27 protein-coding genes and 4 pseudogenes are annotated in these 41263 nt (G+C 52.8%); 16 read left to right on the top strand and 15 right to left on the bottom strand.

The genetic code is table 11. From position 1 onward, the window contains the following. Positions 1–126: 126 nt before the first annotated feature. A pseudogene (locus AACY02_RS22800) lies at positions 127–1034 on the bottom strand (IS3 family transposase); the annotation flags it as partial. Between the two features lie 579 nt (positions 1035–1613). On the opposite strand from AACY02_RS22800, the pseudogene AACY02_RS22805 reads away from it, so the two are divergent. Next, positions 1614–1805: pseudogene (locus AACY02_RS22805) on the top strand (transposase domain-containing protein); the annotation flags it as partial. Between the two features lie 202 nt (positions 1806–2007). Here AACY02_RS22805 and AACY02_RS22810 read toward each other — a convergent pair. Continuing rightward, positions 2008–4521 (bottom strand): CoA transferase, encoded by a 2514-nt coding sequence (locus AACY02_RS22810; protein ID WP_339433883.1) that lies wholly within the window; start codon positions 4519–4521, stop codon positions 2008–2010. Between the two features lie 474 nt (positions 4522–4995). On the opposite strand from AACY02_RS22810, the gene AACY02_RS22815 reads away from it, so the two are divergent. From AACY02_RS22815 to AACY02_RS22825, 3 genes are all read left to right on the top strand, one after another. Continuing rightward, entirely contained in the window at positions 4996–6153 is a 1158-nt protein-coding gene (locus AACY02_RS22815) for an iron-containing alcohol dehydrogenase (RefSeq protein ID WP_339433884.1), read from the top strand. Between the two features lie 58 nt (positions 6154–6211). Further along, complete coding sequence (locus AACY02_RS22820) at positions 6212–7708, top strand: CoA-acylating methylmalonate-semialdehyde dehydrogenase (protein ID WP_339433885.1); 1497 nt, start codon at positions 6212–6214, stop codon at positions 7706–7708. A 165-nt stretch (positions 7709–7873) separates the two neighbouring features. Then, complete coding sequence (locus AACY02_RS22825; RefSeq protein ID WP_339433886.1) at positions 7874–8800, top strand: LysR substrate-binding domain-containing protein; 927 nt, start codon at positions 7874–7876, stop codon at positions 8798–8800. Here AACY02_RS22825 and AACY02_RS22830 read toward each other — a convergent pair. Beyond that, entirely contained in the window at positions 8797–9750 is a 954-nt protein-coding gene (locus AACY02_RS22830; protein WP_339420479.1) for a LysR substrate-binding domain-containing protein, read from the bottom strand. The genes AACY02_RS22825 and AACY02_RS22830 overlap by 4 nt on opposite strands. Positions 9751–9918: 168 nt before the next feature. Here AACY02_RS22830 and AACY02_RS22835 point away from each other — a divergent pair, with 168 nt between their 5' ends. After that, a complete protein-coding gene (locus AACY02_RS22835; RefSeq protein WP_339433887.1) occupies positions 9919–11553 on the top strand; it encodes a BCCT family transporter in 1635 nt (544 codons plus the stop codon). Positions 11554–11746: 193 nt separating this feature from the next. Here AACY02_RS22835 and AACY02_RS22840 read toward each other — a convergent pair whose 3' ends face one another. Next, a complete protein-coding gene (locus tag AACY02_RS22840; protein WP_339433888.1) occupies positions 11747–12955 on the bottom strand; it encodes an MFS transporter in 1209 nt (402 codons plus the stop codon). Between the two features lie 681 nt (positions 12956–13636). Between AACY02_RS22840 and AACY02_RS22845 the strand changes: the two genes are divergently transcribed. Next, entirely contained in the window at positions 13637–14755 is a 1119-nt protein-coding gene (locus AACY02_RS22845) for a mandelate racemase/muconate lactonizing enzyme family protein (RefSeq protein ID WP_339433889.1), read from the top strand. Positions 14756–14830: 75 nt separating this feature from the next. Here AACY02_RS22845 and AACY02_RS22850 read toward each other — a convergent pair whose 3' ends face one another. Beyond that, positions 14831–15745 carry a LysR family transcriptional regulator gene (locus AACY02_RS22850; RefSeq protein WP_339433890.1) on the bottom strand — a complete coding sequence of 305 codons (915 nt, stop codon included), beginning with the start codon at positions 15743–15745 and terminating at the stop codon, positions 14831–14833. 429 nt (positions 15746–16174) lie between these two features. Between AACY02_RS22850 and AACY02_RS22855 the strand changes: the two genes are divergently transcribed. Both AACY02_RS22855 and AACY02_RS22860 read left to right on the top strand, forming a co-directional pair. Next, positions 16175–17818 carry a BCCT family transporter gene (locus AACY02_RS22855; protein ID WP_339433891.1) on the top strand — a complete coding sequence of 548 codons (1644 nt, stop codon included), beginning with the start codon at positions 16175–16177 and terminating at the stop codon, positions 17816–17818. Beyond that, positions 17815–18936, top strand: coding sequence for a mandelate racemase/muconate lactonizing enzyme family protein (locus AACY02_RS22860; RefSeq protein ID WP_339433892.1), 1122 nt, complete (start codon positions 17815–17817; stop codon positions 18934–18936). Before AACY02_RS22855 ends, AACY02_RS22860 begins: the two co-directional genes overlap by 4 nt. Before the next feature lie 207 nt (positions 18937–19143). On the opposite strand, the gene AACY02_RS22865 is transcribed toward AACY02_RS22860, so the two are convergent. The 7 genes from AACY02_RS22865 to AACY02_RS22895 all read right to left on the bottom strand — a co-directional run bounded on the left by AACY02_RS22865 (position 19144) and on the right by AACY02_RS22895 (position 29451). Next, entirely contained in the window at positions 19144–20787 is a 1644-nt protein-coding gene (locus tag AACY02_RS22865) for an acetolactate synthase large subunit (protein ID WP_339433893.1), read from the bottom strand. A gap of 66 nt (positions 20788–20853) precedes the next feature. Next, a complete protein-coding gene (locus tag AACY02_RS22870; RefSeq protein WP_339433894.1) occupies positions 20854–21585 on the bottom strand; it encodes a transporter substrate-binding domain-containing protein in 732 nt (243 codons plus the stop codon). 30 nt (positions 21586–21615) lie between these two features. Beyond that, a complete protein-coding gene (locus tag AACY02_RS22875) occupies positions 21616–22869 on the bottom strand; it encodes an OprD family porin (protein ID WP_339433895.1) in 1254 nt (417 codons plus the stop codon). A 162-nt stretch (positions 22870–23031) separates the two neighbouring features. After that, on the bottom strand, positions 23032–24354 hold the full coding sequence (locus AACY02_RS22880; RefSeq protein ID WP_339433896.1) for an MFS transporter: 1323 nt from the start codon (positions 24352–24354) through the stop codon (positions 23032–23034). A 59-nt stretch (positions 24355–24413) separates the two neighbouring features. Then, on the bottom strand, positions 24414–25466 hold the full coding sequence (locus tag AACY02_RS22885) for a lactonase family protein (RefSeq protein WP_339433902.1): 1053 nt from the start codon (positions 25464–25466) through the stop codon (positions 24414–24416). A gap of 248 nt (positions 25467–25714) precedes the next feature. Beyond that, the gene (acnA, locus tag AACY02_RS22890; protein WP_339433897.1) at positions 25715–28393 is read right to left on the bottom strand and encodes an aconitate hydratase AcnA; all 2679 of its coding nucleotides are present in this window, start codon (positions 28391–28393) and stop codon (positions 25715–25717) included. A 146-nt stretch (positions 28394–28539) separates the two neighbouring features. Then, complete coding sequence (locus AACY02_RS22895; protein WP_339433898.1) at positions 28540–29451, bottom strand: LysR substrate-binding domain-containing protein; 912 nt, start codon at positions 29449–29451, stop codon at positions 28540–28542. 631 nt (positions 29452–30082) lie between these two features. Here AACY02_RS22895 and AACY02_RS22900 point away from each other — a divergent pair. From AACY02_RS22900 to AACY02_RS22930, 6 genes and pseudogenes are all read left to right on the top strand, one after another. Further along, entirely contained in the window at positions 30083–31231 is a 1149-nt protein-coding gene (locus AACY02_RS22900) for an aromatic ring-hydroxylating oxygenase subunit alpha (protein ID WP_339420466.1), read from the top strand. Between the two features lie 373 nt (positions 31232–31604). After that, positions 31605–32525 carry a DMT family transporter gene (locus AACY02_RS22905; protein ID WP_339420465.1) on the top strand — a complete coding sequence of 307 codons (921 nt, stop codon included), beginning with the start codon at positions 31605–31607 and terminating at the stop codon, positions 32523–32525. 1038 nt (positions 32526–33563) lie between these two features. Next, entirely contained in the window at positions 33564–34475 is a 912-nt protein-coding gene (locus AACY02_RS22910) for a LysR substrate-binding domain-containing protein (protein ID WP_339433899.1), read from the top strand. A gap of 534 nt (positions 34476–35009) precedes the next feature. Continuing rightward, complete coding sequence (locus AACY02_RS22920; RefSeq protein WP_339433900.1) at positions 35010–35759, top strand: SDR family NAD(P)-dependent oxidoreductase; 750 nt, start codon at positions 35010–35012, stop codon at positions 35757–35759. Then, complete coding sequence (locus tag AACY02_RS22925) at positions 35731–36783, top strand: AraC family transcriptional regulator (protein WP_339433901.1); 1053 nt, start codon at positions 35731–35733, stop codon at positions 36781–36783. Before AACY02_RS22920 ends, AACY02_RS22925 begins: the two co-directional genes overlap by 29 nt. Further along, a pseudogene (locus tag AACY02_RS22930) lies at positions 36780–37455 on the top strand (epimerase). Before AACY02_RS22925 ends, AACY02_RS22930 begins: the two are co-directional and overlap by 4 nt. Before the next feature lie 517 nt (positions 37456–37972). Here the strand turns inward: AACY02_RS22930 and AACY02_RS22935 are convergent. The 3 genes from AACY02_RS22935 to AACY02_RS22945 all read right to left on the bottom strand — a co-directional run bounded on the left by AACY02_RS22935 (position 37973) and on the right by AACY02_RS22945 (position 39814). After that, on the bottom strand, positions 37973–38338 hold the full coding sequence (locus tag AACY02_RS22935) for a histone-like nucleoid-structuring protein, MvaT/MvaU family (protein ID WP_339420460.1): 366 nt from the start codon (positions 38336–38338) through the stop codon (positions 37973–37975). Positions 38339–38507: 169 nt separating this feature from the next. Beyond that, on the bottom strand, positions 38508–38807 hold the full coding sequence (locus AACY02_RS22940) for a hypothetical protein (RefSeq protein WP_339420459.1): 300 nt from the start codon (positions 38805–38807) through the stop codon (positions 38508–38510). A 296-nt stretch (positions 38808–39103) separates the two neighbouring features. Then, positions 39104–39814 carry an SOS response-associated peptidase gene (locus tag AACY02_RS22945; protein WP_339420458.1) on the bottom strand — a complete coding sequence of 237 codons (711 nt, stop codon included), beginning with the start codon at positions 39812–39814 and terminating at the stop codon, positions 39104–39106. 97 nt (positions 39815–39911) lie between these two features. On the opposite strand from AACY02_RS22945, the gene AACY02_RS22950 reads away from it, so the two are divergent. Together AACY02_RS22950 and AACY02_RS22955 are read left to right on the top strand one after the other, a co-directional pair. Continuing rightward, complete coding sequence (locus tag AACY02_RS22950) at positions 39912–40343, top strand: LexA family protein (RefSeq protein ID WP_339420457.1); 432 nt, start codon at positions 39912–39914, stop codon at positions 40341–40343. Then, positions 40330–41148 (top strand): annotated as a pseudogene (locus AACY02_RS22955) (Y-family DNA polymerase); the annotation flags it as partial. The gene AACY02_RS22950 and the pseudogene AACY02_RS22955, both read left to right, overlap by 14 nt. Between the last annotated feature and the right edge of the window lie 115 nt (positions 41149–41263).

Below are 41263 nucleotides of genomic sequence, written 5' to 3' on the forward strand. Positions count from 1 at the left end.
TGGTCTGGCCAGACAAGAAACTGGGAGCCGATGGGCACTGTGATGTTGAACCCGGATCGGCAGCAGCAGACCGAGAAAAGAGCGGCATAGTTAGACGGCGACGCGACAACAACCTTGAAAAACGCCGTCGGTTACCCATTTCTGGTTCGGTCGTTTGGCATCAAACTTCCGTTTCAGCAGGTTCGGCGCTACCTGACCCTCTTCGCCTCTGTAGGCCCGGTATTTCTTTATGCGCACACGGCTTTTCAACTGAAGCTCGCCCATGAGGCGCTGAACAGTCTTGTGGTTCACGAGGTGGCCAGCTCGCCGAACGGCAGCAGTGATACGGCGATAGCCATATCGGCCCTTGTGCTCGTCGAAAATTGAGCAAATTCTGGACTTCAGCACCGCGTATTTATCAACGGATTGCTGCACCTTTTGTTGATAGTAAAAAGTGCTACGGGCCAGGCCAGCCAATTTCAGAAGGCCTTCCAGAGGGTGCTCCTGCCTCAGTTCAATCACGATTTGCGCTTTTTCCGCTGCGCTGCTCGTTCCTTCGCTTGAACCAAGGCATCGAGCTTTTTTAAATAAGCAATTTCCATCCGCAACTGGCTCAATTCGACCAGCAAATCATCACGCGTACGAGCTTCATCGTCCGAAGATTCAAGCTGAATGGACGGGATGGGGTTTGTCATTTTTTTGTGAAGTCCGCTTCCTGGCTGCCGGGACAAGGCCTCCAAACCGCCTTCATCATACCTGCGCTCCCATTCGCCAATGATGTCGGATTTCCGGATATCAAACAGAGCAGCGACTTGGCGATAGGACAGCTCTTCCTCTCGCATGCGCTGCAATACATTCAGCTTGAACTCAGGGCTGTAGTTCTTCTTTCTCTTACTTTTGAGGCCTGCGGCACCAAGCGCCTGATATGCCGCAATCCACTTTCGAAGCGAAGAAGCATTGACCCCGTGACGATGCGCGACCTCTCTGTGACCTGCGTTACCCGAACAGTAATCTTCAACAACCGACAATTTCGCCTGCTCTGTGTACTTTTTCATGACACCCCTCAATGTTGATGTCCAACATTTCGGGGTCAGATCAAATGTAGGTGGACACCATCGCCTTAAGCGTTGGCATTAGGAAGGTGTGTTGTCCGGACTTACAGTTCAATCATTTGATCGCGTGCATCCATTACTGGCCGCTCCCAAATATGACGTGATGGTTTGGCTACAAAATTCGTGAAACACAGCAGGGGTTGTATGGGCTGCTAGCAACCCGAGAAGCCGCAGAGACCGTCCTCGGTTAAATTCATCCAGTAGGACGACGAGCACTGTTCGCCGCTGCACTTCGATACGAACACAAAGTTTAGAAGATCTCTTAGGCGCGAGATCCTTGGACGTTTTGAGATCAACACCTTCAACCCCACCGAAAAACGAGCAGTCTTAGATGCGATCATCGAGGCGCGTAATGCACCTGGTGTGACGCCGTCGTGGCAAGAGGTTGACGAGCTTAACGTTGGTATCAGAGACATTCGAAAGCTGAGGATCTCTTCGCGTTCACTTGTGAAATCGTCCCCCATATAAGCGTGCCAATCCTGTCGCCGGCACGCACTCTCTTCAGCAGGTATTCATGGCTCGCGCAAGAACTGGCTCTTCGCAAGATCACTGCGCAGCGGAAAACGGGCAGCGGCGGTCATGACTTTGATCCCGTCGGAGCGACTCAACGGGCATGATTCATATGCTTATTTTAAGGACGCCCTCACGCGCCTACCGACGCAGTGGATAAGTGGGATTGCGGAGCTACTGCCCCATAGGTGGCGACCGGTTTAGTTGCGCAAGGCGGGGCGCCCGGACGCGCGCACTCGACAAGTTCTATGGTCATTTTCACCGCCTGTATTTTATTGCAATTAGAGCATTTCCCGTGTTCCACGATGCCGAGCTTGAACGCATACAACTTTACGCAAAAAAAAGGCCATGTGGTCGTGGACACATGGCCAAAAATTGATTCAACTACGAGCGCGTGGATGCTTGATTAGCTTGGCAGGAACTCCTCTGCCCATCCAAGGCTGGCAATACCGCGACGGACGAAATCATCGACTTCCGCCTCAGAGTACCCGATGCTGGAAAGTACCTCTTTGGTTGAATGCCCCCAGCGCTCAGGCAGAGATACTGCCGAGATTTTTGAATCCACTGGGCGGATTGCGTAGTGATCGATCTGTGTCAGGCAGTGGCCGCTTGGGTGGTTACGGTGAATCGAGAATGCGAAGCTGCCGTTGTGGATACCAACGGTGTTGTCCCCTTCACGGGTGTATTGCGCACGGAGCTGCTCGATTGAATTCGGTACTGCGGCAGCGATGTCCGCCTCGTGCAGGAGGTCAGCCCAGTATGCAGCTGGAGCAGTCAGGAATGCCTCCTTCAAGAAGGCCGAGACATCTGAAGCTTTACCGATGCCTTCCAACCCTTCGATTCCTTCCAGCATCTCGATTTCTGCTGGCTTGCTGTCCAGATACAGCCACCCCTCACTCGTCTGGTAGAAATGCGACAGAGCATTATAGCCCAGCACATCGCGACCCGAGGGCTCGTTGAAGGCGCCGCGCCCCGCATAGTCATAGGCAAACGAGATTTGCGCAAGGTTGGTAACAGCCGAGAGGGAGGTGCGCGAACGGGTGACTTTTCCGGTTTTGATCCGATGGTAGAGTTGCACCGCCATACCCAAGCCGGCAGCGAAACCACAGTTGACGTCCAGGGTGCCTAGGTGAGCGTGCTCTTCTGGCGTTTGTGGGCCACCGAAGCGACTCATGATGCCGCTATGGGCCTGAATGATATCGTCATAGCCGATGAAGTTGGACTTCGGCCCTGGCAGCGGCCCACCTAAGCAATCGAGGCGGCAGAACAGGACGTTGGGGTTGACGATACGCAGGCTCTCCTTATCCAGTCCCAGCTCTTTCAACTGACGCTCTGGAGCATTGATGACCACTATATCCACTGAGCTAACCAAGCGGTTGAAAGCGCCACGGCCTTCGGGGCTGAGAATATCAACCAGCGCGCTTTGTTTGCCCATGCCTGTCTGGAAGGTAAATAGAGTGCCAATCAGTGGGTCATAAAGAGGCTTAACCGGATCAAGCTTGATGACTTCGGCACCGAAGCGCGCGAGGAACGCAGTCGAGTGCGGGCCAGCAATAACGTTGGTCAGGTCAAGGATCCGTAGCCCATCCAACCAGCCCTTTCCAACTTCGGACTTGATTGCATTACCAGTTGGGTAGGTCGCCGGATATACAGCGGCGACTTCTTTAAGCTCGACCAGTGCCTGTTCGAAAGATATGTTCTTGCGAGGACGAGGCTTAACCATTTCGCCTGCGAACTCTTCAAGCCACACGATCGGCCCAGGCTGTTTCATCAGGCCGTATTCAGGATCTTCAACCTCAACGATCAGACCAGCAGTATTGGTGTGCTCATGATTGACCCATTCTTGGGTGGTACGATGAGGCGCCCCTGGAATCTTGTTCTCACCGAAAATCTGACCCCACTCTTCCGAAGTTTTGGTGAGGAACGCTTTCTTCATCTTCGCCGAGATATGGTCTGCCCACTTCTTTGGCAGAGGGTATACGCCAATCGACGTCTCGCCATCCCACTCACTGATGGGTGAATGCAGATCGGATACTTCGGGTAGACCATCCGCCACGAGTTCATCGTAGATGCCGAGAACTGTCAACGCACGCTTGGCATGGTTACGGTGCGACGGGCATACGCAGTAAAACATCCGGTCGTCTGCACACAAATAGGTGCGGTAGAAAGGATCGAGATACTCCTGCAAATCCTCGTAGCTGAGATTCATTGGAATGTTGTTGGCCTTGCGATGCTCAATTTCAAGCTCTCGCATCGTCTTATAGCGCTCAGGCAGACCGTCGATTACGTAGGAGTTATAGGACAGTCCTTCCATCAACGCGGCAACCACCGGCACCTCGATCTCATCACCATGGCCGGTACGTTCACGAGCTTGAAGAGCGAGTGCGACTGCGCTAGCAGCCAGAGTGGTAGCGTACGCAGAACCCAGAGGCAGTGGTGAGAAGCTCGGGTTAAGACCCAGCAAAACACGGTTGAAGCCCATGTCAGTGAATGCGCCCGCAGTCGCGGCAACAACAGCCTCTGTAGCTTTCCATTCCCGACGCAGCGTGTCGTTGCTGGCAAAGCCTGGGATTGAGAGTGTGATCAGCTCCGGGCGGCTGGCGCGCAGCTCTTTAAAGTCGATGCCCAGATTTTTCATTACGTCCGGACGGAAGCTTTCCAGGACAATGTCAGCTTGAGCAATCAGATCATTCGCCTGCGCCAGACCGGCAGCGGTCTTGAGGTCAAGACGGATACAGCTTTTGTTGCGATTAAGCACAGCGTTCGCCGGGTTTTCCCACTGAGGGCCCTCAGGAGGGTCGATGTGCACCACTGTCGCACCGAGATCCGCCAAGATCATTGCTACGGCGGGGCCAGCGATCTGCTGACCGAAATCGACTACGCGAACGCCGGCAAGCGGCAATGGATTAGTCTGCTTCATTTCGTTTTATCCTTCTTAGAGGCAGTTTTAGATTAGGTCTAATGACCTAGTTGTAGAGTCATGGCAGTGGACGAAAAGCAATATCAGTAACTACTGACACCTGATTTGACGACAAAAACTCTCGACAACTTTTTTTGGTATTCCCCCACCGTGTAATACCGATATTAGAAATCTCACAACAACCAATCCAGCAATATAAATTAGCCCTGAGGGTCAATTTTTATTATGGCTGCAGGCGACCTCTTGAAATAAACAACAGCAAACCTCTCGCAAGCCCCCCTCGACCCATAAAAAAAACAGGGAGTCAGGCTGACATTTTATTGCTTCACAAACTTATACTCACACCCGAGAATCAATCACGACCCACCTGAGGTCGAAACAATTCATGCCGGCAGCCATGCCCAAATAATCTATGCGGCTATTGCGCAGAGACGGTGTCTTTTACTCCACCTGATAAATAAAACAGGAGCATTTATGGCTACCCCAGTAGTTCTGCCTCGCCTGATGTCCATCGGCGAAAATGCTTGTGAAGAAATTACGGCAGTTCTAGCAAGCCTAAATCTTCGCAAGCCCCTCGTAGTGACCGACAAAATGATGGTCAAGCTGGGCTATGCCGCCAGAATCGTAGAAGTGCTCTCCTCTGCCGGCATCCATGCTGACGTATTCGATGACACCGTTCCCGAGCCCACTGTCGCATCGATCAGTGCAGGTGTGCGCTACGCCGAAGAAGGCGACTTTGACTGCATCATTGCGCTGGGTGGCGGCAGCCCTATCGACAGTGCGAAGGCTATCGGTGTGCTTGCCAAGCACGGCGGCCAAATGCGTGATTACAAGTTCCCACGAATCGTAAACGAAGCGGGACTGCCGCTGATTGCCGTCCCGACCACGGCGGGCACTGGCTCCGAGGTCACCCGATTCACAATCATCACTGATGAGTCGACTGACGAGAAAATGCTCTGTGTGGGATTGGCCTTTATGCCAGTTGCCGCCCTGATCGATTATACGCTGACGCTAAGCCTCCCAGGACGCATCACGGCTGACACAGGCATTGACGCCCTCACCCACGCCATGGAGGCATACGTCAGTAAAAAGGCAAACGCTTACAGCGACACTCAGGCTCTGGCTGCGATGCGATTGATCGGGCCCAATCTTCGAACCGTCTATCGCACCGGAGCCGATAAGAAGGCACGTGAAGCGATGATGCTCGGCTCAACGCTCGCGGGGATGGCTTTCTCCAACGCATCAGTAGCTTTAGTGCATGGCATGAGCCGCCCTATTGGCGCTTTTTTCCATGTCCCCCACGGATTGTCCAACGCGATGCTCCTGCCGGCCGTGACCGAATTTTCGATCCCTGCAGCACCGGAGCGCTATGCCGAATGTGCTCGCGCAATGGGCTTGGCCACCCTCCAGGACAGCGATGCCACGGCCAACGAAAAGCTGCTGCGCGAGCTCAAAGCAATCAATGAGGATTTGAACGTCCCCAGCCCGGCAGAGTTTGGAATTGATAAAGCGCAGTTCATGGACAAGATCGAAACCATGGCACAGCAGGCCTTGGCCTCTGGATCGCCGGGGAGTAACCCTCGCGTCCCGACCACCGAGCAAATGGCTGAGCTCTATCGCAAGCTTTGGTAGTTGAACGCCATACCGTTAAACGCTGTTATCCAACATTACAATAATCAGGAAACATGAAATGGAAACTGTAGGACACCTCATTAGTGGCGAGCGCCTGGACGCTGGACAGCGTTTTCAGGATGTATTCAACCCTGCGACTGGACAAGTTACCAAGCGCGTGGCGCTGGCCTCCAAGGTGACTGTTGAACAAGCCATCTCCGCAGCTCAGGCAGCCTTCCCTGCCTGGCGCAATACCCCTCCTATCAAGCGCGCTCGCGTCATGTTCCGCTTCAAGGAACTCCTGGAGCAGAATGCTGCGAAAATTTGCCAACTCATTGGCGAAGAGCACGGCAAGATTTCCCACGACGCCATGGGGGAATTGCAGCGCGGCATCGAAAACGTTGAGTACGCTTGCGGTGCTCCTGAGTTTTTGAAAGGAGAACACAGCAAAAACGTAGGCCCGGATATCGATTGCTGGAGCGAGTTCCAGCCGCTGGGTGTGGTGGCTGGCATCACCCCATTCAACTTCCCAGTGATGGTGCCGCTCTGGATGTTCCCGATGGCAATTGTCTGCGGGAATTGCTTCATCCTCAAACCATCCGAACGCGATCCAAGCTCGACTTTGTTCATCGCTCAACTGCTGCAGGAAGCAGGTCTTCCAAACGGTGTCATGAACGTAGTCAACGGGGATAAAGAAGCTGTTGACACTCTGTTAAACGACTCGCGGATTGAGGCAGTAAGTTTCGTAGGCTCAACGCCAATTGCCGAATACATCTACAAGCTCGCTACCGCGAATGGCAAACGTTGCCAAGCATTGGGCGGCGCGAAAAACCACGCAATCGTAATGCCGGATGCGGACATGGATAACGCGGTGAACCAGCTCTTAGGGGCAGCTTTTGGCTCATCCGGCGAACGCTGCATGGCACTGTCGGTTGCCGTTGCAGTAGGAGCAGGTACCGCACAAGCCCTTGTTGAAAAGATGCGCACCGCCATGGCTGCGCTTAAAGTCGGCGCCTATTCAGATGCGAGCAACGACTTTGGCCCCGTTATCACCCGTCAGCACAAGGATAAGGTTGTCGGGTACATCGACAGTGCGGAGGCCGACGGTGCCCGGATCATCGTAGATGGTCGAAATGCTGAAGTCGCGGGATACGAGAGCGGCTTCTTTGTGGGTGGCACCCTGATCGATGGCGTAAAACCGACGATGCAGAGCTACCAAGAGGAGATCTTCGGGCCGGTGCTTCAGGTGATTCAGGTCGACTCAATGCAGGGAGCGATGAATCTCATTGATAACCATGAATACGGCAATGGGACGTGTATTTTCACGCGCGACGGCGAGGCAGCGCGTTACTTCACCGACAACATCAAAGTGGGTATGGTGGGCGTAAACGTCCCATTGCCGGTACCAGTTGCGTATCACAGTTTCGGCGGTTGGAAGCGCTCTCTGTTCGGCGACCTCCATGCTTATGGCCCGGATGGCGTGCGGTTTTATACCCGTCGCAAAATGATCACCCAGCGCTGGCCATCGGCAGGTGTTCGTGAAGGAGCCTCATTCTCAATGCCTACATTGAAATAACGGCCCCGAATGGGCATGCAAACACTCAAGTTTTCATGCCCCGAGGCGTTCACGCTATCGCCTCATATGATCATTTACATCTATAGACGCTACATACTATTATTGAGCGGGCGATGGCGATAACCATCACCCGCTCAACAATGCTATATGAAGAGCGATCTATAAGTGAATAAAAAACGCCTTCCTCCGCTGAATTGGCTGCGCTCGTTCGAGGCCTCTGCACGCCACTTAAATTTCACCTTAGCTGCCGAAGAACTAAACTTGACACAGGCTGCTATCAGCCAACAGATTAAAGGTTTGGAGTCACAACTTGGAATGACGCTTTTCAAGCGTCTAGCGCGCCGACTAGAATTGACCGAAGCGGGGCGCGCTTATATGCCTGCAGTTCATGAAGCTATCGAACGTCTTGCTGCTGCCACCGATGAAATTTTTGGCGAAGGACGTGCAAAGGTCATTACCACCAGGGTGAACCTTGTTTTCTTTACGACTTGGCTAGCTGCGAGACTAGAACGGTTTACCAGCGTTTATCCTTCAGTAAACCTGCATTTCAGCAGTAACATCTGGCTGGAGGAGCAGGATAAAGAAGTGGATATTGATATTCGATACGGCAAAGGAAATTGGCCGGGCTATAAGTCATACAGACTGACGTGGGATGAGCTTATTCCAGTATGCAGCCCCAAGCTAATAATTACCGATCCTAACTTAGACTTCAATATAGAGAAAATACTAGCAGATCATGGACTACTCCATGTCATCGGATATGAAGAAGGATGGGGTTATTGGCTAAAGCAAACAGGAATTTCCTGCGTTCCACCTTCGAAAGGGATGCAATTTGACACGCTTATAACAGCGTTGGAAATGGCTGTTCTCGGACACGGTTTTGCATTAGGACGAACATCACTTGTAGCTACGCTGCTGACTGAAGGCAAACTCGTCGCTCCGTTCACTCAACGTGTACCCACCTCCGAAGCGTTCTACGCTGTCCTTCCAGAACATCAATATGCCAGCCCTCAATCCCAAGCATTTTTAGACTGGTTACTTAAGGAAGCCGGTCTTTCAAAAAAGGAATCCACCCAGTTATTAGATGGCTAAGTGGATTCCTCCCCAAGCCGGTCTTCTGCGCCTTCGGTGAGGCGGGCCTCCTCCTTTAACCAAGCGACAAATTGCTGGGCCACATCACTCAAACGATCGGATTTCCTCGTCAAAAGGTAGTAACCCATTGGGTGTCGCATCTTCATCTCAGGAAATGGAATGATTAAATCACCATTCTTTAGAGGTCTCTGGATAAGCTCCAAGCCACACAGAGCAACGCCCAAACCTTCAATCGCAAGCTCTGTCAGCACGTTGGAGTCACTGACTAGATGCCCCCCTTCAATTTTGATTGGGACGCCTGGGTAGGTGCGCCCCCAATTAATCCAATCGTCAACGCTACGATCATGAAGCAATGGATGGTGGATCAAGTTGAGCGGGTCGATTAAAGGATTTTCACATTCAAGCAACGCAGGTGAACAAACAGGAACGTAATTCAAACCTAACAGATAATCCGCACGAAATCCCGACCAGTCAGCCTTGCCCCATTTTATTGCTAAATCGATGTCTCCCGAAAATTCAACGCGCTTCGATGTCAGCGTTTGCTGAATATCTAAGCCAGGGTAGTTATTTGTGAATTTACGCAATCTCGGCGTCAGCCAGAATGCACTTAAAACAGGTTCCGCTTCTATATGCAAGGCCAACCGACCTTGTTTTCGCGCGCAGCGATCAAATGCTTTCACCAGCTCTTCAAAAGGGCCGCTTGTCTCATTTAGCAGATCTTTACCCGCAGCCGTAAGCGTCACTGAACGAGTGGTGCGAATTAGTAATTGAGCATTCAACGCCTCCTCCAGCTTTACTATTTTTTGACTGATCGCAGACTGAGAGAGGTGCAAAATTTTAGCGGCATGCGTGAAGCTGCCTTGCTCTGCGACCGTTTTGAATGCCAACAATAGAGTGAAATGCGGGAGTCGCGTTGAAACAGACTGTGAGACTGGGCCATTGATAAGCATTTCTTATAATCTCATTAACAAAACGCGATTCAGTGTTGACAACTAAACTGTTTATATTGCGCTTAGCCCTATGGCTAAGGTCTACCAATAATCATAATAGCAGGTCTTCAGAAATGAGAAATCTATCTCCCTCGCTTCGTGTCCGCCACACACTTTCAGGAGGTCGCCATGAAGCCTGAAATTATCGAAACATCCCGCCCTTCTATCGACTGGACACTCATCTTAACCTGTTTGGCCATTGTCTCCACAGCCGTTATTTTTCTAACAGCCTATCCAGATCAAGCCAAGGCCTCCGCAGATCAACTGTTTTCAGCGGCAACAATGACATTTGGATCCATCGTCCAAATTGTTGGCTTTGTTTGCGTCGTTCTTATTATTGGTCTGGCCATGACCAAGTACGGAAGCATCAAGCTTGGCGATGGACTTCCCGAGTACAAGAATGTGAGCTGGATATTCATGTTTATTTGCGCCGGGCTAGGCTCAGCCACCATGTATTGGGCATTCATGGAATGGTCTTACTATTATCTAACTCCGGGACTTGGGATTACCGGGTCGACTCAACAAGCCCTAGAGTACAGCATCGCATATTCCTTTTTTCACTGGGGCGTTACGCCATGGTCGATCTACGGAATTGCCTCGCTGGCCATGGCCTATCACTTTCACGTACGACGCAACAAAGGCTTGAGCTTGGCAGCCGTTGTTGAGTCTATGACGGGGTTTAAGGCACGCGGGCCGGTGGGTCGTGTAATTGATTTGATATTCTTGTTCTCCACGTTTGGCGGGCTAGTCCTGACAACTACGCTTACCACATCTACTGTTGCGAAAGGGATCGCTGACCTCACCGGCATCACTGATGGTTTCGGGCTCAAAGCTTCGATTGTCATCATGGTCACGATGGTCTTTTCACTGAGCTCCTACATCGGCATCTCCTCTGGCATGCAGCATTTGGCGAAGGTCGCTTGCGGTATGACGCTGGGGTTTGGATTAATCGTCCTGTTTCTCGGCCCGACCGAATTCATCATCAACAACTTCACAAATGCGGCGGGCATTGCATTACAGAATTTCGTGCAAATGAGCTTGCATACCGACCCTGTAGGCGGGAGTGATTTTGCTCGTAGTTGGACGGCCTTCTATTGGCTTTACTGGATCACCTACACGCCTGGGATGGCAATCTTTGTCACTCGTATTTCACGTGGCAGAACCATACGGGAAGTGATCATGGCAATGGTCTTAGGTGGTTGCGGTGGATGCTGGTTCTTCTTCGGTAGCCTGCAGAGTTTCGCTATTCACCAGTTCATCACTGGCGTTGTTGACGCTCCCGCAATGCTCAGTGGTGCAGGCGGCGAAGCTGCGGTTTCGATGCTCCTACACTCCTTGCCAATGGGTAATGTGCTATCTGTCGTGTACCTCCTTCTGATGCTTATTTTCCTTGCATCGCACCTCGATGCAGTGGCGTATACAGTGGCTGCGACTAGCACCAAAAACCTGAAAGAAGGCGATGATCCAACACCTAACCTTCGCCTGTTCTGGTGTTTATTACTCGCTGCGCTGCCGCTTTCCATGCTCTATATCAACGCTCCGCTGAGCACCCTGAAAACAGCGGTCATTCTCACTGCCATTCCATTTATCGCAGTCCTGGCGGTGAAAATTTGGGGGCTGATGAGATGGTTGAAAGAAGACTATTCACATATGTCTGCTGAGGCCATCGTGGCACAAGGGCGTGCACTGACAAAAGCACACCCACAAACTCCAATTTTTCCTCGCGCGACACAACACGCTCCAGCAATGGAAACTTTGGTCTAGAATCTCCAAGACTTGAAAAGTTGGCTGCTTGGATCTCCGCGCAGCCAACGCGTCAACCTTGCTGACACATGTAAATTTTATCTAGCAAACAGCCCCCAACTGTAATCCAGCCAAGCCCATATGCAGGTATCCCTGCCAGCTGATGATAAACATCACCGCAAGCAACACGATCGTTAGCCAAACCATTCGCACCTCAACATACCTCCCCCGCCCTAGGCCTTCGTTCGACCGGAGACTCAGTAATTGGCCAATGTAATACAGTTGCTATAACGCTCAACACGATCGAGATGTACCAGACGAGGTCGTAGCTGCCGGTGCGGTCATATACAAGCCCTCCGAGCCATCCACCGAAGAAAGCGCCAACCTGGTGGAAGAAATAGACGATGCCCCCGAGCATGGACAGATTTCTCACACCAAAAACTGAAGCGATGGTTCCATTGGTAAGAGGCACGGTAGAGAGCCACAAAAAGCCTATAGCAATTGAGAAACAATAAACTGAAAGCTTAGTCACTGGCACTGCAATAAAGCAGGCAATAACGATTGCCCTTAATGCATACAACATCGTTAGCAACCTCGGCTTCGAATATCGAGCGCCGAAAATCCCTGCGGTATAGGTTCCGAAGATATTGAATAAGCCGATAAGGGCCAAGGCCGCCGTGCCAGTTCCGACATCAAGGTGTTGATCAATGATATACGAGGGCAAGTGTATTCCAATGAAAACCACCTGAAACCCGCATACGAAAAAGCCTGCTGACAGCAGGATGAACCCTGGATGGGCCATGCACTCTTGCAACGCCTGGCCGGCAGTTTGGGTATCTGCCGTCCTAACAAGCGGTCGGTCTTTAAGCATTCCTACCAGCGGCAGAATCAAAGCGACCAAGCCTGCCAGGATGATTAATGCAGACTGCCACCCAAATTGCTGGATTAACTCAAGAGTGCCGGGAAGCATGACAAATTGCCCAAGTGAGCCAGCGGCACTAGCTAACCCCATTCCCATGCTGCGACTCTGAATCGGCAATGCTCTTCCTATTACCCCTAGAATTACTGAGAAAGTAGTGCCTGACAGGCCAATACCCACCAGAACGCCAGCACTCATCAGCAGCATAGATGAACTGGTCGCGGTACTCATAAGAACTAGCCCACAGGCGTACAGAAACCCGCCACCAGCGATTACCTTGCCCGCTCCATATCGATCGGCCAACGCCCCACTGAAAGGCTGGGCGATACCCCAAATTAGGTTCTGAAACGCAATCGCGAATGCAAAAATCTCCCTTCCCCACCCAAACGATAGGGACATGGGGGCCAGGAACAATCCAAATCCGTGCCTGACCCCTAATGACAACGCGAGAATAAACGCACTACCTATCAACAACCACTTATAATGCGAGAAATTAAACACCATCACTCACTCCAGCTTTAGTTTTATAAAAACCAACACCCCGCCGCCTGCAACAATTTAATAACTAAATATTAAGCATTCGCGCCAAATACACATTTGGCCTGCAGTCATAATTTCTAATCCGTGCGCTTCAGCGACCTGAGGTGATAGTTCGACATGCTATCACTGGAAATAAACGCCCCACCTACAATAAAAATATGGCCTCATGCACCGTTTTACTTATAGATACACCAAAGCAAAACTAAGCGCTCACTGCCAGCCAGTGAGGGCTGACACGGCTTAGTCTCGGATAAGCTACGAATGGTGCAGCGACTTGGCCACTAATAAGCCACACTAATAAACGGATCACAAAATATTGATTCCACAACTTCGCTCAAATCATTAGATTCTTGAAAGCAACCCGCAACCAGCGTCACCCACATAATTAATACTAACTGGGGACTAAACTTGAACATTTTGAAGCTGCCAGCGACACACGCTTGCTCGAACAAAAGCTCGCAATCAATCGCAAGGATAACTTCTTTGCATTTTAGTTTAGCAACTAAAAAACTGACATCAAGAGCAAGACTAGACGTTCAGATATGTGCAGGGATGACGATTTTATCACTCTTGTACTTGGCTGCCTTTCAAAATGAATCCCCGAAAGCTCATTTTCATTTAACAAAGTTGCGTAAGGTATAAGGCATGAACCGTCTCACTGTTTCAAAAATTGAAGTTTATGTTTGTCGTCCTAACCAACCTGGTTCGACCTGGACACCAGAACAACCTGATCCATTCACGACACACACCTTCGTGCGCGTTCACACCACTGACGGCTTCGTGGGCTTCGCTGCAACCGATTCCTACACCACGCACTGCGTTGATACGGTCTTGCTTGAAACGCTCAAGGAGATGATTCCCGAAGTGATTGGCAAATCAGCTCTGGATCGCGTGGCCCTATGGAGCCACCTAAAGCCAAAAGCTTATGCTCGATCCGCTCAGGCCCTGGCGCTGATCGATGTTGCTCTGTGGGACTTGGCAGCGAAAGCGGCGGAAAAGCCCCTCTATCAACTATTGGGGGCGTCACGGACTTCGATTGCAGCCTATGCCAGTACACCTGTTCTAGCATCGCCAGAGGCGTATGTCGACTATGTGAGCCAGTGGGTTGAACAGGGTTTCCAGGCGCTTAAATTCCATTGTTGGTGCCAGCCAGAGAAAGACCTGAAAATGATCAATCTTGTACACCGAGCTCACGGTGATAAAGGCTTGGCCTTGATGCTCGATGTTGAGCAACGCTACGACTTGGCTGGCGCCATGGATGTTGGTCAGGTATTAAGCGAGCTCAAGTATGAGTGGTTTGAGGCTCCATTGGATGATTACGACCTGAGTGGTTATAGGACACTTTCGAGAGACTTGGCTGTGCCTGTTTTGCCTGCGGGCAATGCTATCACTGACCCCTTCCTAGTTGAATTTGGTATGCGTGAAAATTGCTGGTCGCGCGTTAGGGTTGATGTCATGACTTGCGGAGGCATTACTCCCGCTCAAGCCATTATGCGCAAAGCCGCTGCGCGTGGAGTCCAGGTAGAGCTTCAGAGCTGGGGCCACTCACTGGCGCAAGCGGCAAACCTTCACTTGATGCTCAGCCAGCCAAACTGCAATTTTTTTGAGCAGGCATGTGAGTACGAGCTCTTTGAGTTTGCAACGCATAACCCAATCCGAGCCAATACATCAGGATTAGTCACTGCTCCCGATGGATACGGCCTCGGGCTTGAAATTGATTGGGAGGAAATCCGTGCCACTACGTACGCCATGTTCGTAGGCTGAGTACTCCGGCCAGTATGTAAAGCCCGCACGAACGGATCGCGGGCTTTCTCTCCCAGCTTTCCCTGCATGAATCGCTCAGATCGTATCTTCAGTGCCACCTCGGTATTTTTTGACCTCGGACTTCAGCCATTCGATGAACTGAATCGCCCTCGCGCTGGGTGGAGGTGTCGCGCGAGTGAGGATATAGTAGGCCATGTTGTGAGGCATGCTCATCTCAGGAAACGGTAACACCAGAACCCCCTCCTTTAACGGCTTCTCACACAGCTCCATCGCGCACAATGCCACTCCGTGCCCTTCGATCGCCATGTGCATTAACACGTTGGCATCGTTGACCACATGCCCTTCGTTCGGATTTACGTCCTCAATATCAAAAACTTTGAGCCAGGTTGTCCAGTCGCCTCTGTCTCGATCATGGAGAAGCGGCAGTGAGTTCAACTGGCTCGGTGAGGTGAGTCTGTCTCGCCCTTCAATCAACGCAGGTGAACACATGGGAATGTAATTCAGCCCAAGCAGATATTCGGAGACGTAACCCGGACGCTTACCTGTTCCCCATTTGATAGCGAACTGGGTGTCGGGTGAAAATTCCAGATTCTGTGTTGTCAGCCTTTGCTGAAAATAAATGGCTCCAAAACATTCCGTAAAAGACTTAAGCCTGGGCGTTATCCAGATAGAACTCAACACAGGTTCACATTCGAAATGCAGCACTGGAATCTTGTTAGGCCTGGAGAATTTTTCGAAGGCCTGAATAAGGCTCGTCAAAGGCGAAGAAATTTCAATCAGTAACTGAGCCCCATCTTCTGTGAGTTCGATACTTCGAGTTGAGCGAACGAAAAGAGGAACGCCAACAACCTCTTCCAGTTTCACAACTTGCTGACTCACCGCAGATTGCGTCAAGTGGAGTGTTTCAGCTGCGCGACTAAAGCTTCTTTGATCGGCAACTGTTTTAAAAGCTTGGAGCAAATTCAGGTGGGGCAATCGAGTCATAGTCATATTTTTATTCCTGCTTCAGTGAACATCGACGCTGTTCAAGGATTCGCACCTGCGTCACCAATGATGACATCCGCACGGCAGTTAGCATCCACAATAACTCCACTGCCCCTCGCCCGTCGCTCACGAGTTCTGCTCTGGCGGGCGTTTTTTTTGGGGGTGAACACCACCTCAGTGATCATGCCTTGAGCGGTAAGATTATGAGATGAAGTTAATTGATTACAACCTGTAATTAAGCCATCACAAAATTTCGTTGTCCCGATTAAAGGGCTGAGACGTACATTGCGACTACCTTGCTGAGGACGGGCTTAATGCCTCGTTTGAGTGCCGGCTAACAACATAATTACAAGAGTCAAAACATCATGCACACGCTACCCCCCGCTGTTTGTAACATGCACCCCGCGAGTACCCTTTTTTTGTCAGGAGGTCGCCATGCAGGTTAAAAGTCGCGTCTATCAGGACTCAGGATCTGAGGCCCCTACTCAGGACTTCATACTGATTCTGATCAGCATCGTCGTGATTGCCACCATTGCAACCGGTTTGATGATGTATCCGACTGAAGCCCAAGCGCTGGCAAGTCAGCTCTTCACCTCCGCAACGTCAACCTTTGGGGCAGTTGTACAGTTCACAGGATTCGCATGTGTTGTCCTGATCCTAGGACTGGCATTGAGCAAGTACGGAAATATCCGCCTAGGAGAAGGCAAACCGGAATACACCACCACCAGTTGGGTCTTCATGTTCATCTGTGCAGGACTAGGTTCCGCCACCATGTACTGGGCTTTCATGGAGTGGGCTTACTACTACCTTACTCCCGGTTTAGGCGTCGCTGCCGCGAGCAAAGAAGCGCTCGATCTAAGCATCGCTTACTCTTTCTTCCATTGGGGTGTCACACCTTGGTCGATCTATGGCATCGCTTCGCTAGCGATGGCTTATCATTTTCATGTACGCAAGAACAAAGGACTGAGCCTCGCCGGCATCCTTGAAGCCATAACCGGACTAAAGGCTCAAGGCCCAGTGGGACGGATGGTTGACCTACTGTTTCTGTTCGCGACTTTTGGTGGGCTGATCCTGACCACTACGTTGACCACCTCTACCGTCTCGAAAGGAATTTCTGAACTGGTTGGTATCAACGACGGGTTTGCGTTGAAGGCCAGCCTGGTTTTGTTGGTGACCGTAGTCTTCTCCATGAGCTCGTACATCGGCATCAGCTCAGGAATGCAGCGCTTGGCCAAGATGGCTTGCGGTATGACGCTCCTTTTCGGCCTGATAGTCCTGCTACTCGGCCCTACAACGTACACTCTCAACAACGCCGTCAACGCGATCGGTCTCGTCCTCCACGATTTCGTGCGCATGAGCTTGTATACCGAACCCAATGGCACCGGTGAATTTTCCCGTGGGTGGACAGTGTTCTATTGGCTTTACTGGATCACCTACACCCCAGGAGTTGCAATCTTCGTAACCCGAGTGTCCAAGGGACGCAAGATCAAGGAAGTCGTCGCTGCGATGATCCTCGGTGGCTGCGGTGGCTGCTGGATGTTTTTTGGTAGCCTGCAGAGTTTCGCGATTCACCAATTCGTATCTGGTCTGGTTGATGCTCCGGCCATGCTCGATGGCGTGGGCGGAGAAGCCGCTGTTTCTCTTCTGCTGGCGAGCTTGCCGTTTGGCAAAATACTTTCTGCCCTGTACTTCCTTCTGATGCTGATTTTCCTCGCCTCTCACCTCGATGCTGTGGCTTACACCGTCGCCGCGACCAGCACCCGAAATCTGCGAGAAGGTGACGATCCCTCTCCAAACCTGCGGATGTTTTGGTGCGTTCTGCTGGCCGCGTTGCCGATGGCGATGCTTTACATCAACGCATCGCTGAGCACGCTCAAAACGGCAGTGATCCTAAGCGCCATCCCATTTGTAGGCATCTTAATGGTGAAGATTTGGGGACTGTTCAAGTGGTTGCGCGAGGACTACAGCGCGATGCCTGGGTACCAGATTGAGGAGCAGGCTCAGCGCTTGGCACTCGGATCGGAGGTGCCAGCATTTGCGGAAATCCCTAAGGTCAAGACAATGGAAGTTCCAACATGAAAATCATTGAGATAGAGACGATTTGGCTGCGCGTCCCGCCACTAAATGAACCTTGCGAATGGGGCGAGGATGCGTTGATCGTGCGCATTCATACCGACACCGGATTGGTGGGAGTCGGTGAGACCGATAGCTCCCCTTCCGTAGTAAAAGCATTGATCGAAATGCCCGCTTCTCACGAAACCTGTCAAGGGTTGCGCCAACTATTGATCGGCGAAAATCCGCTGGAGATTGACAGGCTCTGGAAGAAGATGGTGCGGGGTTCTGAATACGTAGGGCGACGCGGTGCAGCGATTCACGCGATCAGTGCTTTGGACATCGCGTTATGGGATATCGCTGGTCAGCATTACGGTGTCCCGGTGCACACTCTGCTAGGTGGAAAGCACCGTGACCGCATAGCTGCCTACGGCACCTTTATCCCCAAACCAGATGAGATCGCCAATCGCCACATAGTGCGAGAGCTAATGGCTCAGGGGCTAAAAAGCATCAAGCTCGGAGGCGGAGGTTTTGGTGAAGATCTGAGCGCGGACAAAGCCTTGCTCAAGGTAATCCGGGAGGAGATTGGAGGGGATGTCAAACTGCAGATCGATCTAGTTGGACGCTGGAGAAATTATGCAAACGCATTGACGCAATGCGACGCCTTACGTGACTTTAATCTGAATTGGATTGAAGAGCCCCTGCCATCTGATGACTCTGAAGGTCTGCTGCGTCTTTCTCAACAGTGCGGTATACGCGTCTCTGGAGGTGAGGGGCTAGCGACTCGTCATGAGTTCAAAGCATTTCTGGCCGAGACGCGCCCGGCGATCGTGCAGCCAGATATCACGCGCTGCGGTGGCATCAGCGAGATGCGTCATATCGAAGAGCTCGCACGCCAATACGGCGCACAATTGGTGCCTCATGGCTTCAGCACTGGCATTTTGTTGGCTGCCACGGTGCATTTCATGGCGGCCAGCGAAGCAGGTGAACTTATTGAGTATTCTCAGAGCGATAGCCCGCTATTCCGCGACTTAGTGAAGAATCTGATACCTCTGCAAAATGGTTATGTTCGCGTCCCGGATAAGCCTGGTTTAGGTGTGGAGCTGGATGAGGAAGTCATTGATCGATATCGCGTGAGGTTCTGAGTAGCAATGTGATGAACAGCACTACCGACGAGCCTTGACTGACCGAATATTGAATTTGCTTCGAGTACAAAAGGGCTCAAAGGCCCTACTGTATTGAAAAGTCGACGATAAGTCGGCAGTGATCCATGCTGCCGACCCAAGCGAGGTATGACCTTACATGCCATCTATGTCTCTAGGCGGAACCGAATGCCGCCTGCTCGCAATGATTCAAATGGCTGCGCTCCGCTCACGCAGTTCTATGTTCAGGATGCGGTCGTTCTCGGAGTAGTCGACCGGGCAATCAATCACATGCACGCCCGGCGTCTTGATGCAGTGCTCCAGCAGCGGGAGCAGGCCTTCGGCACTTTCCACGCGATGGCCATTGGCACCGTAAGCTTCGGCGTATTTGACGAAGTCCGGATTGCCGTAATCCAGGCCAAAATCGGTGAAGCCCATATTCGCCTGCTTCCAACGAATCATGCCGTAGCCATCGTCACGCAGGATCACTACGGTGATATGCATACCCAGGCGTACTGCTGTCTCCAGTTCCTGGCTGTTCATCATGAAGCCGCCATCACCACACACCGAGATTACCGGGCGATCAGGGTGAACAAGGTGTGCTGCCATACCCGACGGTAAACCAGCCCCCATGGTCGCTAGCGCGTTGTCCAGGAGCACGGTGTTCGGCTTGTGCGCCTTGTAGTTGCGGGCGAACCAGATTTTGTAGATTCCGTTGTCCAGCGCAACGATGCCGTCGGACGGCAGTACACGGCGAACGTCAGCCACCAAGCGCTGCGGGTAGATCGGAAAACGGTTGTCATCGCCTCCCTCAGCGATCTGTTCTTCGTTAGCATCACGGATTTCCAGCAGCCGGCTGAAATCCCAATGCGCGGTGTCGCTCAGCGCCTCGCCGATTTGCCACACAGCATTGGCAATGTCACCGATCACTTCGATCTGGGGGAAGTACACCGCATCAACTTCCGCTGAACGGAAGTTGATATGAACAACCTCTGTACCGCCACGCACCATGAGGAACGGTGGCTTCTCGATCACGTCGTGGCCAATGTTGATGATCAAGTCAGCAGATTCAATCGAGCGATGCACGAAGTCACCGGACGACAGCGCGGCGTTACCCAGGAACCGCGGATGGCGCTCGTCGACCACACCTTTGCCCAACTGAGTCGTGACGAACGGAATGCCTGTCTTATCGATTAGCTGCTGCAGAACCTTGGCCGTCATCTTGCGGTTTGCTCCTGCACCGATCACCAGGATGGGCCTGCGGGCCTTCTGCAGTTTCTCGACGGCGGCCACGACTGACTTGTGCTCGGCAAGCGGACGGCGATGCATGCTCGACGGGATCGGCGTGCTGTCGGTTTGCTCAGCGGCAATGTCTTCCGGCAGCTCAAGATGAACAGCACCAGGCTTTTCTTCTTCTGCAAGACGAAATGCCTCACGCATGCGCGCCGGGATGTTGTCCGCCGATGCGAACTGATGAGTGTACTTGGTGATGGGGGTCATCATGTCGCAGACATCAATGATCTGGAACCGTCCCTGCTTGGACTTTTTTATCGGTTTTTGGCCGGTGATCATCAGCATCGGCATACCGCCCAGATAGGCGTATGCGGCGGCGGTTACCAAGTTGGTCGCGCCGGGCCCTAGGGTGGACAGACTTACGCCGGTCTTGCCAGTCAGGCGGCCATAGGTCGCAGCCATGAAGCCAGCGGACTGCTCGTGGCGCGTCAGCACAAGCTTGATCTGTGACTTACGCAGAGATTCGAGCAGATCGAGATTTTCCTCACCGGGAATGCCGAATACGTATTTCACGCCTTCGTTTTCCAGACATTGCACGACGACATCTGCGGCCTTGGCCATTTTTCTACCTCAGTTACGATTGAGCGCTATGCGCATTTACAATTCAAAATGGCTAGATAAAGCTGTTCACGCCAAAGGTGCGACCGTTACATCGGTTTGGCCGTTATCGTTTAAAACAGCGCGCACGAAACCTTCGGCCTTCTTACGTTCGACAAAAGCACTGACATAGGCCGCTCCCGCTTCACGAGCTCGCGGAACGGCCATTGCTTGTTGAATTGATGTAAACGCGCCATCAAGGACACGATAAGAAGAGTCATCGGCTGCGACTTTTTCCAGTGGCTGTCTCACGCCTGCTGCTGCATCCAGAGACTGCTCGATGTACAGATCCACGGCACCGGCGGAGGTTGCCGCACGTTCAAGCTGCGCATGCTTCAGCGTGCGGGAAAGAAACAGGTCATAAGCAGCACCTTTGCCCACCGCGATTTTCAGTCCTGACTGATCAAGATCTTGGACATGCTGATAGGACGAATCAGCGGCTACCAAATAAGTACCTTCGATGATGACGTAAGGTTCGCTGAACGCGATCTGCTCTTCGCGCACCGGCTCGATGGCCAGAAACGCCACATTCCATACGCCCTCTTCAAGCGCCGCAAACACCTTGCCCGCGGCGTCAAAAGTGATCATTTCCAACCTGACGTTCAACTCCTTGGCTAGTGCTTTAGCCAAGGCCACCGATACGCCTTGAGGCGAGCCGTCCGTCCCTTGTTGGGCTAAGACAGGATTACCGAAATTTATCGCGGCACGCAGGACACCTTCCGGAGCCAGATCTTGAAGCACAGCATGGTCGAGAAAGGTCATTTATTGCTCCTAATTTGAGTTCAGTAGACCTCACCAAATTGGCAAGGTGTAGGAAACGATCAGTCGATTTTCATCAATATCGCGAGCAAAGCTAGAGCGATAACTGGCGTTACGCCATTTGAAGCCGACGTTCTTGAGAGCACCGGTCTGCACCACATAACCAATGTCGGTATTGCGCTCCCATTCGCGTCCTTCCGAGGCAGATGTCTTGGCGTCCGCATGGTCGCCGCTGACGTAACGCGTCATAAAAGTCAGACCCGGTAGCCCCATCGCCGCGAAGTCGAAGTCGTAACGCAGTTGCCAGGAACGCTCACCTGGCTCAGCGAAGTCATTAATCTGAATGTAGTTGGTCAGGTACACGTCGGTACCGTTGATGTACGGAATGGATGTAGAGCCGTTCATCTTCTGCAAGCCGATTCCCAGGGCGTGCCCTCCAAGGGAGTAAGTGAACATGCCGTTTAGAGCACCGCTATCAATCTTTCCACCACGAGCTGCACCAGCGTCATCACTGAGCATGTAGCGCAGGTCGCTCTTCAATTTGCCGGGGCCAATTGCAAGGTTGTTCACCAGCCCGAAAAAACTCTGGCGGTAGACATCTTGAAGTTCTGCGTGCTGATAACTGACAGCGAGGGATTTATTGATCTGATAATCAGCACCACCGATCCAGTATTCATCGCCTTCTGCCGTAGTGGTGAACCGTCGATTGCGATTGTTCAGCGTGATGTTTTGCGCATCGGTCGAGTCACGGTCGGTCACCCGGTTGAACCGAACCCCGGTCAGGGTTAGCCCATCGAACTCCTTCATCGTAACCATGCCCCCTTGAAACGTCTGAGGCAGAATCCGACCAGTGTTGGCTTGTAGAGTCGCCAACTTGGGGATGAACGTACCGTACTTGAACTCGGTTTTGGAGATCTTGGCCTTGACGGTCATGCCGAGGCGGCTGAATTCGTCCGCGGCATGGCCATCATCATGCGTCGGGAGAAGACCAGAACCAGTTCGATCAGGGCTTGAGTCCAGTTTAAGACCGAGCATTCCCATCGCATCGAACCCGAACCCTACCCTGCCAAGAGTGTAGCCAGACCGATAATCCAGGAGAAATCCTTGAGCCCATTCCTCGCGCTTGTTCTGGCCTGCGCCGTCTCGAAAATCACGATTGAAGTAGTAGTTCGTAGTTTGCAGCGACGCCTTACTATCATCAACGAAGCCTTCAGCATTAACCATGCCAACTGCGAACCAAGGTGAAACTGTGACCAGAGTACGAATTGCGTTTTTATTTTTATTCATGTTGACTCCAAATAAAGCGCAGCAGAGCCCATCTAGGGGCGATGGGCCCGAAGTTCAGAATTTATAAGTTCACAGGACTAGCAAATTTCTTAAATTGGCTGTAACGCCATTCACACGCGACGCGCAGCAGCACTTTTGAGGATGCTGCTGCACATATGTAACTTAGTGAGCCTCGCGGGTCACGGGACTGCCGGTTGGCGTGTCGTCTTTATTATTAACGCGCATTAGGATGGTCATTAAGAAACCGACCACCAGTAGCCCGCTTAGGAACAACAGGCCGGTGGCTGCACTATGACTATTTCCTTTTACCATGCCGATCAACGAAGGCCCGGCAAAACCACCCAGGTTGCCAATCGAGTTGATCACCGCAATGGAAACTGCGGCGGTGGTACGGTCGAGGAAAAGTGTCGGCAATGCCCAGAACGGCGATTTGAAGCTGTAAAGGCCAGACAGCGCGACGCATATCATTGCTATCGCGAGGAAAGGATTTTGCAGCACGCCAGCACCGATCATGCCTATAGCCGCGATAAGCAGCGGGATGGCGGAGTGCAGCTTACGTTCGTTCCGCTTATCGGAGCTTCGCGACCATAAGATCATTGCCACAGTCGCAACAATGTAAGGCAGCATAGCGATCAGCCCAATCTGCGTGTGGGTCAAAGACTCCGAGAAGCTCTTGATGATCTGTGGCATCCAGTAGCCAATGCCCAAGCTCCCGCATTGATACACGAAATATATGAAGCTCAGGTACAGCACCTTGGGGTGGGTCATCGTCTTGAACACACTCAGACGCTTGACGTTCTTGCGGCTTTGACGATCACGCTCAAGTTCTTCGAGCAACCAGGTTTTCTCTTCAGGTTTTAGCCATTTAGCCTGTTCAGGTTTGTCCGTGAGGAAAAAATAGCAGGCAACACCTAGGAAGACGGCAGGAATACCTTCGAGAAACAGCATCCAGCGCCAGCCGCTCCAGTTGAACCAACTGATGTTGTCCATGATCCAGGTGCTCATCGGAGCGCCTATTATGTAGCTCACCGGGATAGCCGCAGTGAACAGCGCAACCGTGGTAGCCAGCTCTTTGGAGCGGAACCAAAAGGTCAGATAGACAATGATGCCTGGAAAGAAACCTGCCTCAGCCACGCCAAGAAAGAAGCGAAGGATGTATAGCTGATTGGCGGTTTGTGCAAAGGCAGTCAGTGCAGCAATGGCCCCCCAGGTGACAAGAATTCGGGCAATCCAGACCCGGGCGCCAAATTTGTTTAGCATCACATTGCTGGGAACTTCGAACAGGAAATAGCCAATAAAAAAGATACCGGAAATAAAGCCGAAGGCCTCACTAGAGAGCGCCAGTTCTTTATTCATTTGCAAGGCCGCATAGCCGATATTGGCGCGGTCTAGATAGGACACGATGTAGAGCAGGAAAACGAACGGGATGATGCGCAGCGTAACCTTACGTACGATGGCAGCTTCTTCAGGCTTGTTATTATTCATGGCGACCTCTTCGGAACAGGCCCAGACCTGCTCCCTTCATTATTGTAAGGCTCGACCGGTTAGGCCGAGAAAATCATGCAGACTGGGCTACCGGTTGAAACTGTAAAGCCCGTCTTTCTCAACGCACCGGTCTTGGCGTCCGTTGCCATTGAAATAATGGTGTCGCTGTCTTCATTGAGCGCGAACAGGTAACGCTCATTGGGTGTGAGGGCGAAAAAGCGCGGCGTCTTGCCGTCAGTGGGCATGAACTCTACGGGGCTAAGCATTCCGGTGCCCTGATCGATGGCGAACACCGCCACGCTGTCGTAGCCCCGGTTCGAGGCATAGAGGAAGCGGCCGCTGCGATCGATCTCGATCTCAGATGCACGGCTATTGCCGGTGAAGGTCGCAGGTAAAGACGGCAGTACCTGAATGGGTGAGAGCGCGCCGCTCTGGCCATTGAACCGATACGCGGTCACGCTTGAGTCAAGCTCGTTGACCACATACGCGAAGGAGGCTTTGGGATGGAATGCCAAGTGGCGAGGCCCAGAGCCTTCCCGGCTAGTAACGAAAGGTTGATCTGCTGGATACAGTTTGCCGTTGTCGAATTTGAAACTGAACACTCGATCCAGTCCTTTGTCGGGCACCAGCACGAACTGGCCGGACGGATCGAATGGATTGAAGTGGGGCTTGGAGAAAGGTTGCTCAAGGCGGTGTGGGCCCAGCGGCCCTTGCAGTTTGAGCAACTGGTTGACGCTACCCAGCGATCCGTCTTCAGCGATATTCATCACCGCCAATGATCCACCGATGTGGTTGGAAACCACAAGGTACCGCTGCGTCGGATCGAGTGCCAAGTGAACCGGGTTCTTCCCTTCACAACTCTGACGGTTGATAAATGCGAGTTTTCCGGTGGCCTCGTCAACGCTGAAAGCACTGACTTCGGTCATATCTCCATGCACCGTGTACAACCGATCGCCTGCCTTGTTAAGAGCAAGGAATGAAGGGTTGATCAGATCCTTTACGACCTGCACGAGCGACAGCGTGCCCTCCTCCTGATCTACCTTGTAAACCGTGATCCCTTCACCGCGTGCATTACGCTCCCGTGTAGTGCGCGACCCGACATAGGCGTACATAGGGGTATTTCTCCGAGACTCAGCATTGTTATTCAGTAGGCTCGCGGCCTGCGCGAAACCAGCGGGCAACAGAGCGCCAAGAACCGAAATTCCGGCTACAGCGCCCATTTGTTTGAGTACAGTGCGGCGGGTTGCGCCTTTTGACACAGGCAAGCGGGAGCCTGCGTCTTGATCATCGCCGTGCATAGATGCGCCCTTTTTATTGTTAATCGCATTTTGCCCTGCCTCTGCGCGAGGCCGGAGTCGAATCAGTGCTGCGTTCGCGCCACCACTTTGCGAATGACGAACGGGAGAACACCGCCATGCATCAGGTAACGAATCTCTTGCAGCGAGTCCAAACGGACTCCAAGTTCGACCTGTTGCAGATCGCCGTTACCGCGATGGATAACCAGATCCACTAGGTTGTCCCCAACAGCGAGGTCATCTAATCCAATGAAGTCAAAGCGCTCATCACCCTTGAGGTCAAGGTCGCTTGCCGACTGCCCGTTTTTGAATTGGAGTGGAATGACGCCCATGCCGATTAGGTTGCTGCGGTGGATGCGCTCTACGCTCTGCGCCACAACCGCCTTGACTCCGAGTAAAGCCTGAGCTTTGGCCGCCCAGTCACGACTTGAGCCTGCGCCATAGTTGTTCCCTGCAAAAACAACCATTGGCGTCTGCAGCGCCGCATAGCTTTTGGCAGCTTCATAGAGCGGCAAACAGGCGCTGTGATCTGCGTTCCAGGCCCACACTCCCAACCCTGGTTGGTCATCACCCAATTGCAAGTTCTTGACCGACTTGTTGGTGAAGGCACCTCGCAGCATGACTTCGTGATTACTGCGGCGGGTGGAGTACTGGTTCAAGTCTGCCGGGGCTTCACCGCGTTCAAGCAACCACTGTCCAGCCAAGCTATCTGCTGGAATTGAATAGGCAGGCGAAATATGGTCGGTGGTAACGTTGTCCCCGAGCACCATCAGCGTACGAGCGCCGATGATCGCAAGACTTGTCTTAGGTTCGCGAGCGATGTCAGCCAGGTATTGAGGACGACGCAGGTAAGTTGAATCAGGGTTCCAAGGAAATTGCACGCTTCCTTCCGCCGTCAAAGCTTGCCAGTGGTGGGTGCCTTCCCAAACCTTAGCCAGGCGCTGCTGAAAGAATTCGGGCTTCACGGCCTTGGCAGCTTGCACGGCAATTTCAGCGTCCGAAGGCATCAAATCGCGCAAGTACACAGGCTTGCCATCACGATCACTGGCCAGCGGATCGGACTGCAGATCGATGTCGATGGTGCCGGCAATGGCGTAAGCCACACACAGCGCCGGCGAAGCCAGGTAGCCCGCTGGGATCTTCGGGTTCACTCGCCCTTCGAAATTGCGGTTACCCGACAACACCACCACGCCCTTCAGACCTTGATCTGCGAACTTGTCTACATGCTCTTCGAGCGAACCCGAGTTACCGATACAGGTCATGCAGCCGAAACCTGCCAGATCGAATCCAAGCGCCGAAAATTCTTCGAGCAGGTTTGCCTCTTTCAGGTAGTCCGCGACAACGCGAGAGCCTGGGGACAAGGAAGTTTTAACCCAGGGCTTGCGCTGAACGCCAAGCTCACGTGCCTTGCGGGCAAGCAAGCCAGCCTGGATCATCTGCGCGGGGTTCGCGGTGTTCGTGCAACTGGTGATCGCCGACATCACCACGGCGCCATGGGTGATCGGCTGGCCAAACGATGGTTCGAAAAAGCTCTGTTGCGCAGGCGCTGTGATCAACTTCCCTTCACCCATCACTTCCTGGTGGAATGAAGCGGCAGCGTTCGATAATTTCTGACGTTGATGCGGCTGGTGTGGGCCTGCCACACTCGGCTCGATATCAGCCAGATCCAGATCGATCAACTCATCAAATTGCGGTTCATCGAGCTCATCACGACGCCAGAGAGGCTGCGCGCTCATGTAGCTGACGACCTTGCGGCACAGCTCTTGCGAACGGCCACTGAGCTCCAAGTAAGAAAGCGTTTCGTTGTCGAACGGGAAGAACACCACGGTCGCGCCATATTCGGGGGCCATGTTGGAAACGGTGCCTCGTGCAGCCCAGCTCAAACCCGAAAGACCAGGGCCAGTGAACTCAACGAATTTACCGACGACCGAACGTTTGCGCAGAATTTCCGCCACGTGCAGCGACAGGTCGGTAGCGGTTACACCTGGACGCAGCGCATTGGTAACGCGGATACCCACGACCTTTGGAAAGCTAATCGGAACCGGTTCACCAAGCATGGCTGCCTGACCTTCCAGGCCGCCAACGCCCCAACCTAAGACACCAATTGCATTGATCATAGGGGTGTGGCTGTCGGTCGCCACCATGTCGTCTGGGTGCAGCAGGCGTTGGCCGTCGTCAGTGGTGCTTTCCCACACCACCTGCGCCAGCGCTTCCATGTTCATCTGGTGGATGATGCCTGTACCTGGAGGAATGACACCAAAATTGGTCAGGCTCTTCTGCGCCCACTTGATAAAGCGATAACGCTCGCTGTTGCGGCGAAAATCGATGTCCAGATTCTGCTCGACCGCATCTGCTTCGGCGTAATGCTCCACGATTACGGAATGGTCGATGGTCAGCACGGCTGGAATCAGCGGGTTCATGGTTTTGGGATCGCCGCCCAGCTCCGCCACAACGTCGCGCATTCCTGCGAAGTCAGCCAACGCCGGCAGACAGGTCGTGTCATGGAACATCAGACGGTTGGGCTGAAACGGGACTTCACATTCAGGGCCTTGGCCAGTGGCACGAGCCAGAACAGACGGAAATGCCTCAGGAGAGCAACGCGCCACGTTTTCCAGCAGGATTCGGATCGAGTAGGGAAGTTTCGATAGCTGTACTGAGGAAAGCATCTTGGTCAGATCGACGTAGGCAAATCGCTCTTCGTCGATCACCAGATGATTGATGAGGTCGTAGGCAGTCTCGGTCATTCTCGTATCGCTCAGGCTTTTTATAATGGTCGCGGGATTCGGGAGCTAGCCGATCTATACCGCTGATGAGCCGATACTAGGACTACTACACATAGCTGAAAATTGATGATTCGCCAAAGCTGCGTTCTCCAAAGGAGAACGCTCAATCACTCCTCTGGCAATCTCAAGTTGTCGATGAGCGTTTTTAGCGTAGGTGAGGCGGTGTCGTATCGTTTGACAACCAATTGCAACGATCTGTGGGCCCAAGGCTCTTCGAGTGTCACCGATTTCAACTTATGGCTGCGTAGGTATTGGTTGACCACACTACGTGGCAAAACGGCCAGCCCCAACCCGGCAGAGACCATCCGACACATGCAGTCGAAGCTACTGATCCTGATTCTAAGCTTGAGCGCCATCCCCAGGTTCTCAGCCTCCGTGGTCAGTAACGTGTGCATCGAGCTTTCGAGATGGGGGCCGACAAATTCATGTTCCAGCACTTCCTTGAACCGAATGCCCTTGCGACCGGAGAGCGCGTGTCCAGCGGATACCACCAACGTCAGTTCATCATTGCGATATGGTATTGCTTCCAACCCTTGAGCCTGTGTCTGACTGGCAATAATGCCAAGATCTGCTCGGCCATCCGCGACCGCCCGAATGACCGCAGACCCGACACGTTCCTCAATGTCGAACTTGATTTGCGGATAAAGCGAAACGAAGTGGGCGATGTCTTGAGGAAGGAACTGAGAAAGGGCGGAGGTTATCGCATGAATGCGCAGATGGCCCTTCACGCCTGCTGTATAGTCGCCAAGCTCCTGATCAAGCTGCGCAAGCGTCTGCCTCACTTGCCGTGCGTAGAAAAGCAATGATTGTCCCGCTGGGGTGAGATCGACCCCTCGGGCGTTACGTACCAACAGCGGCGCTCCGACTTGGCTTTCGAGTTCGGAAACTCGCTTGCTGATTGCGGAAACCGCCAAGTGCTTTATGCGGCCCACTCGCGTTAGATTCCTCTCCTCCGCGACAGTGATGAAAATATCCAAGCTCGTCAGGTCATAACGCACGGCAGTTTCCTTGATACCCATCAGCATACGCTACGGTTGTACGATGCAACCGCAGAACGGGCCTGAATGGTAACTGTCGATGGACATCCCTGGCTAACGACAATTTGAGGGACAAAGTTGGGAAAGAGTTCTTGACCCCGGCGAGCACACCGGACAGGCTAATTTCAAATCCGGATATATTTTCGCCGCGGCCAGCCCTGCCTGCTCTGGCAATAGGTCATCACAGTCAAACTCAATGTTCGAGATCAATCCGTGGGAAGCTTATTGGATCGGTACTAATCCGCTCGCTTTCCTTAACGGCCTTCTGCAGTGGCCGGAACAGCGATCAAGTTCATCTGATTGATGAATATTTCCGCAAATTTTCATCTCGATAGGTGGTGCTGCGCCCAGCGGGACTTAGTCCCACGCGGTAGCACATTGCGCGTCTATGTACATAGAATCGAGAACTTAATGCTTTGACATAACGAACGCTTATCCATCTGCCCTGAATAACATTGTTTGTCGGCGGCGCGGCGCATGGGCACTATTGGTTTGTGCGGTGCCACAGGCCTTCAGAGGCTTTTTCCTCAACGTCTATAGCGTTACACCTGTGCATCAACGACCGAAGACGTATCGAAGCCGTAACAGCCTAAACTAATTGAGAGGACAGGTCATGTCTGCAAATAAGTTCTATAAAAAAGACCAAGACAAACCGTTTATTGAAGATCCGAGCAAGTCGCACACACTGCCGGCACGCTACTTCTACGACCAAGATATATTTGAACAGGAAAAAGCAGCAATTTTCTATAAGAACTGGGTCTATGTTTGTCACAAAAGCCGCGTAGCTAAGCCGGGCGACTATGTCACAGAGTTAGTTCATGATCAGAATGTGATCATAGTAAAGGGCAGAGATGAGAAAATTCGGGCATTTCACAATGTGTGTCAACACCGCGGACATGAACTGCTCAAAGGGTGTGGCAAGGCGCAAATGATTGTCTGCCCCTACCACGCCTGGACGTATGATCTCGATGGTACTTTGCGCGCAGCACGCGAAACGGGATCCATCGAAGACTTCGACAAAAGCGAGTTCTCGCTCAAAGAGGTTGCGCTGGAAGAATTCTGTGGCATGGTCTTTGTCAACTTGGATGGCCAAGCAGTGCCTCTGCGTGAGCAGGCTCCAGAGTTGGAAAAGGAAATTCGCAGCTACGTGCCGAATGCCGATGACCTTGTGTATGCCGACTGCCAAGAATTCCAGCCGCAGGCGAACTGGAAGATTTTGGTCGAGAATTTCCAAGAATGCTACCACTGCGCTGTTGCGCACAAAGACTTTTCGGTACTGGTCGATTTCGGCGATGAAGCCTACAACCCCTATTCCAATGGAATATTCACCAGTCACTGTTCCACTCGGACAACTCGTGACAGCGCGGCCTATCAGGTGAGCGGAAACGACATCGACGGTTACGGTGGGTGGTTCCTGTGGCCCAATCTCACGATCTGGGTTTATCCGGGCGAAGAACAACTCTCGGTTATGCGTGTCGACCCGCTCACTCCAACGACATCCTATGAGCGCCACGACTGGTTCACGAAGGACGGAACCGTTAGCGAGGAGTTGGAAGGCACTATCAAATTCCAGCGCGATACGCTGCAGTACGCGGAAGATATCCCTATTTGTGAGAACGTGCAGAGAGGGCTGAAATCCATTGGATACAATCAAGGACGCTTCGTCGTTGGAGGTGATCGTGTCCAAGTGACCGAAGCGCCGGTACACCACTTCCAGAGCCTGGTGGTCAATGCTCTTGGACTCAAAATTGGAATCCAGTAACTAGGCCGATACAGCGGGCGTGGATATGTAATATGTTTTTATCCATTTGCTCGCTGTATGCGCAACCCTTTACCAACCCATACAAGCGGTATTTAACAAAAATTCATCTCCTCTATTGGTAGCAGTGGGACACCATCTGACTTGAATGCTCCTGCTGTTGGAACTGCTCCTCTTGAATAGCATTATCTGCTTGAGCGTCTGGCTGTTTATTCCCGAGGGGGCATTTTATCTTGCTTTTTAACTCTGAGAAAATCGTGCTCATCGGAACTGTAATGATTCAACACGGAAAGGGGTGCCTGAGCAGGCGAACTGACTAACGAGCGCAGGGTTTTAGACACTTTATAGTCACAGTGACGTCTATGGAGAGTATCGAATGAGCGCAGTATCTACACGAAAGTTGATTACAGCGCACTCGGTCGCGCTCCTAGTTCCCGTCATGTGGGGCGTATATTGGATACCGGCCCGCTATATAGAAGCATCCATTGGTGCTGGTGTCTGGGGCACCGTGTACGTGGTGATTGTAGCCTGCTTGGCTCTGGCGCCCGCCGCTTGGCGTTACCGGACATCCCTTTACTCGTCCAACCGTTACGCTCTCCTATCTACCGGTATCGGCGGGGCATCATTCACGCTTTATTCAGCTGGCCTGTTGTATGGAAATGTCGCAGTAGTGGTGGTCTTATACTACTTGACGCCGGTATGGAGCATTCTAATCGCACGCTTATGGTTCAAACAGGAGACCTCCCTGGCACGTTACGCGGCGATCGCTATCGGTATGGTCGGAATATTCTTGGTTCTACAGGGTGGCAATACCGGCATCCCATTGCCGCGCGAAATCGGCGACTGGCTTGGCCTCGCTGGTGGCGTCCTGTGGTCGGTCGCAAGCACCGGCATGTACACGCACTCACGTCTCGATCCTTCCAGCAGCAACTTCATCTTCAGCATCGGCGCCCTTTTGTCCGCGGTACTTTTGGCTTGTGTGATGGAGGGCCCTAGCCTGGAGGCGAAGCCTTCAATCGACTACGGCACTGGTATTCTGGCTATCATCATCATTGGAATAGGGTGGTGGGCGGTCGCGCTCACCGGGTTCCTGTGGGCTGCGCGCTTCTTGGAGCCAACACGGCTCGGAATTTATATGATGATAGAGGTGGCCGTTGGTGCCGTTTCCGCAGCATTGTTTGCAGACGAACCCTATGGTGTCCTGATGCAAGTGGGCACCTTCTTGGTCGTTATAGCCGGCCTGATGGCGGTAGTCTCGCCGTCGACCCCGCAGCTGGCGGATGATCGCGGGTGTTGAAAACCATTGCGGGACATCGTTGATTGACTGCCTAATTTCGTGCGTCAGTACGTGAAACCGCTCACGCAGGCTCTTCGGGAAACAATGGGCAATGCTGTTAGCAGGAATTTTAAGACAATCAAGGCTTGCGTGTGGTTCGTGTGAGGCAATTAGTGGTGTACACGTATCCCCGTGGCAATCTCGCCGCACGAAAAGCGTCCACCCTCCGATGTAGGCAGAAGGCTACTGTGTGGTTCTGCCAAGAACTGTGCGTGAAAAATGGTAGTGAGCGAAGTACTGCGTCGCACCTGCCGGTTATCGGGATGGCTGTCGACTCAGTGATGTTTTGTGAATGAGCGTTAAATTATCGCACAGGGGCGAATTTACTATAGCGTTCTAGTGTGCAGTCTCCTGAATTGAGCGCGCGCAATAATATAAATTATACTTCGACCCGATTTGTTGCAGGCGTCTAGCCATCGACAGGATAGGAGTTATACCGATGCAGCCCAAAATAAGAATAACCTCCCCCGCCAATTCGTCGAATCTGAAATTATTGGCAGGGTCTTCTAATTCTATAGTATCCCCGATCTTAAGCTTTCATGTATCCAATGCGAACCGCCACGTCCTTCCTGCCCCCTGAGAATCGAGTTTAAGTAATGATCCGATGAGCCAGGGGTATTTGCTAACGAGTATTGCCTACTTATGGTCTCGGGGGCGTGCACCGTGATATGCGCCCCCGCCGAGAACTCCGGCAGCGGCATATCTACCAAAGGATTTACGAGCGAAAAGCTTCGAATAGACGCCGTTTCTTCACTTTTTTTCGAGATTTTAAAATACCTCATAATCAGTTCCTCAGTCGCTGAGGGAGCGCTCCAGACTATCGCGATGAATTCTCATCTAAAGCTGTTCGATTCTGCGCCGCCGCACACTATTTCTCCTGCTCGAGTTGATCAAGCTCGAGTGGTTTCAGTTGATTTGAATACCTCTTTCGGACAATATAATTTAATACTTCCGGCCTGCCCAACAGCCATTATTTAGGCAATTGGATAAATAAAACTTATGAAGAATTATCGACAAAAGCTTCCTCCGCTGGATCCGTTGATCGCGTTCGAAGCATCGGCTCGGAACCTAAGTTTTACGAAAGCTGGGCTGGAGCTACATCTCACTCAAGCTGCTATCAGTCAGCAGATTCGATCCCTCGAGAACTACTTGGGGGTGCAGCTATTCATCAGAGACAATCGCTCGGTGAGCCTTACCCCACAAGGGCGCAACTTCCAGCATGTGGTCGCGACAACGCTCGCAAACCTCGCCAGCGCGACCACTGATCTGCGGGCTAAGGGAGATGGAAGCGTCCTGACAATAGGATGCGACCAAGCAATCGGCAATATGCTTCTAATGCCGAAGCTCCCCGAATTAACCGCCACCTTCCCGCAAATCACGCCGCGCTTGATGATTTCGGACGTCGAGAAGATCTGTTTGACGACCGATGTCGATGCGGCGATCATTTTTGGCGACGGCATGTGGCACGGATTCCATGCGGAGAAACTCTTTCTCGAGCGTATCTTTCCGGTTTGCAGTCCGAAATATTTTAAGAACAGTCCCGAACTTCAAAAGGCCAGCGATCTCTCAGAACACAAGCTCATCGAACTCGAGGATGAGCACTGGAACTGGATGAGCTGGCGGCAATGGCTCGACCGGAATGGCGTCAACACGGCCATTGTCACAAAGGGTCTAACCGTCAACAGTTATCCCCTAGTGATCGAAGCCGCAACACAGGGGCACGGCATTGCGTTGGGTTGGGATCATCTCGTGAGTCGCGAGATAGCGAACGGGACGCTGATCAACCCACTTCCAGACACGACGATCGAATCAGAACTTGGCTATTATGTCCTGTGGCCAGCTGGTGCTAATAGCCATCCTAATATACGCGGGTTTATTGATTGGTGCCTCCACTCGCTTATTCGAAATTGACGATTGTCGAGGACTCTGCCGGGGCTGAGCGGCATGATGCGTCAAACGCGAACCACTGGTTGCGGTAGGGATGACAGTTACCTGTCCCCCGCACAGATCCGTACGTGCGTAATACCCAAATGGCTTCTGCATCAGTACGTGACGCGAGGCGTCCTACTGGGTAGGGATGAGCGGTTCTGGGCCTGGAATATAGAGGTCGGCAAGGCGCCCATATCGCGACGACTGAAGCCGGTTCCTCTGGCATCAAAGAATTATGTGATATCCGCATCTAATATCCAGTTCACCATCTGGCCCTTCAGAACGACCATTAACGCATCCAGCGCATCGTGCTGGCTACGTCCCGGCAGAAACCCGCACGAGAATCCCGGAAGCCCTCTTGTTAGATCGCATTCAGAACGGTAACGACTGCCTGCTATCCGAATCACAAAGATATTTGGCGCAGTCTGCGAGTGGTTTGGCGCATTGTGCATATCCTGACTTAGGAGCGCAGCGTAGGTTAGAGCGACTCTTCTCACCACTTCAAAGAGGTCTGAAATGTCCAATCAAGTCGCTCTAATCACCGGCGGTGCTACCGGCATCGGAAAAGCTGTTGCCCTGAAGCTCGCCTCTCAAGGCATCAGCGTAATCATCAGCGGGCGTCGCGAGGAAGCAGGTGATATCGCAGTAAATGAGATCGCCACAATTGCCCAGCATGGCGCTAAGGTGCGCTTTGTACGCAACGATGTGTCTAACGAGAAGGCCGTCCAAGCTATGATCTCAGGTATCGTGGCTGAGTTCGGACGTCTGGATATGGCCGTCAACAACGCAGGGATCTTCAACGAATACTGCACATTGGATCAGTCCAGAACTGATAACTTCCGCGACATGCTCGATATCAACGTGATGGGCCTGTACTTCTGCATGAAATTTGAGATTGCACAAATGCTCAGGCAGGGAGGCGGTTCTATCGTCAACTTGGCGTCCATCGCTGGATTGAATGGCATCCCATGGGGCGGCACCTACGCTGCTACTAAACATGCCGTCGTTGGGTTGACTAAGTCGTCTGCTCTGGATCTCGCAGCTCAAGGCATTCGTGTCAACGCGGTAGCGCCTGGGGCTATCCGCACGGACATCATTGCGGAGCAACTAAACAGCAATCTGGCCGAGCTGGAGGCAATGCACCCGATGCAGCGAGTTGGAAATCCTGCCGAAGTGGCCAATGCCATCTGCTGGCTACTGGCCAACGAGTCGAGTTTTGTGACCGGCCATGTGCTCAATGTCGATGGCGGCTTCCAGGCGAAATGACCAGATGAAAAATACTGTGCCGGACAAAATTAGGATTCCCGATGCGTTGTGGGCAGGATTGAGCGGCGTCGGAATCAGTCGTGCAGATGTAGAGCGAGCTGCTCAGCTACCGATTTCTTCCATTCGCGATGGAGCACCGATTTCAACGGCTCAGTTCTGCGGTCTCTGGCGTTCATTGGTGGACATCAGCAACGACCCTGTTATTGGCTTGCTTATCGCCACGCGGCTAGGGGGCGGTGCGGTACCGCCCTCATTTCTAGCGGCCTACCACGCTCGGGACTTCCGCGATGCCTTGCAGCGCGTGGCGCGCTTCAAACGCCTGTGTGCACCAGAGGAGCTGCAACTCCAGGAACGCAATCAGAACTGCGAGATTGTGGTGAATTGGTTGCATGCCGACGAGCGTGACGTACCATCTGCACTGGTGGATGCAACTCTGGCCTCGCTATTCGAATTGGGCAAGCGTGGCACCGCAAAAGGTCTGACCGCTGCGGCAGTCGAGCTGATGCGCCCTGAGGGTTCGCGTGCACTGTACGAGAGCTATTACGGTTGCAAAGTGCGCTTCGCCGCAAAGCGCAACTGTCTTACGCTGCGGTGCTCCGACCTGGACAAGCACTTCGCGAGCTACAACGCAGAGCTGCTCGATATTCTGCTTCCTGAGCTGGATCGACGCCTTCAACAACAGGCGGTCAGTCTCAGCCTGCCCGAGCAGATCAGGTGGGTGCTGCGCTCTAGGTTGACAGCTGGTCGACCCGATGTTCGCTCAGTCGCCGCCGAGCTGGCCATGAGTGAGCGCTCATTGCAGCGCAAACTGACCGATGAGGGCCTTACGTTCCAAGGCTTGCTCGGCGAGACACGTCACCAGCTAGCGCTTGAGTATCTGACCGATCCGACACTGAGCCTCATGGAAGTGGCCTACATGCTGGGTTATGAGGATCAGAACTCGTTCTTTCGCGCCTTCCGGCAATGGGAGAGCAGCACGCCTGCAATCTGGCGTGAGCGCAATCAGAAGTTGATTTCTGAATGAAGCTATTGATCTTCGGTGCCACAGGCATGGTGGGCCAGGGCGCACTGCGCGAAAGTCTTGTCGCGCCTGATGTTAGCCATGTCACTGCAGTGGGGCGCTCGCTCGTTGAACTTGCTCATCCTAAACTGAAACAGCTGGTACAGGCCGATCTCATGGGCTGGAGAGTCTTAGTGATGAGTTGTAGGGTTTTGACGCCTGCTTCTTCTGCCTAGGTGTTTCGTCTTCAGGCATGCGCGAAGAAGCGTATAGCCAAATCACCTACGGGGTGACGGTGCATGCTGCCCGGCTGCTCTCACGCTGGAATTCGCAAATGACCTTTGTTTACGTATCGGGAGCGGGTACGGATAGCAGTGAAAAAGGGAGCAGCATGTGGGCGCGGGTGAAAGGCAAGACTGAAAACGCCCTGACGAAACTGCCCTTCAAAGGCGTGTACCTCTTTCGCCCGGGAATCATTCAGCCTCTCTAGGGGCTCCGCTCAAAACGCCGTCTTACCGTTATTTCTATTACCTGGCCAGCCCCTTGCTGTCGCTGATCCGCTGGATAGCGCCTAGCGCTATCGTGACAACGGAGAGTATCGGCAAGGCCATGCTAAATGCAGCCCGCCAAGAAGGTGGTCGTACCATCGTAGAAGCCAGAGACATCTTTCCGCTAGCAACCCTATCGGTACATTGAGGCGTTCGCCAGCCGCTGCTTATAGAGACGACATACCTCAGTCTTTGCCAGGTGCCGAAGCGCTGGGGCTGGCCCACAGCACATGCTTGAAGCTTCTGGAAAGAGCAGAAGACACACTTGACTTACTGACCTCCACCCCGGCCTACCTGATCCATGTTGAGAGTCTGCATACGCTGCCAAATGCTGCCCCCCGTTTATGGCCGAATATATGCCTCGCACGTACTCTGAGCTAATGATCGCTGTCTGGTGTCTTCAGCAAAAACGTGAACTGCAAACACTCGTTCACCCGAGCGGTTTCACGTCCCTCCAAGCCCCCTTCAACGCGCGCCTGATTTGGCTCTGTCTGCTGCAGGCGCCAACCATCAAGCCGGTTAATGAACAAGTCATTCTGATGGAACATTAAAAATCCAAACGCTTGTAAGCATCCTCAACCGGGCTGTTTGATTTGGTAATTCACAGAAAGGTTATGAGCACCTTTGAAAAAGGCCCTCAAAGGGCCTCTTGTACTCAACCGAAATCACTTAGTCAGCCAAGACTCTACGGTCGCAGCGCCGTGCTTTGTTTTCCATTCTTTGAGCGTTTTGTGATTACCGCCTTTGGTCTCTACGACTTCGCCGGTATGCGGATTTTTATAAACCTTCAACTGGCGAGGCTTGCGACTGCCAGCTTTGGACTCGATAGCTGGAGCGCGACGACCTGCTTGCGGATCAAGCAGATTGATCACGTCTTTCAGGCTGTAGCCGTATTTTGCGAGCAAATCGCGCAGCTTCGTTTCGAATTCTATTTCTTTCTTGAGACCAGCATCACCCTTCAAGGCTTCGAGCGCTTGGAGCTGTTCGGCGAGGTGTTTTTCAAGCTGGCGGAATTCGGCAAGTTTTGACATAAATGATTCTCGATGGGAGTGATACTAGAAGGTTACACCATAAATCATGGCCCGCACTTACAGGTAGTTGCGCCTGAGGTATTTCACCCGGCCAACCGATATAAATATCGGTTTCCAAGCGACAATAGATCTTGGGTTGATGACTTGTAAATGGCCGATGCTCCTTTTCTTATTGATGAGTATCCGCCTCCTCTGCCGGATAAAACTCGCCCTCCTTCCCCATCCTTTTTAGCTGCTCGCGCACGATCAACTCAACGCTGGCAACTGCGGCTTGATCTTCAGGGTTGACCAATTGCAAGCACAAGCGTCTGACATTCTGATCGTGGGTGCCCTCGCTCATCATCTCGTGGGTGAAGACTTGTTCGCCACGCCAAAGGCATAGCTGGGTATGAGTCTCGCCGAGCCATATCTCGTTGATTGATCTTAGGTCGGTGGTAGCCAGTTGATCGACTGTGATTGTCTTATCCATTGCTCTGTACCTTACCTATAAACAGTTACAGGTAGACTTCAGGGTACATGGGGTCGTTCCAACTGCTGGCAGGTCACCCGGCTAGATGCTGGTGGAATCCGTCCCTGATTGAGATCGGACAATCAACGATTGAAGCGGTAACGTACGAATAAACGACGGGAATTCCATGACTAATCTGGCTGCTTTTACATTCAGATGGCCGCACATGGAAGAACCTTATTCCCCTCCTCATCCCCATACCCCCAGTTCGCTGGCGCGCAGCTGCCGATACGCCGGCTCTCAGACTGTTGCTGAAATCAGTCATCGACGTCTTCGACCAGCGAGAGGGGCTGAATTAAATGCGGGCCTTGGTTACGAACGTTGCCTAAATCCTTGCCAACCTTGTACCAGTGAAAATCGGTAGCAGGCCTGCAGTGCTCCATCGCGATTTCCTTCGCTCGTTCAACTGAAGTTTCAGGATCAATCCATTCGCGAGCGTGCTCAGGTGCCAGAACCAGAGGTTTACGGTCGTGGATATCGACCATGCCCTCATCGCTCGTGGCAGTGATGATGACGAAACCGTTCCGCTCGTCCGGTTCCAGCCCTTCATGCACCTCAGCTAAACCCGCAAAGAACATCGGAATCTGCTCTTTCAGTGTTATGAAATAGGGCTGTTTTTTCTTTGGATCATCTTCGTCCTTGACCCATTCGAACCACCCGTTCGCCGGCGCGAGTACGCGACCATTTGGCCAGAGCTGATTGAAAAATTTCCCGGTCATGACAGTCTCGACTCTCGCGTTTATTGGGTCAGGCCGCTTTCCTTTCGCCCAGAACGGCGCCCATCCCCATTTAACCTTATCGACACTCAAGCCCTCTCCCGCTGGCCGGATAATTTCCACCCGCGTAGACGGCGCGACGTTGTAACGCTCGACAGGCCAGAGGTCATAGCCATTGATCACCAGCTGCTTTGGCGCAAGCTCCTTGAGGTAGTGATCCATCGATTCGTAGATCGAATAGCGTCCGCACATGATGTCACCCGTCGAATTGTCGTACCTAAGAGATTGACCGCAAGTGAACCAAATCGTTAACTGTATATACGTACAGTCAACCCCTAAGGCTTGCATCATGAGCATCACCATTCTCGGCCCTCTCGCGTCTGGCGGCAGGAAACTGCCCCTCTATTCATCCAGGGTGCCGGCGGGCTTCCCCTCACCAGCGGCTGATCACATCGAAAAGCACATTTCCCTCGATGAGCTGTTCGATATCCGCGCGCCGCATGTGTACCTGGTGAGAATTGATGGAGACAGCATGCAGGGCGCCGGCATCTATTCAGGGGATCTGGTGGTCGTCGATCGCAGCGTTGATGCGGTCAGTGGCGATATCGTCATCGCGGCGCTGAACTCAGAGCCATTCTGCAAGCGCCTGCTTCTGCGTGAGAACGCCGTGATGCTTTTATCGGAGAACCCAAAATATCCGGCAAGGCATGTAATGGAGGGCGATGAGCTCGTGATCTGGGGTGTCGTGAAATACAGCGTTCGCAATCATGACAACACCTGAACCTGTCTTCGCTCTGATTGACTGCAATTCGTTTTACGCGAGTTGCGAGCGGGTTTTCCGGCCCGACCTGGCGCGAACGCCCATCGTGGTGCTGTCCAACAACGATGGCTGCGTGATTGCACGCAGCTACGACGCCAAACCGTTTGTGAAGATGGGGCAGCCGTACTTCCAGATCAAAGACCATCTACGCCGGCATGGAATCGTGGCCTTCAGCAGTAATTACGCTCTGTACGGCGACATGAGCGAACGCGTCATGACCATTATCGAATCGATGGTGCCAGCGCTCGAGGTCTACAGCATCGATGAGGCGTTCGCCGATCTCACTGGCATACCTGGCGATCTACCTGCTTTTGGGCGACACGTGCGCTCCACTCTTCTCAAGCGCACGGGAATTCCAGTCGGGGTGGGTATTGCCCGCACCAAGACCCTAGCGAAGCTGGCAAATCATACCGCTAAGCGCCTGTTAGATATCACTGGTGGTGTGGTGGATCTGTGCGACCCGTTCAAACGTGACTGGACGCTGCGCAACACCGATGTCGGCGAGGTCTGGGGCATCGGCAGGCGCATGAAGGCGCACCTGGAAGTGATGGGCATCAAGACGGCCATGGATTTAGCGAAAGCCGACCCGACGATGCTTCGCCAGAAATTCAGTGTGGTGATCGAGAAGACTGGTCGCGAGCTTGCCGGCACCTCATGCCTAAAGTTGGGTCAGGCTGATCCTCCCAAGCAGGAGATTTGCTGTAGCAGGATGTTCGGTACGCGGCTCACCGAAATTGAGCCGATTAGGGAAGCGGCGGCGTTTTTCAAGGTTGTTGTCGCGTCGCCGTCTAACTATGCCGCTCTTTTCTCGGTCTGCTGCTGCTGCCGATCCGGGTTCAACATCACAGTGCCCATCGGCTCCCAGTTTCTTGTCTGGCCAG

Source organism: Pseudomonas sp. EA_65y_Pfl2_P78 (assembly GCF_963970495.1).
Lineage (GTDB): Bacteria > Pseudomonadota > Gammaproteobacteria > Pseudomonadales > Pseudomonadaceae > Aquipseudomonas > Aquipseudomonas baetica_A.

What these genes read in the sequence shown, in the direction of transcription:
- AACY02_RS22810 (WP_339433883.1), bottom strand. Translation starts at nt 4,521, where the DNA reads ATGAAGCAGACTAATCCATTGCCGCTTGCCGGCGTTCGCGTAGTCGAT.
- AACY02_RS22815 (WP_339433884.1), top strand. Translation starts at nt 4,996, where the DNA reads ATGGCTACCCCAGTAGTTCTGCCTCGCCTGATGTCCATCGGCGAAAAT.
- AACY02_RS22820 (WP_339433885.1), top strand. Translation starts at nt 6,212, where the DNA reads ATGGAAACTGTAGGACACCTCATTAGTGGCGAGCGCCTGGACGCTGGA.
- AACY02_RS22830 (WP_339420479.1), bottom strand. Translation starts at nt 9,750, where the DNA reads ATGCTTATCAATGGCCCAGTCTCACAGTCTGTTTCAACGCGACTCCCG.
- AACY02_RS22835 (WP_339433887.1), top strand. Translation starts at nt 9,919, where the DNA reads ATGAAGCCTGAAATTATCGAAACATCCCGCCCTTCTATCGACTGGACA.
- AACY02_RS22840 (WP_339433888.1), bottom strand. Translation starts at nt 12,955, where the DNA reads ATGGTGTTTAATTTCTCGCATTATAAGTGGTTGTTGATAGGTAGTGCG.
- AACY02_RS22845 (WP_339433889.1), top strand. Translation starts at nt 13,637, where the DNA reads ATGAACCGTCTCACTGTTTCAAAAATTGAAGTTTATGTTTGTCGTCCT.
- AACY02_RS22850 (WP_339433890.1), bottom strand. Translation starts at nt 15,745, where the DNA reads ATGACTATGACTCGATTGCCCCACCTGAATTTGCTCCAAGCTTTTAAA.
- AACY02_RS22855 (WP_339433891.1), top strand. Translation starts at nt 16,175, where the DNA reads ATGCAGGTTAAAAGTCGCGTCTATCAGGACTCAGGATCTGAGGCCCCT.
- AACY02_RS22860 (WP_339433892.1), top strand. Translation starts at nt 17,815, where the DNA reads ATGAAAATCATTGAGATAGAGACGATTTGGCTGCGCGTCCCGCCACTA.
- AACY02_RS22865 (WP_339433893.1), bottom strand. Translation starts at nt 20,787, where the DNA reads ATGGCCAAGGCCGCAGATGTCGTCGTGCAATGTCTGGAAAACGAAGGC.
- AACY02_RS22870 (WP_339433894.1), bottom strand. Translation starts at nt 21,585, where the DNA reads ATGACCTTTCTCGACCATGCTGTGCTTCAAGATCTGGCTCCGGAAGGT.
- AACY02_RS22875 (WP_339433895.1), bottom strand. Translation starts at nt 22,869, where the DNA reads ATGAATAAAAATAAAAACGCAATTCGTACTCTGGTCACAGTTTCACCT.
- AACY02_RS22880 (WP_339433896.1), bottom strand. Translation starts at nt 24,354, where the DNA reads ATGAATAATAACAAGCCTGAAGAAGCTGCCATCGTACGTAAGGTTACG.
- AACY02_RS22885 (WP_339433902.1), bottom strand. Translation starts at nt 25,466, where the DNA reads ATGTACGCCTATGTCGGGTCGCGCACTACACGGGAGCGTAATGCACGC.
- acnA (WP_339433897.1), bottom strand. Translation starts at nt 28,393, where the DNA reads ATGACCGAGACTGCCTACGACCTCATCAATCATCTGGTGATCGACGAA.
- AACY02_RS22895 (WP_339433898.1), bottom strand. Translation starts at nt 29,451, where the DNA reads ATGGGTATCAAGGAAACTGCCGTGCGTTATGACCTGACGAGCTTGGAT.
- AACY02_RS22900 (WP_339420466.1), top strand. Translation starts at nt 30,083, where the DNA reads ATGTCTGCAAATAAGTTCTATAAAAAAGACCAAGACAAACCGTTTATT.
- AACY02_RS22905 (WP_339420465.1), top strand. Translation starts at nt 31,605, where the DNA reads ATGAGCGCAGTATCTACACGAAAGTTGATTACAGCGCACTCGGTCGCG.
- AACY02_RS22910 (WP_339433899.1), top strand. Translation starts at nt 33,564, where the DNA reads ATGAAGAATTATCGACAAAAGCTTCCTCCGCTGGATCCGTTGATCGCG.
- AACY02_RS22920 (WP_339433900.1), top strand. Translation starts at nt 35,010, where the DNA reads ATGTCCAATCAAGTCGCTCTAATCACCGGCGGTGCTACCGGCATCGGA.
- AACY02_RS22925 (WP_339433901.1), top strand. Translation starts at nt 35,731, where the DNA reads ATGTCGATGGCGGCTTCCAGGCGAAATGACCAGATGAAAAATACTGTG.
- AACY02_RS22935 (WP_339420460.1), bottom strand. Translation starts at nt 38,338, where the DNA reads ATGTCAAAACTTGCCGAATTCCGCCAGCTTGAAAAACACCTCGCCGAA.
- AACY02_RS22940 (WP_339420459.1), bottom strand. Translation starts at nt 38,807, where the DNA reads ATGGATAAGACAATCACAGTCGATCAACTGGCTACCACCGACCTAAGA.
- AACY02_RS22945 (WP_339420458.1), bottom strand. Translation starts at nt 39,814, where the DNA reads ATGTGCGGACGCTATTCGATCTACGAATCGATGGATCACTACCTCAAG.
- AACY02_RS22950 (WP_339420457.1), top strand. Translation starts at nt 39,912, where the DNA reads ATGAGCATCACCATTCTCGGCCCTCTCGCGTCTGGCGGCAGGAAACTG.